54 protein-coding genes and 4 tRNA genes (1 of these 58 only partly in view) are annotated in these 54,428 nt (G+C 70.1%); 33 read left to right on the top strand and 25 right to left on the bottom strand.

Going from position 1 to position 54,428, the window contains the following annotated elements:
- The 4 genes from ABZ267_RS22320 to ABZ267_RS22335 form a co-directional block, all read right to left on the bottom strand.
- Positions 1–1,140, bottom strand: partial view of a 2-oxoacid:acceptor oxidoreductase subunit alpha gene (locus ABZ267_RS22320; RefSeq protein WP_356747727.1) — the 5' portion only. The gene continues 822 nt to the left of window position 1, outside the view; 1,140 of the gene's 1,962 nt are visible here — the first part of the coding sequence; the start codon lies at positions 1,138–1,140; the stop codon falls past the left edge of the window.
- Positions 1,141–1,490: 350 nt separating this feature from the next.
- On the bottom strand, positions 1,491–2,150 hold the full coding sequence (locus ABZ267_RS22325) for a response regulator transcription factor (RefSeq protein ID WP_356747881.1): 660 nt from the start codon (positions 2,148–2,150) through the stop codon (positions 1,491–1,493).
- Between the two features lie 265 nt (positions 2,151–2,415).
- The gene (locus ABZ267_RS22330; protein ID WP_356747729.1) at positions 2,416–3,795 is read right to left on the bottom strand and encodes a sensor domain-containing protein; all 1,380 of its coding nucleotides are present in this window, start codon (positions 3,793–3,795) and stop codon (positions 2,416–2,418) included.
- Between the two features lie 225 nt (positions 3,796–4,020).
- The gene (locus tag ABZ267_RS22335) at positions 4,021–5,211 is read right to left on the bottom strand and encodes a sensor domain-containing protein (RefSeq protein WP_356747731.1); all 1,191 of its coding nucleotides are present in this window, start codon (positions 5,209–5,211) and stop codon (positions 4,021–4,023) included.
- Positions 5,212–5,492: 281 nt separating this feature from the next.
- Here ABZ267_RS22335 and ABZ267_RS22340 point away from each other — a divergent pair, with 281 nt between their 5' ends.
- The 15 genes from ABZ267_RS22340 to ABZ267_RS22410 all read left to right on the top strand — a co-directional run bounded on the left by ABZ267_RS22340 (position 5,493) and on the right by ABZ267_RS22410 (position 18,905).
- Positions 5,493–5,909 carry an NADH-quinone oxidoreductase subunit A gene (locus tag ABZ267_RS22340; protein ID WP_356747883.1) on the top strand — a complete coding sequence of 139 codons (417 nt, stop codon included), beginning with the start codon at positions 5,493–5,495 and terminating at the stop codon, positions 5,907–5,909.
- Positions 5,900–6,577, top strand: a complete 678-nt coding sequence (locus ABZ267_RS22345) for an NADH-quinone oxidoreductase subunit B family protein (protein WP_356747733.1) — start codon at positions 5,900–5,902, stop codon at positions 6,575–6,577. Before ABZ267_RS22340 ends, ABZ267_RS22345 begins: the two co-directional genes overlap by 10 nt.
- A complete protein-coding gene (locus ABZ267_RS22350) occupies positions 6,574–7,968 on the top strand; it encodes an NADH-quinone oxidoreductase subunit C (protein WP_356747735.1) in 1,395 nt (464 codons plus the stop codon). The genes ABZ267_RS22345 and ABZ267_RS22350 overlap by 4 nt, the downstream gene beginning before the upstream one ends.
- On the top strand, positions 7,965–8,933 hold the full coding sequence (locus ABZ267_RS22355) for a complex I subunit 1 family protein (protein WP_356747737.1): 969 nt from the start codon (positions 7,965–7,967) through the stop codon (positions 8,931–8,933). Before ABZ267_RS22350 ends, ABZ267_RS22355 begins: the two co-directional genes overlap by 4 nt.
- On the top strand, positions 8,933–9,490 hold the full coding sequence (locus tag ABZ267_RS22360; RefSeq protein ID WP_015610667.1) for an NADH-quinone oxidoreductase subunit I: 558 nt from the start codon (positions 8,933–8,935) through the stop codon (positions 9,488–9,490). Before ABZ267_RS22355 ends, ABZ267_RS22360 begins: the two co-directional genes overlap by 1 nt.
- A 32-nt stretch (positions 9,491–9,522) precedes the next feature.
- On the top strand, positions 9,523–10,137 hold the full coding sequence (locus ABZ267_RS22365) for an NADH-quinone oxidoreductase subunit J (RefSeq protein WP_356899722.1): 615 nt from the start codon (positions 9,523–9,525) through the stop codon (positions 10,135–10,137).
- On the top strand, positions 10,137–10,568 hold the full coding sequence (gene nuoK / locus ABZ267_RS22370; RefSeq protein ID WP_356747740.1) for an NADH-quinone oxidoreductase subunit NuoK: 432 nt from the start codon (positions 10,137–10,139) through the stop codon (positions 10,566–10,568). The genes ABZ267_RS22365 and nuoK overlap by 1 nt, the downstream gene beginning before the upstream one ends.
- Positions 10,565–12,565, top strand: coding sequence for an NADH-quinone oxidoreductase subunit L (locus ABZ267_RS22375; protein ID WP_356747742.1), 2,001 nt, complete (start codon positions 10,565–10,567; stop codon positions 12,563–12,565). Before nuoK ends, ABZ267_RS22375 begins: the two co-directional genes overlap by 4 nt.
- Positions 12,562–14,232 (top strand): NADH-quinone oxidoreductase subunit M, encoded by a 1,671-nt coding sequence (locus ABZ267_RS22380; protein WP_356747744.1) that lies wholly within the window; start codon positions 12,562–12,564, stop codon positions 14,230–14,232. Before ABZ267_RS22375 ends, ABZ267_RS22380 begins: the two co-directional genes overlap by 4 nt.
- Positions 14,229–15,797, top strand: coding sequence for an NADH-quinone oxidoreductase subunit N (locus tag ABZ267_RS22385; protein WP_356747746.1), 1,569 nt, complete (start codon positions 14,229–14,231; stop codon positions 15,795–15,797). The genes ABZ267_RS22380 and ABZ267_RS22385 overlap by 4 nt, the downstream gene beginning before the upstream one ends.
- A 115-nt stretch (positions 15,798–15,912) precedes the next feature.
- On the top strand, positions 15,913–16,368 hold the full coding sequence (gene mscL, locus ABZ267_RS22390; RefSeq protein ID WP_356747748.1) for a large conductance mechanosensitive channel protein MscL: 456 nt from the start codon (positions 15,913–15,915) through the stop codon (positions 16,366–16,368).
- 288 nt (positions 16,369–16,656) lie between these two features.
- The gene (gene htpX / locus ABZ267_RS22395) at positions 16,657–17,520 is read left to right on the top strand and encodes a zinc metalloprotease HtpX (RefSeq protein WP_356747750.1); all 864 of its coding nucleotides are present in this window, start codon (positions 16,657–16,659) and stop codon (positions 17,518–17,520) included.
- Positions 17,517–17,909 carry a YccF domain-containing protein gene (locus tag ABZ267_RS22400; RefSeq protein WP_356747752.1) on the top strand — a complete coding sequence of 131 codons (393 nt, stop codon included), beginning with the start codon at positions 17,517–17,519 and terminating at the stop codon, positions 17,907–17,909. Before htpX ends, ABZ267_RS22400 begins: the two co-directional genes overlap by 4 nt.
- Positions 17,910–17,959: 50 nt before the next feature.
- Entirely contained in the window at positions 17,960–18,526 is a 567-nt protein-coding gene (locus ABZ267_RS22405) for an aminoglycoside adenylyltransferase (protein WP_356747754.1), read from the top strand.
- A gap of 106 nt (positions 18,527–18,632) precedes the next feature.
- The gene (locus tag ABZ267_RS22410) at positions 18,633–18,905 is read left to right on the top strand and encodes a GlsB/YeaQ/YmgE family stress response membrane protein (RefSeq protein WP_356363449.1); all 273 of its coding nucleotides are present in this window, start codon (positions 18,633–18,635) and stop codon (positions 18,903–18,905) included.
- 13 nt (positions 18,906–18,918) lie between these two features.
- On the opposite strand, the gene ABZ267_RS22415 is transcribed toward ABZ267_RS22410, so the two are convergent.
- The 3 genes from ABZ267_RS22415 to ABZ267_RS22425 form a co-directional block, all read right to left on the bottom strand.
- On the bottom strand, positions 18,919–19,566 hold the full coding sequence (locus ABZ267_RS22415) for an alpha-ketoglutarate-dependent dioxygenase AlkB (RefSeq protein WP_356363452.1): 648 nt from the start codon (positions 19,564–19,566) through the stop codon (positions 18,919–18,921).
- Positions 19,567–19,616: 50 nt separating this feature from the next.
- The gene (locus ABZ267_RS22420) at positions 19,617–20,147 is read right to left on the bottom strand and encodes a methylated-DNA--[protein]-cysteine S-methyltransferase (RefSeq protein ID WP_356747756.1); all 531 of its coding nucleotides are present in this window, start codon (positions 20,145–20,147) and stop codon (positions 19,617–19,619) included.
- A gap of 238 nt (positions 20,148–20,385) precedes the next feature.
- Positions 20,386–20,874, bottom strand: coding sequence for a YajQ family cyclic di-GMP-binding protein (locus tag ABZ267_RS22425; protein WP_018510616.1), 489 nt, complete (start codon positions 20,872–20,874; stop codon positions 20,386–20,388).
- A 167-nt stretch (positions 20,875–21,041) separates the two neighbouring features.
- Here ABZ267_RS22425 and ABZ267_RS22430 point away from each other — a divergent pair.
- Positions 21,042–21,123 (top strand) — tRNA-Tyr (locus ABZ267_RS22430).
- A gap of 70 nt (positions 21,124–21,193) precedes the next feature.
- Here the strand turns inward: ABZ267_RS22430 and ABZ267_RS22435 are convergent.
- Both ABZ267_RS22435 and ABZ267_RS22440 read right to left on the bottom strand, forming a co-directional pair.
- On the bottom strand, positions 21,194–21,850 hold the full coding sequence (locus ABZ267_RS22435; RefSeq protein ID WP_356747758.1) for an SDR family oxidoreductase: 657 nt from the start codon (positions 21,848–21,850) through the stop codon (positions 21,194–21,196).
- Between the two features lie 34 nt (positions 21,851–21,884).
- Entirely contained in the window at positions 21,885–23,162 is a 1,278-nt protein-coding gene (locus ABZ267_RS22440; RefSeq protein ID WP_356747760.1) for an amidohydrolase family protein, read from the bottom strand.
- Positions 23,163–23,449: 287 nt separating this feature from the next.
- Here ABZ267_RS22440 and ABZ267_RS22445 point away from each other — a divergent pair.
- The 6 genes from ABZ267_RS22445 to ABZ267_RS22470 all read left to right on the top strand — a co-directional run bounded on the left by ABZ267_RS22445 (position 23,450) and on the right by ABZ267_RS22470 (position 26,057).
- Positions 23,450–23,522, top strand: a tRNA-Thr gene (locus tag ABZ267_RS22445).
- Positions 23,523–23,567: 45 nt separating this feature from the next.
- Positions 23,568–23,640 (top strand) — tRNA-Met (locus ABZ267_RS22450).
- An 88-nt stretch (positions 23,641–23,728) separates the two neighbouring features.
- Positions 23,729–23,893: a 50S ribosomal protein L33 gene (gene rpmG, locus ABZ267_RS22455; protein WP_003956487.1), complete on the top strand. Its 165-nt coding sequence runs from the start codon at positions 23,729–23,731 to the stop codon at positions 23,891–23,893.
- A gap of 116 nt (positions 23,894–24,009) precedes the next feature.
- Positions 24,010–24,462: a MaoC family dehydratase N-terminal domain-containing protein gene (locus tag ABZ267_RS22460; RefSeq protein WP_356747762.1), complete on the top strand. Its 453-nt coding sequence runs from the start codon at positions 24,010–24,012 to the stop codon at positions 24,460–24,462.
- Complete coding sequence (locus ABZ267_RS22465) at positions 24,462–24,890, top strand: MaoC family dehydratase (protein WP_356747764.1); 429 nt, start codon at positions 24,462–24,464, stop codon at positions 24,888–24,890. Before ABZ267_RS22460 ends, ABZ267_RS22465 begins: the two co-directional genes overlap by 1 nt.
- Positions 24,891–25,001: 111 nt before the next feature.
- Positions 25,002–26,057, top strand: coding sequence for a UDP-N-acetylmuramate dehydrogenase (locus tag ABZ267_RS22470; RefSeq protein ID WP_356747766.1), 1,056 nt, complete (start codon positions 25,002–25,004; stop codon positions 26,055–26,057).
- Between the two features lie 26 nt (positions 26,058–26,083).
- Here the strand turns inward: ABZ267_RS22470 and ABZ267_RS22475 are convergent, their stop codons facing one another.
- On the bottom strand, positions 26,084–26,719 hold the full coding sequence (locus ABZ267_RS22475; RefSeq protein WP_356747768.1) for an NAD(P)H-binding protein: 636 nt from the start codon (positions 26,717–26,719) through the stop codon (positions 26,084–26,086).
- An 84-nt stretch (positions 26,720–26,803) separates the two neighbouring features.
- Here ABZ267_RS22475 and ABZ267_RS22480 point away from each other — a divergent pair, with 84 nt between their 5' ends.
- On the top strand, positions 26,804–27,394 hold the full coding sequence (locus tag ABZ267_RS22480) for a TetR/AcrR family transcriptional regulator (protein WP_356747770.1): 591 nt from the start codon (positions 26,804–26,806) through the stop codon (positions 27,392–27,394).
- Here the strand turns inward: ABZ267_RS22480 and ABZ267_RS22485 are convergent.
- On the bottom strand, positions 27,387–28,400 hold the full coding sequence (locus ABZ267_RS22485) for an adenosine deaminase (protein WP_356747772.1): 1,014 nt from the start codon (positions 28,398–28,400) through the stop codon (positions 27,387–27,389). The genes ABZ267_RS22480 and ABZ267_RS22485 overlap by 8 nt on opposite strands.
- Before the next feature lie 115 nt (positions 28,401–28,515).
- Complete coding sequence (locus ABZ267_RS22490; RefSeq protein ID WP_356747773.1) at positions 28,516–29,742, bottom strand: pyridoxal phosphate-dependent aminotransferase; 1,227 nt, start codon at positions 29,740–29,742, stop codon at positions 28,516–28,518.
- 212 nt (positions 29,743–29,954) lie between these two features.
- Here ABZ267_RS22490 and ABZ267_RS22495 point away from each other — a divergent pair.
- The 9 genes from ABZ267_RS22495 to ABZ267_RS22535 all read left to right on the top strand — a co-directional run bounded on the left by ABZ267_RS22495 (position 29,955) and on the right by ABZ267_RS22535 (position 42,363).
- A tRNA-Trp gene (locus ABZ267_RS22495) sits at positions 29,955–30,027 on the top strand.
- 106 nt (positions 30,028–30,133) lie between these two features.
- The gene (secE, locus tag ABZ267_RS22500) at positions 30,134–30,421 is read left to right on the top strand and encodes a preprotein translocase subunit SecE (protein WP_356747775.1); all 288 of its coding nucleotides are present in this window, start codon (positions 30,134–30,136) and stop codon (positions 30,419–30,421) included.
- Positions 30,422–30,493: 72 nt separating this feature from the next.
- Positions 30,494–31,381 (top strand): transcription termination/antitermination protein NusG, encoded by an 888-nt coding sequence (gene nusG / locus ABZ267_RS22505; RefSeq protein WP_356747777.1) that lies wholly within the window; start codon positions 30,494–30,496, stop codon positions 31,379–31,381.
- Between the two features lie 176 nt (positions 31,382–31,557).
- Positions 31,558–31,992: a 50S ribosomal protein L11 gene (gene rplK, locus ABZ267_RS22510; protein WP_015610692.1), complete on the top strand. Its 435-nt coding sequence runs from the start codon at positions 31,558–31,560 to the stop codon at positions 31,990–31,992.
- An 80-nt stretch (positions 31,993–32,072) separates the two neighbouring features.
- Positions 32,073–32,795, top strand: a complete 723-nt coding sequence (gene rplA / locus ABZ267_RS22515) for a 50S ribosomal protein L1 (protein ID WP_356747779.1) — start codon at positions 32,073–32,075, stop codon at positions 32,793–32,795.
- Positions 32,796–33,202: 407 nt separating this feature from the next.
- On the top strand, positions 33,203–33,760 hold the full coding sequence (gene rplJ / locus ABZ267_RS22520) for a 50S ribosomal protein L10 (RefSeq protein WP_356747781.1): 558 nt from the start codon (positions 33,203–33,205) through the stop codon (positions 33,758–33,760).
- Between the two features lie 84 nt (positions 33,761–33,844).
- Complete coding sequence (gene rplL, locus ABZ267_RS22525) at positions 33,845–34,228, top strand: 50S ribosomal protein L7/L12 (RefSeq protein WP_356747783.1); 384 nt, start codon at positions 33,845–33,847, stop codon at positions 34,226–34,228.
- A gap of 619 nt (positions 34,229–34,847) precedes the next feature.
- The gene (gene rpoB / locus ABZ267_RS22530) at positions 34,848–38,333 is read left to right on the top strand and encodes a DNA-directed RNA polymerase subunit beta (protein ID WP_356747785.1); all 3,486 of its coding nucleotides are present in this window, start codon (positions 34,848–34,850) and stop codon (positions 38,331–38,333) included.
- Between the two features lie 130 nt (positions 38,334–38,463).
- Positions 38,464–42,363, top strand: a complete 3,900-nt coding sequence (locus ABZ267_RS22535) for a DNA-directed RNA polymerase subunit beta' (RefSeq protein WP_356747787.1) — start codon at positions 38,464–38,466, stop codon at positions 42,361–42,363.
- An 81-nt stretch (positions 42,364–42,444) separates the two neighbouring features.
- Here ABZ267_RS22535 and ABZ267_RS22540 read toward each other — a convergent pair whose 3' ends face one another.
- The 11 genes from ABZ267_RS22540 to ABZ267_RS22590 form a co-directional block, all read right to left on the bottom strand.
- Positions 42,445–42,705: a hypothetical protein gene (locus ABZ267_RS22540; RefSeq protein ID WP_356747789.1), complete on the bottom strand. Its 261-nt coding sequence runs from the start codon at positions 42,703–42,705 to the stop codon at positions 42,445–42,447.
- Positions 42,702–42,929 (bottom strand): hypothetical protein, encoded by a 228-nt coding sequence (locus ABZ267_RS22545; protein ID WP_356747791.1) that lies wholly within the window; start codon positions 42,927–42,929, stop codon positions 42,702–42,704. The genes ABZ267_RS22540 and ABZ267_RS22545 overlap by 4 nt, the downstream gene beginning before the upstream one ends.
- 20 nt (positions 42,930–42,949) lie before the next feature.
- Positions 42,950–43,912, bottom strand: coding sequence for a peptidoglycan-binding protein (locus ABZ267_RS22550; protein ID WP_356747793.1), 963 nt, complete (start codon positions 43,910–43,912; stop codon positions 42,950–42,952).
- A gap of 113 nt (positions 43,913–44,025) precedes the next feature.
- The gene (locus ABZ267_RS22555; protein ID WP_356747795.1) at positions 44,026–45,486 is read right to left on the bottom strand and encodes a phage tail protein; all 1,461 of its coding nucleotides are present in this window, start codon (positions 45,484–45,486) and stop codon (positions 44,026–44,028) included.
- Positions 45,487–45,908: 422 nt separating this feature from the next.
- The gene (locus tag ABZ267_RS22560; RefSeq protein WP_356747797.1) at positions 45,909–46,622 is read right to left on the bottom strand and encodes a hypothetical protein; all 714 of its coding nucleotides are present in this window, start codon (positions 46,620–46,622) and stop codon (positions 45,909–45,911) included.
- Between the two features lie 3 nt (positions 46,623–46,625).
- Positions 46,626–47,738, bottom strand: a complete 1,113-nt coding sequence (locus ABZ267_RS22565) for a hypothetical protein (protein ID WP_356747799.1) — start codon at positions 47,736–47,738, stop codon at positions 46,626–46,628.
- An 8-nt stretch (positions 47,739–47,746) separates the two neighbouring features.
- Positions 47,747–48,949, bottom strand: a complete 1,203-nt coding sequence (locus tag ABZ267_RS22570) for a hypothetical protein (protein WP_356747801.1) — start codon at positions 48,947–48,949, stop codon at positions 47,747–47,749.
- A gap of 55 nt (positions 48,950–49,004) precedes the next feature.
- On the bottom strand, positions 49,005–49,970 hold the full coding sequence (locus ABZ267_RS22575) for a phage tail protein (RefSeq protein ID WP_356747803.1): 966 nt from the start codon (positions 49,968–49,970) through the stop codon (positions 49,005–49,007).
- Positions 49,971–50,012: 42 nt separating this feature from the next.
- A complete protein-coding gene (locus ABZ267_RS22580) occupies positions 50,013–51,302 on the bottom strand; it encodes a tape-measure protein (protein WP_356747805.1) in 1,290 nt (429 codons plus the stop codon).
- Positions 51,299–52,498, bottom strand: a complete 1,200-nt coding sequence (locus ABZ267_RS22585; RefSeq protein ID WP_356747807.1) for a phage tail protein — start codon at positions 52,496–52,498, stop codon at positions 51,299–51,301. The genes ABZ267_RS22580 and ABZ267_RS22585 overlap by 4 nt, the downstream gene beginning before the upstream one ends.
- Before the next feature lie 51 nt (positions 52,499–52,549).
- A complete protein-coding gene (locus tag ABZ267_RS22590) occupies positions 52,550–53,104 on the bottom strand; it encodes a hypothetical protein (protein ID WP_356747808.1) in 555 nt (184 codons plus the stop codon).
- Between the two features lie 62 nt (positions 53,105–53,166).
- Here ABZ267_RS22590 and ABZ267_RS22595 point away from each other — a divergent pair, with 62 nt between their 5' ends.
- Positions 53,167–53,559 carry a DUF3592 domain-containing protein gene (locus tag ABZ267_RS22595; protein ID WP_356747885.1) on the top strand — a complete coding sequence of 131 codons (393 nt, stop codon included), beginning with the start codon at positions 53,167–53,169 and terminating at the stop codon, positions 53,557–53,559.
- 19 nt (positions 53,560–53,578) lie between these two features.
- Here the strand turns inward: ABZ267_RS22595 and ABZ267_RS22600 are convergent, their stop codons facing one another.
- Both ABZ267_RS22600 and ABZ267_RS22605 read right to left on the bottom strand, forming a co-directional pair.
- On the bottom strand, positions 53,579–53,917 hold the full coding sequence (locus tag ABZ267_RS22600; RefSeq protein ID WP_356747810.1) for a hypothetical protein: 339 nt from the start codon (positions 53,915–53,917) through the stop codon (positions 53,579–53,581).
- 65 nt (positions 53,918–53,982) lie between these two features.
- Positions 53,983–54,273, bottom strand: a complete 291-nt coding sequence (locus ABZ267_RS22605) for a hypothetical protein (protein WP_356747812.1) — start codon at positions 54,271–54,273, stop codon at positions 53,983–53,985.
- Positions 54,274–54,428: the final 155 nt, after the last annotated feature.

Here is a 54,428-nt window from a genome sequence, read left to right on the forward strand (position 1 = left end):
GGGCCCGCCGCGCTGGATGTCGATGATCAGCAGCGGCAGCTCCAAGGAGACCGCGAGCCCGATGGTCTCCGACTTCAGCGCCACACCCGGCCCCGACGTCGTGGTCACCCCGAGCGCCCCGCCGAACGCCGCACCGAGCGCCGCGCCGATCCCGGCGATCTCGTCCTCGGCCTGGAAGGTGCGCACGCCGAAGTTCTTGTGCTTGGACAGCTCGTGCAGGATGTCCGAGGCCGGAGTGATCGGATACGAGCCCAGGTAGAGCGGCAGGTCCGCCAGCTGCCCGGCGGCGATCAGGCCGTAGGAGAGCGCCAGGTTCCCGGAGATGTTGCGGTAGGTGCCGGTCGGGAAGGCATGCGAGGCCGGAGCGACCTCGTAGGAGACCGCGAAATCCTCGGTCGTCTCGCCGAAATTCCATCCGGCCCGGAAGGCGGCCACGTTCGCCTCGGCGATCTGCGGCTTCTTCGCGAACTTCTGCCGCAGGAACGTCTCCGTCCCCTCCGTCGGCCGGTGGTACATCCACGACAGCAGCCCGAGAGCGAACATGTTCTTCGACCGCTCGGCCTCCTTGCGGGAGAGCCCGAACTCCTTCAACGCCTCGATCGTCAGCGTCGTCAGCGGCACCGGATGGACGTTGAACGCCTCCAGCGACCCGTCCTCCAGCGGACTGGTCGCATACCCGACCTTCGCCATCGGGCGCTTGGTGAACTCGTCGGTGTTCACAATGATCTCGGCGCCACGCGGCACGTCGTCGATGTTCGCCTTCAGAGCGGCGGGGTTCATCGCGACCAGGACGTTCGGAGCGTCGCCGGGCGTGAGGATGTCATGATCGGCAAAGTGGAGCTGGAAGGAAGAAACCCCCGGCAGGGTGCCTGCGGGGGCCCGGATCTCGGCCGGGAAGTTCGGCAGGGTGGAGAGGTCGTTCCCGAACGATGCCGTCTCCGAGGTGAACCGGTCACCCGTGAGCTGCATCCCGTCACCCGAGTCACCCGCGAAGCGGATGATCACCCGGTCCAGGCGGCGGACCTCTTTCCCGTCGCCGCCGGTGGTTCCCGTCGTTCCTGACAAGGGGGCGCGCTGGCCCCCGAGGACGGCGTCGTTGGCCTCATCGGCCTTCTCCGCGCTACTGACCTGGCTCGTCACTGAACTGGACCTCCCTTGGGGCGGCGGTTCGGAACCGTCCGGCCAGCCGGCGGTCCCAGAGGCAACCCTACGTCCGTGCGGTTCGCCCTCCAGGGGCCGATCATATGGTGGACGCCGTTTTGAGACACCCTTTTAGCCCGTTTTGCCATCTTTCTCAAGTCCTCCGATCGCTGGATGACCGTTGGATGGAAGTGCTCTGCTGGTAGGTCTTCGGTGCTAGGTCCTGCAGCCCAGGACTGCCCGGTGGGCGATCGCCGGACACTTCCCGCGGAGATCCATAGGGTGCACGCCGGGTGCTCATCGGGCGCCCATCAGCGGTTCCGGCCGCCAGCTGACAGAGTGTCAGATAGCTAGGAGTTCAGGTAGGTCAGTACGGCGAGGACGCGCCGGTGGTCCCCGTCGCTGGGCGAGAGCCCGAGCTTCTGGAAGATGTTGCTGACATGCTTCTCCACCGCCCCGTCGCTCACCACGAGCTGCCGGGCGATCGCCGAGTTCGTCCTCCCCTCGGCCATCAGTCCCAGGACCTCCCGCTCGCGCGGCGTCAACCCCGTCAGCACGTCCTGCTTACGGCTGCGGCCCAGCAGCTGCGCCACCACTTCCGGGTCCAGCGCCGTCCCGCCACCCGCCACCCGCACGACCGCGTCGACGAACTCGCGGACCTCGGCCACCCGGTCCTTGAGCAGATACCCCACGCCCCGGCTGCTGCCCGCCAGCAGCTCGGTGGCGTACTGCTCCTCCACGTACTGCGAAAGGACCAGCACCCCTATCCCCGGATACTCCTTCCGCAGCCGCACCGCCGCCCGTACGCCCTCGTCCGTGTGGGTCGGCGGCATCCGCACGTCGGCCACCACCACATCGGGCAACGCCTGCTCCGCCCCTAGGTCCGCCACGGTCTTCAGCAGCGCCTCGGCGTCGCCCACCCCCGCGACCACGTCGTGCCCGAGATCGGTCAGCAGGCGGGTGAGCCCTTCCCGCAGCAAAACCGAATCCTCGGCGATGACCACCCGCACCCTGTTCTCCACGTGCTCCACGCTGCTCTGTCCCCCGCTGGTCTGCTGTGCGCCCTGCGCCCGACACCTCCAGCATCCCAGGCCCGCCCCATGGATGGACCCCCTGTGGATAACCCGTCCGCCTCCGCGGAGGCGGAGGCCGGGAGCGGCTGGCCGGCGCGGCGGACTTCCAGCCCGTCCGGCGATTGAGGATCGAACCCTTGGCGGGGTGGCCGTCGGCCCTGAGGGGCCGGGGCGGGCCGGGCCGGGCGGCGGGTCGTCGGGGTCAGCCGCGCCAGGGGAGCTCTGCGGTGATCGTCGTCGGGCCGCCGGGCGGTGAGTTCACCACCAGGACGCCGTCCACCGCGTCCAGCCGCTCCGTCAGCCCGGCCAGACCGCTGCCGGCCGAGGCGGACGCGCCGCCCCGTCCGTTGTCCGTGACCTGGAGCATCAGCCGGTCGGACGTCCGCCACACATCGACCGTGGCCCGGGTCGCCCGCGCGTGCTTGCTGACGTTCTGCAGCAGCTCCGACACGGTGAAGTACGCGATGCCCTCGATGGCCTGCGCGGGCCGGGCGTCCAGGTCCACCTCGACCGTGACCGGCACGGTGCAGCGGGAGGCGATGGCGGAGAGGGCCGCGTCGAGACCGCGGTCGGTGAGGACGGCGGGATGGATGCCCCGCGCGAGGTCACGCAGCTCCTGCAACGCCACCTTCACCTCGCCGTGGGCCTCGTCCACCATCCGCGCGGCCGCCTCCGGGTCGTCCGTGAACTTCTCCTTCGCCAGGCCCAGGTCCATGGCCAGAGCGACCAGCCGGGCCTGCGCGCCGTCGTGGAGGTCCCGCTCTATCCGGCGCAGGTCGGCGGCGGCCGTGTCCACGACCACGCCCCGGTCCGACTCCAGCTCGGTGACCCGGGCGGAGAGCGCCGACGGGCCCAGCAGGCCGGACACCATCAGCCGGTCCACCGAGACCAGCCCGCGCACGATCCACGGCGACACCAGCACCAGCACCAGGCCCACCGCGCTCGTCGCCGCCAGCTCGGCGGGCGAGTCCAGGTAGTACGCGTGGGTGCGGTCCCCGTACAGCTGGATGCCGTCGGCGCCCACGAAGACCGGGAAGATCCACTGCCACAGCGGATACGTCAGCGCCGCCAAGCCGTATGCCCAGAACGTCACCGACACGCAGAACGTGAACACGGCCCACGGGAAGTGGAGCAGCGCGTAAAGAAGGTGGCGCCAGGAGACGCCGCTCTTCAGGACCGCGCCCACCCATGACATCGGGCCGCCGCTCTTCCCGCGCACCCGCACCGGCTCCGCCACGTCCAGCTTCAGCAGCCCGCGCGCGCGGGCCCGCTCCAGCACCCCGAACCCCCGGCAGGCGGCCAGGCCGACGGCCAGCAGCGGAATGCCGATGAAGGTGACGAGCAGGCCGGCGCCGACCGACGTCATGGTGATCGCGAAGACGAAGATCGCCGTGCTCAGCGGCAGGCTCAGCACGACATAGAGGAGCTCGCGCCAGCTGCGGGCCTCCAGAGGCGCGCGCAGCGCCGCCGGGAGGAAGTGCTTCGCCGGGGCCTGTCCCTGAGGTCCGACGCCCTGGCCTGTGTGGCCGCGCGCGCCCGGTGCCTGGTGGTCCCGGGTGTCGGGTCCGTATGCCGTGGCCATGAGTGCCGTCCGTTTCCGTTTCTTCTGTCGAGCTCTTTCTGCCGAGCTCTTCTGTCGACTGCGTTGCCGATCTGCGGAGAGCCCCGTCTCCCCGCCCCGCGCTCGTGTTCGTCCGCTGCGACTCCTGCTCCTTCAAGGGTGCTCGGCCGCCCTCTCCGGCACCATGTGGCGGGTCTCCGTATCCGTACGGGGGTTTTCCCCACCCCTGTTACGCGCACGGAAGGCTCAGGAGGACCGGCTGCCGGCCGGGGCCCGGTCGCGCCAGGGCAGCTCGGCGGTGACCGCCGTCGGCCCGCCCACCGGGGAGTCCAGGACGAACAGCCCGTCCACCGCGCCCAGCCGCTCGGCCAGGCCCGCCATGCCCGTACCGCCGTCCATCCGCGCCCCGCCGGAACCGTCGTCCGTGACCTGGATCAGCAACCGGTCCGCCGCCCGCCACACCTTCACGGAGGCGGATCGGGCACCGCTGTGCTTGCTGACGTTCTGGAGGAGCTCCGACACGGTGAAGTAGGCGATGCCCTCGATCGCCTCCGCCGGACGCCCCGGCAGATCCACCGACACCCTGACGGGGACGGTGCAGCGGGAGGCGACGGCGGAGAGGGCGGCGTCGAGGCCACGGTCGGTGAGGACAGCGGGATGAATACCCCGGGCGAGATCACGCAACTCCTGAAGCGCGACCTTCACTTCGCCATGGGCCTCCTCCACCATCCGCGCGGCCGCCGCCGGATCGTCCGTCAGCTTCTCCTTCGCCAGTCCCAGCCCCATAGCGAGCGCCACCAGCCGGGCCTGCGCGCCGTCGTGGAGGTCGCGCTCGATCCGGCGCAGATCGGCGGCGGCCGTGTCCACGACCACACCCCGGTCCGATTCCAACTCCGCGATCCGCCGCTCCAACTCGTCCGAAGGCGACAACAACCCCCGCACCATCGCCCGGTCGGCCGCCGTCAGCCCGCGCGCGATGAACGGGAGCACCGGCCACAGGACGATCAAGCTCACCAGCGTCACCGCGAACGTCAGGACGCCCCACGGCAGTCGGATGAACGCATAGAGCAGCGAACGCCACCCCACCGGATCCTTCAGCCCCGACCAGAGCCAGGCGAAGACCCCTCTGTCCCGACGACCGAGCGCCAGCGGGCTCGGCTCCTCCATCCGCACCCCGAGCATCGACCGCGCCCGCCACCGCTCCACCCGGCCCAGCCACCGCGCGCCCCGCAACCCGCTGACCAGCACCGGCAGTCCGACCACGGTGACGGAGAGGCCCACGCCGACAGCGATCACGAGCAGCGCGTAGACGAATCCGGCGATGGCCATCGGCAGATTGACCAGCAGGTGCGCTATCTCCCGCCAGGTCCACCGGTCGAGAGCGAGGCGGGCGGGCGGCGGCCGGTCGGGGTCAGGAACGGAAGGGCTCATGGTCATGGAACCAGCCTGCCGGGCCGTGTTCGCCCACGCCATGGGGCTCGTAGGTGGCCTGAAGTAGGGATAGCCCCACCTACGTCTTTCGTCTGGTTCATGCCGGGCTGATCCGAACGAAAGACTCCAGGTGTGACGCGGCTGCTTACTGTGCGTTTATCAGGGCCTAGACTCCCGTGCGTACGAAGGGGCCCCGGGAACGTCAGGGGCCAGAACTGGATGACGAGGAGCGAGGGGCGGACGTGAAGGACGTGGCGTACGTGCCGGAAGTGCCGCACGTGGCGTACGTGCCGCACGCACCGGGCCTGCCGACCGGCGCATCGACCACCCTCGCGTCGGAGTACTTCCAGAGCTACTCGGTGGTCGGCCTGCTCGCGCTGATCGGCGTCCTGTTCGTCGCCGTCGCGTTCGGAGCGGGACGGCTCCTGCGACCCGTGGTGCCGACGCCGGAGAAGCTTCTGACGTACGAGTGCGGCGTCGACCCGGTCGGTGAGGGCTGGGCCCACACCCAGGTCCGCTACTACGTCTACGCCTTCCTCTACGTCATCTTCGCCGTCGACTCCATCTTCCTGTTCCCGTGGGCCACGGTCTTCGCGGCACCCGGATACGGCGCCACCACGCTGGTGGAAATGTTCATCTTCCTCGGCTTCCTCGCCGTGGGACTGCTCTACGCATGGAAGAAGGGCGTCCTCGCATGGGCCTGACGAGCCGGCCGACCCCCGAGGAACAGCAGTCCGAGCCCTCGGCCGACCCGTCGGCGGCGACCGCAGCGGAACCGGTACTGCTCCCGGAGCCCCAGCGCCTCGGCCTCCTCTCCCGGCTCGCGCCCGAACCGATGAAGGTCGTCCTCAACTGGGGCCGCCGCTACAGCCTCTGGGTCTTCAACTTCGGACTCGCCTGCTGCGCCATCGAGTTCATCGCCGCCTCCATGGCGCGTCACGACTTCATCCGGCTCGGCGTGATCCCCTTCGCGCCAGGACCGCGCCAGGCGGACCTGATGATCGTCTCCGGCACGGTGACGGACAAGATGGCCCCGGCGGTCAAGCGCCTCTACGAGCAGATGCCCGAACCGAAGTACGTCATCTCCTTCGGCGCCTGCTCCAACTGCGGCGGCCCCTACTGGGACTCGTACTCCGTCACCAAGGGCGTCGACCAGATCATCCCCGTAGATGTGTACGTACCCGGCTGCCCGCCCCGGCCCGAAGCGCTGCTCCAGGGCATTCTCAAGCTCCAGGAGAAGATCGCGCGCGAGTCCCTGGCGGAGCGGTACGCGACCGGCCCCACCGGCGGCCCCTCAACGGCGGCGTTGCGCAGCGGCCTGGTCGCCGCACCGACGGCACCGGGAACAGAGCCGGGGGAGGAGCGGCGGTGAGCGAGCGTCAGCCCGAAGCGGCCCACCCGTACGACCGGCTGCCGGACGCCGTCGCGGAGTTGTTCGGCAAGGAGGCGACGGCGGAGTCCGCCTACGACCTGCTCACCGTCGACATCCCCGCCACGGAGTGGATCACCGCGCTGCGGACCGCCCGCGACGAGCTCGGCTGCAGCTACTTCGACTGGCTCAGCGCCGTGGACGAGCCGGGCACCGGCTTCCGGGTCTGCGCCCATGTCGTGGCGCTCGGCGGCGGCACGGTCCGCCGACTGATGCTGCGTACCACCGTCCCGCACGACGCGGCCGTCCTGCCCAGCGCGATCGACGTCTACGCGGGCGCGGCCTGGCACGAGCGCGAGACGCACGAGATGTTCGGCGTCGCCTTCGCGGACCACCCCGGCCTCGACCCGCTCCTGCTGCCGGAAGGCTTCGAAGGCCACCCGCTCCGCAAGGACTTCGTCCTGGCCGCCCGGGTCGCCAAGGCCTGGCCCGGAGCGAAGGAACCCGGCGAGTCCGAACACGGCGGCCCCAAGCGCCGCACGATGCTTCCCCCCGGCGTCCCGGACCCGAACGAATGGGGCCCGCTCAAGGGCCAGCTTCCTCCTGCCACGACTCGCCCCGCCCGCGCAGCCCGCCCTGCGGCCGCGGCGACCGACCGCCCGCCGCGCCGTACCCGCTCGGCCGGCGAGGGCTCGGCGGCGCAACGCCCGCAGCCTGGGCCGCCAGAGGCTTCCGGGCGCGGAGGCGCGGCCCCTGAAGCTGTTACGCCTGAGGCTGGGACGCCCGCGCGTCCGTCGGGTCCGACCTCGCCGGAGGCCGTACCGCCTTCGCCCGTGCCTCCCGGAGGCACGTCCTCCGCCGACGTACCGCCCGGGTCGTCACCGTCCGCGCGCCCGCGCCGCGCCCGCTCCGCCTCCGACGGCTCGGCGAGCCAGCAGCAGAACCCGGAAGCCGCCGCACCGCGCCCGCCGCGCCGCTCCCGCTCGGTCTCGGACGGCTCGGCCAGCCAGCGCACCCGCTCCACGGACGCCCCCTGGCACGACGCCCAACCGGCGTTCGACGACCCGGACGCCTCATCGGACAGGCCGCAGACCCCGTCGGGGAGCCCCGATGACCCTGAGGGCCCCGACGCTTCCTCTCAGCCTCGGACGCCTTCGGAGGAGGGCGACGCCCCATCCCAGCCCCTCCGGCGTTCGAGGAGCGAGGGCCCACCGGCAGAGTCCCCGGTTCGGGAAGGGGCGGGTAGGGGAGAGGTCGAGCGCAGCGACGCCACCCCCGACCCCGCATCGACACCCCAGGCACCCCCGAAGCACGATTCCGACAAGCCCGACCCTGACAAGCCGGGCAAGCCCGACCCCGACACCCCTCACCCCGCCGGAGGCGATACCGAGTGAACGACGTGTTCGACGTCGCCCTCCGCCTGGCCATCGTCTTCGTCGTGTTCCTGGTCGCGCCCCTCCTCGTGGGCCAGACCGAGCACAAGGTGATGGCCCACATGCAGGGCCGCCTGGGCCCCATGTACGCCGGCGGCTTCCACGGCTGGGCCCAGCTCGTCGCGGACGGCGTGAAGTTCGCACAGAAGGAAGACGTGGTCCCGGCCGCCGCCGACCGCCGCGTCTTCCAGCTCGCCCCCGCCGTCGCCCTCCTCCCGTACCTCCTCGTCCTCGTGGCCATCCCCATCGGTCCCGGTGACGGCGCGGTCGGCCAGGTCATCGACGCGGGCATCTTCTTCGTACTGGCCGTCATGGGCATCGGCGTCCTCGGCTCGCTCATGGCGGGCTGGGCTTCGGCCAACAAGTTCTCCCTGCTCGGCGGCCTCCGCACAGCCGCCCAGCTCCTCTCCTACGAACTCCCGATGCTCCTCGCAGCCGCCTCCGTGGCCATGGCGGCCGGCACGGTCTCGCTCACCGGCATCCTCGACGCCTTCGCATGGTGGTGGCTGCCCTGGCAGATCGTCGGAGCCCTGGTCTTCTTCGTCGCCGGTCTCGCCGAACTCCAGCGCCCGCCCTTCGACATGCCGGTCGCCGATTCCGAGATCATTTTCGGCGCGTACACCGAGTACACAGGGCTGCGCTTCGCGCTGTTCCTGCTCGCCGAGTACGCCGGCATCGTCATCCTCTGCGCCCTGACCACCGTCCTCTTCCTCGGCGGCTGGCACGGCCCGTTCGGCGCCGACGGACTCGGCTGGCTCTGGACCCTCATCAAGACCGCCCTCCTCGCGTTCGTCGTCATCTGGCTGCGCGTCAGCTACCCGCGTCTGCGGGAGGACCAGTTGCAGAAGCTCGCCTGGACCACTCTCGTCCCTCTCGCCCTCGCGCAGATCGCGCTCACCGGCATCGTGAAGGTGGCGATCAACTAGTGCCCCCGATCCCTGGATCCGGCCTCGCCAAAGGCCTCGCCGTCACCCTCCGTACGATGACGAAGAAGACCGTCACCGCGCAGTACCCGGACACCCAGCCCGAACTCCCGCCCCGCTCCCGCGGTGTCATCGGGCTGTTCGAGGAGAACTGCACGGTCTGCATGCTCTGTGCCCGTGAATGTCCCGACTGGTGCATCTACATCGACTCCCACAAGGAGACGGTGCCGCCCGCCGCGCCCGGCGGTCGCGAGCGCAGCCGTAACGTCCTGGACCGCTTCGCCATCGACTTCTCCCTCTGCATGTACTGCGGTATCTGCATCGAGGTCTGCCCCTTCGACGCCCTCTTCTGGTCGCCGGAGTTCGAGTACGCCGAGACGGACATCCACGAGCTCACCCATGAGCGGGACAAGCTCCGCGAGTGGATGTGGACCGTGCCGGAACCGCCCGCGCTCGACCCCGGGGCGGAGGAGCCGAAGGAGATCGCCGCCGCCCGCAAGACGGCCGACAAACTCGCCGCCCAGCAGGCTCAGCAAAGTGAGGAGGGAGGAACCCCGTGACGTACTCCATCGCATCTGCATCTGCATCGCCCTTGGCCGCAGCCGCCGGCCACCCCGGCTTCCTCTCCCCGACCGGCGTCGAGATCGCCTTCGTCCTCGTCGGCCTCGCCACTCTCGGCGCCGCCGTCATCACCGTCACGACCAGGCAGCTGGTGCACGCCGCCCTCTGGCTCGTCGTGGCGCTCGGCGGACTGGCCGTCGAATACCTTTTGCTGACGGCGGAGTTCATCGCCTGGGTGCAGGTACTGATCTACGTCGGTTCCATCGTCGTCCTCCTCCTCTTCGGCCTGATGCTCACCCGGGCCCCCATCGGCCGCTCCCCGGACGCCGACTCCGGCAACCGGTGGGTGGCCCTCGGTGTGGCCCTCGCCTCGGCGGCCGCGCTCGTCTGGGTCGTCGTGGACGCCTTCCGTACGACCTGGATCGACCTCGAAGGACCGGCCCAGGGCTCCACCGCCGTCACCGGGGCCTTCCTCTTCCGGAACTGGGTCCTCCCCTTCGAGGCGCTCTCGGTCCTTCTCCTCGCCGCCCTCGTCGGCGCCATCGTCCTGTCCCGCAAGCACGACACGGACACGGCGGTACGGTCCGTCCCGGCCGCCGCCCGACGACAGCAGGACAGCGGCAAGGGCCAGGAGGAGCAGCGCTGATGCACCTCGCCTATCCCGCCGTACTCGCCGCCCTCCTCTTCTGCACCGGCCTCTACGGCGTCCTCGCCCGCCGCAACGCGATCCTGGTCCTGATGTCCGTCGAGCTGATGCTCAACGCCGTCAACCTCAACCTCGTCGCCTTCGACGTCTGGCTCCGCGACACCCTCCACTCCGGTCAGGCCCTCACCCTCTTCACCATCGCCATCGCCGCGGCCGAGATCGGCATCGGCCTCGCGATCGTCCTCGCCGTCTACCGCAACCGCGGCACCTCCGACATCGACCGGCTCCGCGACACCGTCGAGAGCGACACCGCCGAGCCGGCTGACGCCGAGTCCGACGACACCGCGGGCACCGCAGGCACCGCCAACACCGCAACGGCAGGCAGCACCACGAACGCAGGGCACACCAAGAACGCAGAGGCCACCTCGTGACCACGACGACCCTCGCCGCCCTCGTCCCGCTCCTCCCCTTCCTCGGAGCCGTCGCCGGACTCGCTCTCGGCCGCACCGCCCCCGGCTTCGTCCGCCCTCTGGCGATCCTGCCGACGCTCACCGCGGCCGTCCTCGCCGTGGTCGTCGCCGTCCGCCAAGGTGGCGGCCGCGCCATCGACGCCGCGACCCAGCTCACCCCCACCGGGTCGATCCCCATCGACCTGGCCCTGCACCTGGACGGCTTCGCGGTCCTGGTCGCCGTCCTCGTCGGGGCCGTCGCCACCTGCGTACAGCTCTACTCCACGGCCTACCTCCGCGACGACGCCCGCTACCCCTCCTACGCGGCCCTGGTCTCCCTCTTCACCTCCGCGATGCTGCTCGTCGTCTACTCCGGCGACCTGATGGTGCTCCTGGTCGGCTGGGAGATCATGGGCATCTGCTCGTACTTCCTGGTCGGCCACTACTGGGAGACGCCCGAAGCCCGCGCCGCCTCCCTCAAGGCCTTCCTCGTCACCAAGCTCGGCGATGTCCCCTTCCTGATCGGCCTGTTCGCCCTGGCCGCCGACACCGGCAGCTTCCGGATCACCAAGATCCTCGCCGCCGTCACCAACGGCGGCCTGGACCACCCCACCCTCATCGCCCTGCTGCTCCTCGCGGGCGTCGCCGGGAAGTCCGCGCAGTTCCCCCTGCACACCTGGCTGCCCGACGCGATGGCCGGTCCCACCCCCGTCTCCGCGCTCATCCACGCCGCGACGATGGTCGCCGCCGGGATCTACTTCGTGGCCCGGCTGCTCCCCGTCTTCGCCGCCTCCGGCGCGGCCCTCACCGTCCTCGCCGTGATGGCGGCCGTCACGATGATCGGCTCCGGACTCGCCGCCCTCGCGCAGGACGACATCAAGCGCGTCCTCGCCTACTCGACGATCGGTCAGCTCGGCTACATGTCCGGTGCCCTGGCCGTCGCCGACCGCGGCGCCGCCGTCTTCCACCTGATCTCGCACGGTGCGTTCAAAGCCGTCCTCTTCCTCGCGGCCGGCGTCGTCATCCACGCCGCCGGCACCAACTCACTGGCCGCCATGTCCCGAATGGGCGGCCTCGCGCGCCGGATCCCCGACGCCTACTGGACGATGACCGTCGCCCTCCTCGCGCTCGCCGCCATCCCGCCGTTCGCCGGCTTCTTCTCCAAGGAAGCCGTCCTCGTCGCCGCCGAGCACACCGCCATGGGAGACCGGACCGTCGCCCCCGCCGCCGTGGGCTGGACGATCCTCGTCGCCGGGCTGCTCGCCGCCGTCCTCACCGCCGCCTACGCCACCCGCCTCTGGCTTCTCGCCTTCAAGGGGCGCGGCGCCGAAGTGCCCGACCACGGCCGCCAGCCCGTCGCCATGACCTCCGTCCTCTGGATCCTGGCCGTCCCCACCATCGCCTTCGGCCTCACCGCAGGAGCGATCGGCAACTGGTTCGACGGACACGCTCTCACTCCGTCCCTCACCACCGCCGTCCTCTCCACCGGCGTCGGCCTCATCGGCGGGCTGGTCACCTACGGCGCCTGGCGCCACACCACGGCGCTCGCCGCCCGCACCCCCATCGGTGCCGTCGCCGCCCACCCCGGCGCCGAACCCGCCCTCGTCGAAGCCGAGGCCATGACGTCCCACACCGCCGCCTACGGCACCATCGCGGACGCCGCCGACCCGGCCGACCCCGGACGCCTCCTCCTGGGCCCGCTCCACCGCCACGCGGTCACCGGCTTCCACCTCGACGCCCTGTACACGGCGGTGTTCGTCCGGCCGGTCCAGCAAGCAGCGCGCCTCGTACGCTTCCTGGACCGCACGGTCGTCGACACCTACGTCAACGGATCGGGCGCCGCCACCCGCCTCCTCGGCACCGCCGTACGCCGCGCCCAGACCGGGAACGTGCAGACCTACCTCAGCGTCCTGCTCGCCGGTTCCCTCGTCCTGGCGATCGCCGCCGTCGTCTTCGCCAACGTCAACGCGGGGTCGTGACCGTGACCGATATCAGCCCGTCCGTGATGCAGTTCCTTCTCGCGTTCATCGTCGTCGCCCCACTCCTCGGCGCCGTCGCGGCCCTGCTCCCCGCCCCGCCCGGGCTCAAGGGCAAGAACCCCGACCAGGCCGCGCTCCGCCACGGCGTGACCGTGACCGGCGCCGTCCTCATCGCCGCGATCGTCCTGGCCGTCGGCTTCGACCACGACCACCCCGCCACGATGCAGGCGACCACCGACATCAGCTGGATCCCGGCACTCGACGTCCGCATCCACCTCGGCATCGACGGCATCTCGCTCCCCCTCCTGCTCCTCACCGCGCTGCTGACCTTCCTCTGCGCGCTGTACAGCTACTTCAAGCTGCCCGCCGGCCCCTCACCGAAGGCATTCACCGCCCTCGTCCTCGTCCTGGAATCCGGCACCCTCGCCACCTTCGCCGTCCTCGACCTGCTGCTCTTCTTCCTCGCCTTCGAGATGGTCCTCATCCCGATGTACTTCCTCATCGCCCGCTGGGGCGGTGACCAGCGGCAGGCCGCCGCCTGGAAGTTCATCCTCTACACGCTGCTCGGCTCGGTCGTCATGCTGCTCGGCCTGCTCCTCATCGGGCTGAAGAGCGGCACCTTCGACATGGTGGCACTCGCCACTGACAACGGCCGTGGCCTCACCACATCCGTGCAGGTCATCGCCGTTCTCGCGATCGGCGTCGGGCTCGCCGTGAAGACTCCGATGTGGCCGCTGCACAGCTGGCTCCCCGACGCCCACACCGCCGCGCCGACCGTCGGCTCGGTGCTCCTCGCGGGCGTCCTGCTGAAGATGGGAACGTACGGATTCGTCCGGATCCTGCTCCCCGTCGCTCCCGACGGCATGCGCACCTTCGCGCCCTACCTCGCCGCGTTCGCCGTCGTCGGCATCGTCTACGGATCGCTCGCCTGCCTGGCCCTGGCCCGCAACGGCGCCAAGGGCGACCTCAAGCGGCTCATCGCGTACTCCTCCGTCGGCCACATGGGCTTCGTGCTCCTCGGCATCGCCACCATGACGCCGACCGGAGTCAACGGCGCGCTCTTCGCCAACATCGCCCACGGCCTCATCACCGGCCTGCTGTTCTTCCTGGTCGGTGCCATCAAGGACCGTTACGGCACCGCCGACCTGGACACCCTCGCCGGCGCCACCGGAGCCGCCCTCTACGGCCGCGCGCCTCGCCTCGGCGCTCTGCTCGCCTTCGCCGCCGTCGCCTCGCTCGGACTGCCCGGACTCGCCGGATTCTGGGGCGAGATGCTCACCCTCTTCGGCGCCTACAGCCCCGCCGAGGGCCTCAGCCGCCCGGCGTTCCGCACGTTCATGGCCATCGGCGCGTTCGGCACGCTGCTCACCGCCGCGTACATGCTCATCGTGGTCCGCCGCGTCTGCATGGGCGAGCACACACCGCACTCCCAGTTCTCGCCCGACGACCGGACCCCGCAGCCGGCGGACGACCCTGAGCGGTCCATGACTGCCGGAAGCCCTCAGCTGCCCCGAAGCACCCCGCGACTCGCCGACATCCAGGGTTACGAAGCCGCCGCCTGGACCCCGCTCGCCGCCCTCACCGTTCTCGCCGGACTCTGGCCCGCCGTCCTCCTCGGCCTCACCGATCCGGCCGTGCAGAAGCTCCTCGCAGGAGGCAAGTCGTGACCGCGGACCTCAGCACCGCCCCGGGCGCCCTCACCGCGGCGGCCGACACCGCCCCCAGCGTCGTCCAGAACGTCGACTGGCTCGCCATCGCGCCCCCCACCCTCACCGCGCTGGCCGCCCTGCTCGTCCTCGTCGCCGATCTCTTCCTCCCCGAGCACCGCAAGAAGCTCCTCGGCTACGGAACCCTCACCGCCCTCGCCGCCGCTCTGGCCCTCCTCATCCCGCTGCGCGCCGGCGACCGCGCCACCTTCTGCGTCACCACCGGCACCCAGCCGTGCAGCTACACCGCCGACCACTTCACCCTGGTCATCCAGGCCCTCGTCCTCGGCGGCGCGTTCCTGACGGCGCTGCTCTCGCTCGACGACACGCGGAAGCTGCCGGCGGGCGAGTACTGGTTCCTGCTCCTCGCCTCGGCGGCGGGCGCGGCTCTCCTGCCCGCCTCCCGCGACCTCGCCACCCTGGTCGTCGCTCTGGAAGTCGCCTCACTGCCCGCCTTCGCGCTCGTCGGCATCAAACGCGGCGACCGGCGCTCCTCCGAGGCCGCGCTCAAGTTCTTCCTCTCCTCCGTCGTCGCCACCGCGGTCATGCTCCTCGGCGTCAGCTTCGTGTACGCGACCACGGGCACTCTGCACCTCACCGAGATCGCCGCCCGCCTCGACGACGTCCCTCCGGTGCTCGACACCCTCGCCAAAACCGGCGTCGTCCTCACCCTCGTCGGCTTCGCCTTCAAGACCGCCGCGGCACCCTTCCACTTCTGGGTTCCCGACACCTATGTAGGCGCGCCTCTCCCGATCGCCGCCTATCTCTCCGTCGTCGGAAAGACCGTCGGCTTCTCGGGCCTCATCCTCGTCACCGTCATCGCGTTCCCTTCTTATGCCGACGTCTGGGGCCCGGCGGTCGCCCTCCTGGCCGCCCTCACCATGACCGTCGGCAACGTCGCGGCTCTGCGCCAGAAGGCCGACCGCGCCCGTAGTGCCGTCCGGCTCCTCGCCTGGTCCTCCGTCGCCCAGGCCGGCTTCCTGCTCGTCCCGATCGCCGCCGCCGCGTACTCCAGCGACGAACAGATCGGCGCCACCGTCGCGTACGCCCTCATGTACGCCGTCGTGAACCTCGGCGCCTTCGCCGTCGCGGCCCTCGTCGCCCGTACGAAGCCCGGCAACCGCATCGCCGACCACCGGGGCCTGTACGCCACCCGCCCCCTCGCCGCTCTCGCGCTCGCCTTCTTCCTGCTCTGCCTGGCCGGACTGCCGCCGGGCATCATCGGGCTCTTCGCGAAGGTCACCGTCTTCTCGGCGGCCGTCGACGCGGGGCTCGGCTGGCTCGCCGTCGTGATGGCCGTCAACGTCGTGATCGCGCTCTACTACTACCTTCAGTGGACCGCGATCCTCTTCAGGAGCCCGGAAACCGCGGAAGCCGCCAGTGGAACACCGGCCTCCGGAACGCCGCGCCGATTCCGGGCCCCCGCCCCGCTCACCACGGCGATCTTCCTCACCGCCGCCGCCGGAATACTCCTCTCCGGCGCCCCGCAGCTCGTCCTGAGATTCGCCGCCGTCACCCTCTTCTGACGCTCTCCGGAGGCGAAAGACCGGTTTGCCCCGGCCGCCCGCCGAGGGCAAGGTCGTGGCTGCCTACGTCCCGTACACGACGAAGACGTACGAAATCCATAGAGGAGAGAGAGCAGTGCTGAACGGGTTCAAGGACTTCATCCTGCGGGGAAACGTCATCTCGATGGCGATCGGCCTCGCCGTCGGAGCAGCCTTCACCGCCGTCGTCACCGGCTTCAGCACCGCCTTCATCACGCCGCTGATCGGCCTCGCCACCGGCTCGGTCGGTGACTTCAGCGCGGCCCAGTTCACGGTCGAGGGCGCGATCTTCCCGTACGGAAAGTTCCTCGCGGCCGCGATCGCCTTCATCATCACCGCCGGGGTCCTGTACTTCTGCGTCGTGGTCCCCATGACCAAGGTGCAGAACCGCTTCACCAAGGAGGAGGAGGTCGACATCAAGGCGGCCCTCCGCGACTGCCCGCGCTGCTTCAGCCCGATCCCGGCCGTCGCCTCCCGCTGCGCCCACTGCACCAGCGAGGTCGAGCCCGACCCCGAGGCCCTCGCGCTCGCCAAGCTCCCCGTCCAGCGCTGAGCCAGGCCGCGCCTCCGGCGCTGAGCCGACTGACCGCCCAGCGCTGAGCCGACTGACCGCCCAGCGCCGACGCACGCACGCCCCGACACCCGTACGGCCCAGTGCCGCGCCGTACGGGCCAGGAGCCGGAACCGGCCGGATCACGCCGGAGCGGCTCCGTCCTCCGGCCGCACGCACAAGGGAACTAGCTCCCCTCGCCTGGCGTTGACCAGTACGGGAGGCTCCACTGGGGGAGTGGAGCACCACCATGCAAAGGGTTCCCCTGCCGCACCACTTGGAGGGCGTACCGTGCACCGCCGGCACAACGGGCTGAAAACCGCCGTACTCCTCGGGGGACTGTCCGCACTCATCATCATCATCGGCAGCCTCTTCGGACGTACGGGCCTGCTCATCGCGCTCGTCGTGGCCGTCGGCACCAACGCCTATGCCTACTGGAACAGCGACAAGCTGGCCCTGCGCGCCATGCGGGCCCGCCCCGTCAGCGAATTCGAAGCGCCACAGCTCTACCGGATCGTCCGCGAGCTCTCCACCGCGGCCCGCCAGCCGATGCCCCGCCTCTACATCTCGCCGACCCAGGCGCCCAACGCCTTCGCCACCGGCCGCAATCCGCGCAACGCGGCCGTCTGCTGCACCGAGGGCATCCTCCAGATCCTCGACGAGCGGGAGCTGCGCGGGGTCCTGGGCCACGAGCTGAGCCATGTCTACAACCGGGACATCCTCATCTCCTCCGTCGCCGGAGCGCTCGCCTCCGTCGTCATGTTCCTGGTCAACTTCGCCTGGCTCATCCCCATCGGCCGCTCCAACGACGACGAAGGCCCCGGACTCCTGGGCATGCTCCTGATCATGATCCTGGGCCCGCTCGCCGCCTCCGTCATCCAGCTCGCCGTCAGCCGCTCCCGCGAGTACGAGGCCGACGCCTCCGGAGCACAGCTCACCGGAGACCCGCTCGCCCTCGCCGACGCCCTGCGCAAACTGGAAGCAGGAACGAAACAGCTCCCGCTGCCCCCGGAGCCCAGGATCGAGACCGCGAGCCACATGATGATCGCGAACCCCTTCCGTCCCGGACAGGGAATGGCCAAGATGTTCTCCACCCATCCGCCGATGGCGGAGCGCATCGCCCGACTGGAACAGATGGCAGGTCGCCGCCCATGAAAACCATCCTGAACATCATCTGGCTCGTCCTGTGCGGGTTCTGGATGTTCCTCGGCTATCTCCTCGCAGGCGCCCTGCTCTGCATCACCATCGTCGGCATCCCGTTCGGCCTCGCCGCCTTCAGGATCGGCGTGTACGCGCTCTGGCCTTTCGGCCACACCGTCGTCGACCGCAGGGACGCCGGATCGCCCTCCTGCGTCGGCAACGTCCTCTGGCTGATCCTCGCCGGCTGGTGGCTCGCGCTCGGCCACATCACCACCGGCATCGCCCTCTGCATCACGATCATCGGCATCCCTCTGGGCATCGCCAACTTCAAGCTGATCCCCGTCTCCCTGATGCCGTTCGGCAAGGAGATCGTCCCCACGGACCAGCCGTTCACCGCCCGTTAGGACCCGGGTAAGCGGCTGACGAGCCGAGGGACCGCGTACGCTCCGGGCTCGTGGACAGGCAGCGCACGGACCGCCAGCTCCGGCTGATCGCCGAAACCAGCCGCATCGCCGAAGCGCTCGGCGTGGAGGTGTGGCTCCGCGGCGGCTGGGCCATGGACTTCTTCCTCGGCTCACCCACCCGCGACCACACGGACATCGACTGGTTCGCCCGGAAGCAGGACGCCGAGCCGCTCACCCGTGAGCTGCTGCGGGTGGGCTGGGAACGCCTTCCCGGCCCACCCGGCGACCAGCAGATCGACTTCGGCAAGCAGGGTGAGGAAAGCAGCTTCGCGCTGCTGGACGAGGACGGCTCCGGCCATGTCGTGGTCGCGGGTGGCCCCTGGGCCGGCGAGCGGTGGCCGGACGGCATGCTCGAAGGCCCGCTCGGCCGTATCGGCGTGACGGCCTGTCCGGTCATCAGCCCGGCCGCCCAGATCGAGATCAAGCGGATGACACCGGTCTGGGTCCCCGGCCGCCCGCGCCGGGCCAAGGACGCCGAGGACATCCGCGTACTGGAGACGGCCCTGCGCGAGGACGGCGGGCCGGACCTGGAGCCGTGGGACGAGCTACCGCAGTAGGCACGCGGACCGCCGCTCCCGGCGAGACGGCCAGGCCGCTCAGCAACCGAACACCTGCTCGTTGCGTCTTGTGTTCCAAGATCAGGCAAAGGGTAGGAGCAGCGACATGAGCATCGTCGGTTGGATCATTCTCGGGCTGCTCGCCGGAGTCATAGCCAAAATCCTGCTCCCGGGCCGTGACCCGGGCGGCATCATCGGGACCACCGTCATCGGCATCGCCGGTGCCTTCCTCGGCGGCTGGCTCTCCAGCCAGTTCCTCGACCGTCCCATCAGCAACGACTTCTACGACACTGCCACCTGGATCGCCGCCATCGCCGGCTCCCTGGTCCTGCTGATCCTCTACCGGCTGCTCTTCGGCAACTCCCGCGAACGCCGCTGACCGCTCCCGGGGTTCAGCTCAGCCCGGTCTCCCGCAACGTCACATTCAGCCGGCCGGCCCGCATCCCCGCATCCGGGTCGGCCGAACCGGCGTACACCTTCGGCACCCCGTGGAACGCGAGGCGCGACGGGCCGCCGAAGACGAAGAGGTCCCCGGAGACCAACTCGACGTCCTTATAAGGCTGCCCGCGCCCCTCAGGGTTCCCGAAACGGAACACGCACGTCGCCCCGATGCTCAACGACACCACAGGAGCGCCCGACCGCTCCTCCTTGTCCTGGTGCATCCCCATCCGCGCCGCGTCGTCATAGAAGTTGATCAGAGCGGTGTCCGGAGCGAACGCCTCCGCCGCGCTCTCGTCCTCGTACGCCTCCGCCACCGCCGCCCGTCCCAGGTCGGCCAGCCACCGCGGCAGCGCGGCCACCGGGGCACCGTTCACATCGTCGGCGGTACGCGTGTACCGGTACGGCTGCCAGTGCCAGCCCAGGCACACCGTCCGCACCGACATCACACCGCCGCCCGGCAACACCGTGTGCCGCAACGGAACCGGCCCTCGTGCCCACTCCCGGCACGCCGTCACCAACGTCCGCCGACGCTCCACGGAAAGCCATTCCGGTACGTGTACGGCGCCCGGTGCGACCACCTGGCGCGGGCGAGGGAACAACCCGCCCGAAGCCGCCGGAACCTCACGCGAGGTCACCCGTCACACCACCCTCAACGCCCGGCCGGCACAACACGCTCCACGCACGCCGCCCCCTCCAGCCCCAGCAGCAACTGCTTGCGCTCCAGGCCACCCGCGTACCCTCGCAGCGCCCCGTCCGCACCGATCACCCGGTGGCACGGCCGCACGACCAGCAGCGGGTTCCGCCCGATCGCCGTCCCGACCGCCCGCACCCCGGCGCCCGAGGCTCCGACCCGCGTGGCGACCTCTCCGTACGACAGGGTCTGCCCGTACGGGATCGACTCCACGACCTGCCAGACGCGCCGCTGGAACTCCGTACCCACGCCCTCGGCGAACGGCACCTCGAACCGCGTCGACCGTCCCGCGAAATACGCCTCCATCTGCGCGAGGACCCCGGCGAACAGCTCGGGCGCCCGGCGCCAGCCGTCCTGGACGACCGCGCCGCCCTTCTGCCCGGGCACGGACAACGACACCAGCCGCAGCCCATCGGCCGTCCAGTCCGACTCACCCACCAGCAGCAACTCACCCAGAGGGCTCGCCACCCGCGTGTACACCGTCGTCACGACTGCTCACTTCCCTCAACCGACGAACAACCGACGGACACCGACGACCGACCGGCGACAACCGACCAGCCGCTCTCACACCAGCCAGTCTGCTCCGCACCCCGCACCCCGGGCTGGCGGATTTCGGACAGGGAGCAGCCGGAGGGCGACCCGGAACGCGGAGAGGCACGTCACCGGGATGCCCCCGACGACGTGCCCCTCCATGCTGACGAATCGCCCTACTGGTTCACGAATCGTCCTACCGGTAGTTCACGTACTGGATGGCGAAGTCGAGGTCCTTCTCCTTCAGCAGCGCCTGCACGGCCTGAAGGTCGTCCCGGCTCTTCGAGCTGACGCGCAGCTCGTCACCCTGGACCTGCGCCTTGACGCCCTTGGGACCCTCGTCGCGGATGATCTTCGCCACCTTCTTGGCGTTCTCCTGGGAGATGCCTTCCTCGATGGTGGCGAAGATCTTGTACTCCTTGCCGGAGAGCTGCGGCTCGCCGGCGTCCAGCGACTTCAGCGAGATGCCGCGCTTGACCAGCTTGGACTGGAAGATGTCGAGGATCGCCTTGACCCGCTCCTCGCCGTTCGCCTCCATCAGGATCTTCTCGCCGGACCACGAGATCGAGGCGCCCGTGCCCTTGAAGTCGTAACGCTGGGAGATCTCCTTGGCGGCCTGGTTGAGGGCGTTGTCGACCTCCTGCCGCTCGACCTTCGAGACGATGTCGAAACTGGAGTCGGCCATGACGTGTGGCTCCTTGCGTCGAATGTGCGTGGGATACACCGCAAAGCCTAGCCACCGCCGCACCCTCCGGCTGCTGATCAATGAGGTGGCGGAGCACCCCTGGCCATCAGGTATTGTTTACGTCGTCGCCAAGGAGCTCACCCGCTGAGATCCGACGCGTCGTTCGAGGCGGTGTGCCCGAGTGGCCAAAGGGAGCAGACTGTAAATCTGCCGGCTCAGCCTACCCAGGTTCGAACCCTGGCGCCGCCACGCGAACGAAGCCCCCGACCAGTCCTTCTGGTCGGGGGCTTCCTCGTTGTTAGGCCCTCAGGGCCCCGGCTCAGTTGCCCGCGACGTCCTTCACGGCCACCGTGACCGGCACGTTTCCGGAGATGACCTCAAGGGTCAGGCCCGCCGTCGCCGGAGTGTCCAGCAGCTCCAGGATCGTCGCCGCCACGTCGTCGCGCGGGATCGGGCCACGGCCGGTCTTCACGGCGAGCAGGACCTGGCCCTTGCCCGCGTCGTTGGTGAGCATCCCGGGGCGCAGGATCGTCCAGTCGAGGGCGGAGCGGGAGCGTACGTCGGCGTCCGCCGCGCCCTTCGCCCTCAGGTAGATGTCGAACACCTCGTCGCCGGGGTGGTCGGGGTCAGCGCCCATGGAGGAGATGACGATGTACCGGCGTACGCCCGCGGCTTGGGCGGCGTCGGCGAACAGGACGGCGGCGCCCCGGTCGACGGTGTCCTTGCGTTCGGTGCCGCTGTTCGGGCCGGCGCCTGCCGCGAAGACGGCCGCGTCGGCGCCGCGCAGCACCTCCGCGGTCTCGTCGACCGTGGCCGATTCGAGGTCCAGTACGGCGGGTTCGGCGCCGATATCGGTGAGGTCCTGGCTCTGTTGAGGGTTGCGGATGATCCCTACGGCTTCATCTCCGCGTGCGGCGAGCAGCCGCTCCAGCCGCAGTGCGATCTGTCCGTGTCCACCTGCGATGACAATGCGCATACCTCCGACCGTACGCCCGGCGGCCGCCGGATGCTCAGCTCCCGGGCCCGCCACCGGAATCAGGTCGTCCCTGACGCGGGAGATCGGGGCCGGCGGCCGTGTCGGGATCGGAGTCGCAGTACTCGCGTACGGCGCTGGTGCGCGCGACGATCCGGCCGCGGTGGACGACGATCCGGCTGTAGGCGAGGGAGAGCACACCGGAGAGCCGTTCACCGCGTACGGCGAGGAGTTCGGCCGGAAAGCCCGCCTCCACGCGGACCTCGGGCAGGCCCAGGACGGCGCGCGCGGTGGTGGAGACCATGGCGTACGCGTGCTCGGCGCGCAGGCCGTGCTGCGAGGCGAGGAGGTACGCGGCCTCCAGCGGGTCGCCGCGGCCCACCGGGTTGGCCGTGTCACGCAGTGCGCCGCTGCCCGCCGCCACGCGTACGCCCGCGGAGCGCAGGAGGCGTACAGGGGCGCTCGTACGGCGCTCCGAGCCCGCGCAGCCGCCCTGAGGGAGGCAGACGACGGTGATGCCGGCGGCGGCCAGCTGATCGGCGGCCCGGCTCGCGGTCTCCAGCGGAAGGTGGGCGAGGCCGGCGCAGGGGCCGAGCGCGACCCCGGGGCGCAGGCCGCCGGCCATGGCGGCGAGGCGGGCCAGGCGCGCCGGGTCGTCGCCGTCGGTGTGCAGGTCGACCGGGCAGCCGTGCTCGGCGGCGACCTCCAGGACGGCCGCGGTGTAGCCGGTGGGGTCCGGGTCCAGGTCGGGGCAGCCGCCGACGACCGCCGCGCCCATCTTCACGGCGTCCCGCAGCATGGCGAGGCCCTCCGCCCCGGCGGCGCCGGTGAGCAGACGGGGGACGGCGACCGCGGTCAGGTCGGCGAGGCCGCGCAGTGCCCGGCGGGCCTGGAGGACGGCCTCCAGCGCGGCGAGCCCCTGGACGTCGCCGATGCGGACGTGGGCGCGCAAGGAGGTGGCGCCGTGGCCGAGCTGGAGAAGGGCGGCCTCGGTGGCGCGGCGCTGGATGTCCTCGGGGTGGTCGGATGCGGGCCCGGCGTCGTCGGCGGTCAGCGCGGTGTCGCCGTGGGTGTGGGGCTCGGCCGGCGCGGGGAGCAGGAGGTAACCGCGCAGGTCGATGCGGGGGCCACGGGTGGCGAGGCTGCCCGCCGTGCCGACGGCCTCGATACGGCTGCCGCTCAGGCGTACGTCGACCGCTCGGCCGTCGGTCAGACGGGCGCCGCTCAGGACGAGTGCGGGGGCCGGGTCGGTGGTGGCCGCTTCGGCGCCGTCGGGCGCGCTGTCGTCGGGCCGCCGCGGCTGGCTGTCGGGCATCGCGCTCCTGGGACGGGTGCACGGCCGCGCGGAGCGGCCGAGCCTGGAGGGGTGGTCCCGTCGATCATGGCCGGGTCCGCGACGTGGAGCACGGCGGCTTCCGGGAGGAGCCCATTAGTCGTACCGGTGCCCCCGCGCCGACGCCGGGAAGGAGTCCTTCCGAAGAGCGCGCGAGCTGGATCAAGGCCTGATCAGGAGGTGTGGGCGGGCCCGGACCTACGGCCGGAGCGTGGTGCCGAAACGGATTTGGGCGATCGGCCGGAGACCGTGTAATGTCTTCCTCGCTCGCCCCAATAGCTCAGTCGGTAGAGCGTCTCCATGGTAAGGAGAAGGTCTGCGGTTCGATTCCGCATTGGGGCTCTGGTGATCGGGAAACCCCGCTTCGGCGGGGGGACTCATCATCAAAGCGGTGTAGCTCAGTCGGTAGAGCAAGCGGCTCATAATCGCTGTGTCACCGGTTCAAGTCCGGTCACCGCTACTAACGGTAGCCGATTGTTGGGTCGGTCCTTCGATCGGCTACTCTTTTATGCGTTCATCCGTCCATCGTCCGTCCAAGGAGCACTCACGTGGCTGCCACCGACGTCCGCCCGAAGATCACGCTGGCCTGCGTGGAGTGCAAGGAGCGGAACTACATCACCAAGAAGAACCGGCGTAACAACCCGGACCGTCTTGAGATGAAGAAGCACTGCCCGCGCTGCAACTCGCACACCGCGCACCGCGAAACGCGCTGAATCAGGCTCGTACACGAGGCCGTCCCCTCTGGGGGCGGCCTCGTGTCGTTGTACGGGGTGGTTCCCGCGCAGGGGCGTGCCCTTATTCGTCATTTCCAGCAGGAGGTAGCGAGCTCATGGCGCTCGACCAGTCCTTCGTGGGGCGGACGTATCCGCCCACCCCGGCGTACGAGGTAGGCCGGGAGAAGATCCGCGAGTTCGCCGAGGCGGTGGGCGATGCCCATCCGGCGTACGTCGATGTGGAGGCGGCCCGCGCGCTCGGCCACCCCGATGTGATCGCGCCGCCCACTTTTGTCTTCTCCATCACCTACCGGGCCGCCGGTGAAGTGGTGCAGGACCCGCAGCTGGGCCTGGACTACAGCCGGGTCGTCCACGGCGACCAGAAGTTCTCCTACGTGCGTCCGGTACGGGCGGGGGACCGGCTGACGGTCACGTCCACGATCGAGAGCATCAAGTCCATGGCGGGCAACGACATCCTGGACGTCCGCGGCGATGTGCACGACGAGGCCGGTGAGCTGGTGGTCACGACGGTGATGAAGCTGGTGGCGCGCGCCGCCGAGGAGGCGTGATGACGGCGAAGGTCTCTTACGGGTCGGTCGAGGTCGGTACGGAGCTGCCCGCGCAGTCGTTCCCGGTGACGCGGGCGACGCTCGTGCAGTACGCCGGTGCGTCGGGCGACTTCAACCCGATCCACTGGAACGAGAAGTTCGCGCTGGAGGTCGGGCTGCCGGACGTGATCGCGCACGGCATGTTCACCATGGCCGAGGCGATCCGCGTGGTCACGGACTGGGCCGGGGATCCGGGCGCGGTCGTCGACTACGGGGTCCGCTTCACCAAGCCGGTCGTGGTGCCCAACGACGACAAGGGCGCGCTCATCGAGGTCAGCGGCAAGGTCGCGGCCAAGCTGGACGACAACCTGGTCCGGGTGGACCTGGTGGCGGTGTGCGACGGCAAGAAGGTGCTCGGGATGTCCCGGGCCGTCGTACGGCTCGCCTGAAGGTCACGCGTCAGCTGTAGGGAGCGCCGGCTCGCCAGAGAGCTCACGCGGTACCTGTACGGTCCGTGGCCCCGCCCGAGCGGCGGAGCCGCGGACCGTACTCTTGTCCCCGTGCAGGAACTCCACGATGCCCCCCTCGCCCCCCTGACCACCTTCCGGCTCGGCGGCCCCGCCACCCGCCTCCTGACGGCCACCACCGACGCCGAGGTGGTCGACGCCGTACGCGAGGCCGACGCGAGCGGCACCCCGCTGCTCGTCATCGGCGGCGGCTCCAACCTGGTCATCGGCGACAAGGGCTTCGACGGCACGGCGCTGCGCATCGCCACGAAGGGCTTCACGCTCTCCGGTACGTCGCTGGAGCTGGCGGCCGGCGAGGTGTGGACCGACGCCGTCGCCCGGGCCGTGGAGGCGGGTCTCGCGGGCATCGAGTGCCTGGCCGGAATCCCCGGCTCCGCCGGCGCGACGCCGATCCAGAACGTCGGCGCGTACGGACAGGAGGTGTCCTCCACCATCACGGAGGTCGTCGCCTACGACCGGCACACCCGGGAGACGGTGACCCTGCCGAACGCGGAGTGCTCCTTCTCGTACCGCCACAGCCGCTTCAAGGCGGAGTCCGAGCGCTTCGTGGTGCTCCGGGTCCGGTTCGCGCTGGAGGAGGCGGGCGGTCTCTCCGCGCCTCTCGCGTACCCGGAGACGGCCAGGGCCATGGGCGTCGAGCAGGGCCAGCGCGTGCCCGCCTCCGCCGCCCGGGAGACCGTGCTGAAGCTGCGCGCCGGCAAGGGCATGGTGCTGGACCCGGACGACCACGACACCTGGTCCGCCGGCTCCTTCTTCACCAACCCGATCCTCGACGAGGCCGCTTTCCAGCATTTCCTGGCCCGGGTCCACGAGCGCCTCGGCCCGGACGTGACGCCGCCGGCGTTCTCCGCCGAGGACGGCCGTACCAAGACCTCCGCCGCCTGGCTGATCGACCGGGCCGGCTTCACCAAGGGGTACGGCAGCGGCCCGGCCCGGATCTCCACCAAGCACACCCTCGCGCTCACCAATCGCGGCGAGGCCACCACCGAGGACCTCCTCGCGCTGGCCCGTGAGGTCGTCGCCGGGGTCCACGAGGCGTTCGGCGTCACCCTGGTCAACGAGCCGGTGACGGTCGGCGTCGCTCTATAAGCGTTCGCGTCGTTCTCATCGGGCACTCAGTAGGCGACGCCCACGCCCTGCCGCACCGCCGCCGGGTCGTCGATCAGCTTGAGCATCGCGTGCGCCACATCGGCCCGGGAGAGCGACCGGCTGCTGACGGGCGCGCCGCCCACCACCGTGCGGTAGACGCCCGTGCACGGCCCGTCCGTCAGCTTCGGAGGCCGTACGGAGGTCCACTCCGTGGCGCTGCGCTCCAGCGCCGCCTCCATCCGCGCGAGGTCCGCGTACACCTCCGCCAGGACCGCTCCGACGGCTTTGCGCGCCAGCCGGTCCACCAACGGCTCACCGGCCGGGACGGGACCCACCGGGACCGCGCTCACCACCAGCAGCCGCCGCACCTCCTCGGCCTCCATCGCCGCGATGATCCGCCCGGTCAGCCGCTCCGCGACCCCGTCCGCCTGCCGGCCCCGCGCGCCGAGCCCCGAGAGCACCGCGTTCCGCCCCGCCACCGCCGCGCGTACCGTCACCGGGTCGTCCAGCGCGACGACCCCGTGCAGCGCCCGGGTGTCGAGCGCCTCCGGGAGCCTCGCCGGGTCGCGGACCACGGCCGTCACCTCGTGGCCCGCCGCGAGCGCCTGGCCCACGACCTCCCGGCCGACACCTCCGGTCGCTCCGAACACCGTCAGCCGCATGCGCCCTCCTCAGGTGGGTGAGTGTTCACTCACCTTTAGGGTGAGTGCCTGGTCATCCACCCGTCAAGCCGTAGGGGAGCCACCGTGGAGCCGAAGCCGGCCCGCGTCCGTATCGTCGACGCCGCCCACGAGCTGATGGGCTCCATCGGCCTGGCCCGGACCACCACCAAAGAGATCGCGCGGGCCGCCGGCTGCTCGGAGGCGGCGCTCTACAAGTACTTCCCCAGCAAGGAAGAGCTCTTCGTGACCGTCCTCAAGGAGAGGCTCCCGAAGCTCGGCGGGCTGCTCGACGGCCTGGTCGCGGGAGAGGGCGGCGTCGAGGCCAACCTCACCGAGGTCGCCCGGCAGGCCGCCCTCTTCTACGCGCAGACGTTCCCCATGGCCGCGTCCCTGTACGCCGAACCGCAGCTCAAGAGCCGCCACGAGCAGGCCATGCGCGAACTCGGCACCGGCCCCCACAAGCCGATCCAGGGTCTCGACGCCTACCTCCGCGCCGAACAGCGCGCGGGCCGGATCCGCGCGGACGCCGACACCTACGCCGCCGCCTCACTGCTGCTCGGCGCCTGCGCCCAGCGGGCTTTCGCCTACGACGCGCTCCCCGGCGGAACGCCACCGCAGCCGCTGAAGGAGTTCGCCGCCTCCCTGGCCCGCACCCTGCTGGCCGGAATCAGCTAGCCAGCCAGTCGTCGATCCCGGACAGCAGCTTGTCCCGTACGTCGACGGGCGCGGCCGAACCGCGCACCGACTGCCGGGCCAGCTCGGCCAGCTCCGCGTCGGTGAACCCGTGGTCGCGGCGTACCAGCTCGTACTGCGCGGCGAGACGCGAGCCGAACAGCAGCGGATCGTCCGCACCCAGCGCCATCGGCACCCCCGCGTCGAACAGAGTGCGCAAGGGGACGTCGGCGGCCTTCTCGTAGACTCCGAGCGCCACATTGGACGACGGGCACACCTCACAGGTCACCTGGCGCTCGGCCAGCCGCTCCAGCAGCCGCGGATCCTCGGCGGCCCGGACGCCGTGGCCGATGCGCGAGGCGTCCAGGTCGTCCAGGCAGTCGCGCACGCTGGAGGCGCCCGCCAGCTCGCCGCCGTGCGGGGCCGCCAGCAGACCGCCCTCCCGCGCGATGGCGAAGGCCCGGTCGAAGTCACGGGCCATGCCGCGCCGCTCGTCGTTGGAGAGCCCGAACCCGACGACGCCCCGGTCCGCGTACCGCACGGCCAGCCGCGCCAGGGTCCGGGCGTCCAGCGGGTGCTTCATCCGGTTCGCGGCGATCACCACGCGCATCCCGAGACCGGTGTCCCGGGCGGCGCTGTCCACCGCGTCCAGGATGATCTCGATCGCCGGGATCAGTCCGCCGAGCAGCGGTGCGTACGAGGTGGGGTCGACCTGGATCTCCAGCCAGCCGGAGCCGTCCGCGACGTCCTCCTGGGCGCTCTCGCGGACCAGGCGGTGGATGTCCTCCGGCGACCGGAGACAGGACCGGGCGATGTCGTAGAGCCGCTGGAAGCGGAACCAGCCGCGCTCGTCGGTCGCCCGCAGCTTCGGCGGCTCGCCGCCGGTCAGTGCGTCGGGGAGGCGGACCCCGTACTTGTCGGCGAGTTCGAGCAGGGTGGTGGGCCGCATCGACCCGGTGAAGTGCAGGTGCAGGTGGGCCTTGGGCAACAGACGTACATCACGCTCCATTGGAAGATCCTGCCGCACGGGCGGGCCGGAGCGGAAGTCGCTGTCCTCTTTGGAGTGGGTCCGAGACGGAAAGTGCCCCCGGCCGTGGTGGCCGGGGGCACAATCGCGCGGGCTGTCAGGCCTTGGCCTCACCGAGCAGCTTCTGGAGCCGGGAGACGCCCTCGATGAGGTCGTCGTCGCCGAGCGCGTAGGAGAGGCGGAGGTAGCCCGGCGTACCGAAGGCCTCGCCCGGGACGACCGCGACCTCGGCCTCGTCCAGGATCAGCGCCGCCAGCTCGACCGAGTCGGCCGGGCGCTTGCCGCGGATCTCCTTGCCGAGCAGGCCCTTCACCGACGGGTAGGCGTAGAACGCGCCCTCGGGCTCCGGGCAGAGCACGCCGTCGATCTCGTTGAGCATCCGCACGATCAGGTTGCGCCGGCGGTCGAAGGCGGTGCGCATCTCCGCGACGGCGTCCAGCGGGCCGGAGACGGCCGCGAGCGCGGCGACCTGGGCCACGTTGGAGACGTTGGAGGTGGCGTGCGACTGGAGGTTGGTCGCGGCCTTGACGACGTCCTTGGGGCCGATGATCCAGCCCACGCGCCAGCCGGTCATCGCGTACGTCTTGGCGACGCCGTTGACGACGATGCACTTGTCGCGCAGCTCCGGCACGATCGCCGGGAGCGAGGTGAACGTCGCGTCGCCGTAGACGAGGTGCTCGTAGATCTCGTCGGTCATGACCCACAGGCCGTGCTCGACGGCCCAGCGGCCGATCGCCTCGGCGTCGGCCTCGCTGTAGACGGCGCCGGTCGGGTTGGACGGCGAGACGAAGAGGACGACCTTGGTCCGCCCGGTGCGCGCGGCCTCCAGCTGCTCGACGGAGACCCGGTAGCCGGTGGTCTCGTCGGCGACGACCTCGACCGGGACACCGCCGGCGAGCCGGATCGACTCGGGATAGGTGGTCCAGTACGGAGCGGGGACGATGACCTCGTCGCCCGGGTCGAGGATGGCGGCGAAGGCCTCGTAGATGGCCTGCTTGCCGCCGTTGGTCACCAGGATCTGGCTGGCGTCGACCTCGTAGCCGGAGTCCCGCAGCGTCTTCTCTGCGATGGCGGCCTTGAGCTCGGGGAGCCCGCCGGCCGGGGTGTAGCGGTGGTACTTCGGGTTGCGGCAGGCCTCGACCGCGGCGTCGACGATGTAGCCGGGGGTCGGGAAGTCGGGCTCGCCGGCACCGAAGCCGATCACCGGACGGCCCGCGGCCTTGAGGGCCTTGGCCTTGGCGTCGACGGCGAGGGTCGCGGACTCGGAGATCGCACCGACGCGGGCGGAGACCCGGCGCTCGGACGGAGAAGTTGCAGCGCTCATGGGCCCATGCTCCCAGACCGGAAAACCCGTCGGCACACGGGTTTCAGGGACCGGACACGACTCGTACGGGAACCGGACAGGACCGGTCGGTAGTTGTCTGTTCGACGCAGCGGCCCTGAGCACGTACACTCACCTGTCGTTGGCCTTCACCAGCCACACCGTTACTGCACCCGGGCACCGGGGAAGATGCGGTAGGTTGGTGGAAACCACCAAGGGTCGTAGCTCAATTGGTAGAGCACTGGTCTCCAAAACCAGCGGTTGGGGGTTCAAGTCCCTCCGGCCCTGCTACACACTCCTTCGCCAGGATGTGTGCGCATGTACGTACTTCATTGCACAGCCGTGCGGCTCCACCGGGCGCGGCACGGCCACGACCCGGAATCAGGTGAGAAGCGTGACGGACGCCGTGGGCTCCATCGACATGCCTGATGCTGAGGACGAATCCCCCGAGTCGAACAAGAAGACTCGGAAGGGCGGCAAGCGCGGCAAGAAGGGTCCTCTGGGCCGTCTCGCGCTGTTCTACCGCCAGATCGTCGCCGAACTCCGTAAGGTTGTCTGGCCGACTCGCAGCCAGCTGACGACATACACCACTGTGGTGATTGTGTTCGTCGTTGTCATGATTGGTCTTGTTACCGTTCTTGACATGGGGTTCGCGCGGGTCATCAAGTACGTCTTCGGCTGAGCCGGCGGAAGGCGTCCGACCGGCGCCCCCACCGCACGTTCCACCCTTTGTATCCAGGAAGAAGCAGCCATCGTGTCTGACCCGAACCTGAACGACGCCGTCGAGCCCGAGGCTGGCGCCTTCGAGTCCGCCAAGGACGAGCTCGGCATCGTTGAGGCTGCTGATTCCGAGAAGGCCGATCAGACCGAGGCCGACGAGACCACCGACACCGCTGTGGACGCCGTCGCGGACGAGACGATCGAGGCCGACGAGGACGCCGGGACCACCGAGGTCGCGGAAGCCGTCGAGGCCGAGGCCGACGACGAGAGCGCCGACGAGGAAGAGGCCGAGCCGGCCGCCGCCGTCGACCCCGTCACCGCCCTGCGCGAGGAGCTCCGCACGCTCCCCGGCGAGTGGTACGTCATCCACACGTACGCCGGTTACGAGAAGCGCGTGAAGGCCAACCTGGAGCAGCGCGCCGTCTCGCTCAACGTGGAGGAGTTCATCTATCAGGCCGAGGTGCCTGAAGAGGAAATCGTCCAGATCAAGAACGGCGAGCGCAAGAACGTCCGGCAGAACAAGCTCCCCGGCTACGTGCTGGTGCGCATGGACCTGACGAACGAGTCCTGGGGCGTCGTGCGCAACACGCCGGGCGTCACCGGCTTCGTGGGCAACGCCTACGACCCGTACCCGCTGACCCTGGACGAGATCGTCAAGATGCTCGCCCCGGAGGCCGAGGAGAAGGCCGCCCGCGAGGCCGCCGAGGCCGAGGGCAAGCCGGCTCCGTCCCGCAAGGTCGAGGTCCAGGTGCTGGACTTCGAGGTCGGCGACTCGGTCACCGTCACCGACGGCCCGTTCGCCACGCTGCAGGCCACGATCAACGAGATCAACGCCGACTCGAAGAAGGTCAAGGGCCTCGTCGAGATCTTCGGCCGCGAGACCCCGGTCGAGCTCAGCTTCGACCAGATCCAGAAGAACTAGCACTTCCCGCCGGTTTCTGGACACATGCCTACCCAGCAGGTCAGAGGGGCTTCGCGGCCGCTCTGACCTGCTGGGTTTTTGGTCGCACAGCTATACCCGTTATCGTTGTGCGGTATGCCTCCATCCGGATGACCGGAATCGGCGGCGAAACACTCTCATAGGACCCGGAGAGAGCAATGCCTCCCAAGAAGAAGAAGGTCACGGGGCTTATCAAGCTCCAGATCAACGCCGGTGCGGCGAACCCGGCCCCGCCGGTCGGCCCCGCGCTCGGTCAGCACGGCGTCAACATCATGGAGTTCTGCAAGGCCTACAACGCCGCGACCGAGTCGCAGCGTGGCATGGTCGTGCCGGTGGAGATCACGGTCTACGACGACCGCTCCTTCACCTTCGTGACCAAGACTCCGCCGGCCGCCAAGCTGATCCTCAAGGCCGCGGGTGTGGACAAGGGCTCCGGCGAGCCGCACAAGACCAAGGTCGCCAAGCTGACGGCCGCCCAGGTCCGCGAGATCGCCACGACGAAGCTCCCCGACCTGAACGCCAATGACCTCGACGCCGCGTCGAAGATCATTGCCGGCACCGCCCGTTCCATGGGCATCACGGTCGAAGGCTGATTCAGCCCCGTAACCCCCAGTGGTAGGACCAAGCGCTGGTCCGCACCACGACTCCACACTCTGAAACCACAGGAGTAGAAGTGAAGCGCAGCAAGAACCTCCGCGCTGCGGACGCCAAGATCGACCGGGAGCGCCTGTACGCCCCGCTCGAGGCCGTCCGTCTCGCCAAGGACACCTCGTCCACGAAGTTCGACGGCACCGTCGAGGTCGCCTTCGCGCTGGGTGTCGACCCGCGCAAGGCCGACCAGATGGTCCGTGGCACCGTGAACCTCCCGCACGGCACCGGCAAGACCGCCCGGGTCCTGGTCTTCGCGACCGGTGACCGTGCTGCGGCCGCGGAAGCCGCTGGAGCCGACATCGTCGGCGCCGACGAGCTCATCGACGAGGTGGCGAAGGGCCGTCTGGACTTCGACGCCGTCGTCGCGACCCCGGACCTCATGGGCAAGGTCGGCCGCCTGGGCCGCGTGCTCGGTCCGCGTGGTCTGATGCCGAACCCGAAGACCGGCACCGTCACCCCCGACGTCGTCAAGGCTGTCAACGACATCAAGGGCGGCAAGATCGAGTTCCGCGTCGACAAGCACTCGAACCTGCACTTCATCATCGGCAAGGTCTCCTTCGACGAGACCAAGCTGGTGGAGAACTACGCAGCGGCGCTGGACGAGATCCTCCGTCTGAAGCCGTCCGCCGCCAAGGGCCGTTACATCAAGAAGGCCGCGCTGGCCACCACGATGGGCCCCGGCATCCCGCTGGACGCCAACCGCACCCGCAACCTCCTCGTCGAGGAGGACCCGGCCGCCGTCTGAGCCACCGCGCTCACCCGGTAGCCGCGTCGTACGCGTGCACGTGTGGACGGGCCCCGCAACCTTTCGAGGTGCGGGGCCCGTCCTCGTATCCGCGTACAGCGGGCGGGAGAGCCGCTGCTGAGCTGCGGCTAAACCCTCCGGACCGGAGCGGTCGACGCCGGATTTGCCTGGCGCGGCCCCGGTCGCGTACTCTTCACAGGAAGCCAAAGACCGCTGGTCGTCGCCGCGCTCCCGTAAGGGTGACGGTGACCGAAGGTTCCGCTAGATCGGACGACCTGCGCAGGTGACTTGGAACTGCTCCCGGACGTGAGTCCGGTCGAGCCGCGCCCTGGCACTTGTGCTGGGGCGTTTCGTCTTTCCCGGCCCCTTCTGAGCGGTCCTCATCACCCGGAAGGAGGCCGACGCTCATGGCAAGGCCCGACAAGGCTGCCGCGGTAGCCGAGCTCGCGGAGCAGTTCCGCAGCTCGAACGCCGCTGTGCTGACCGAGTACCGGGGTCTCACCGTGGCGCAGCTCAAGACGCTGCGTCGTTCGCTCGGTGAGAACGCCCAGTACGCCGTGGTGAAGAACACGCTGACCAAGATTGCGGCCAACGAGGCCGGGATCGACACGCTGGACGACCTGTTCTCGGGTCCGACGGCGGTTGCCTTCGTCACCGGTGACCCGGTGGAGTCGGCGAAGGGTCTTCGTGACTTCGCCAAGGACAACCCGAACCTCATCATCAAGGGCGGTGTCCTTGACGGTAAGGCGCTGTCCGCCGATGAGATCAAGAAGCTCGCGGACCTCGAGTCCCGCGAGGTTCTGCTCTCCAAGCTGGCCGGTGCTTTCAAGGGCAAGCAGACGCAGGCGGCGCAGGTCTTCCAGGCCCTGCCCTCCAAGTTCGTCCGCACCGCGGAAGCTCTTCGCGCCAAGAAGGAAGAGCAGGGCGGTGCCGGTACTCCGGCTCCCGCCGAGGCCGCCGAGTAATTTCGCTCAGCGGTCCAGCGGGCTCCACGTACGCCCGCCGACATATACATCCGGCACCTGCCGAATAGTGGAAGGACGCCTGTCATGGCGAAGCTGTCCCAGGACGACCTGCTCGCGCAGTTCGAAGAGATGACCCTCATCGAGCTCTCCGAGTTCGTGAAGGCCTTCGAGGAGAAGTTCGACGTCACCGCCGCCGCGGCCGTCGCCGTCGCCGGTCCGGCCGGCCCGGGCGCCGTTGCCGAGGCCGCTGAGGAGCAGGACGAGTTCGACGTCATCCTCACCGGCGCCGGCGAGAAGAAGATCCAGGTCATCAAGACCGTGCGCGAGCTGACCTCGCTGGGTCTCAAGGAGGCCAAGGACCTCGTCGACGGCACCCCGAAGCCGGTCCTCGAGAAGGTCGCCAAGGAGGTCGCCGAGAAGGCTGCCGAGTCCCTCAAGGCCGCCGGCGCTTCCGTCGAGGTCAAGTAACACCCCGGGAGCCTCGCGGCTCCCTGGGCGCGTCATGCGCCTGCACGAAGGGCGATCACCCATCCGGGTGGTCGCCCTTCGTCGTACCCGTGGCGGCTGCCTTGAACTTCCGCCGGTGGCGAGTAGGGTGATCTTCGCCGTGCGCCTCCCGCAGGTCACCCAGGAGCTTCCTGAGGGCTTCCCGGGAGCGGCCTGAGCGGACCTCCGGGGACCCGTACGGACCGGTGGGCCTTGACGAACGGCACGAGGCGCGCAATTCTCAGGACGCGTCATCACTTCGATCCGTATCCGAGGCATGGATCGAGAGTGAAGAGGGCAGTAAAGAAGAGCGCACCCCGCGCGAGGGCCTGAACACATAGGTAGTTGAGAACAGCTGTTGAGAGCAACGTGGGTCTCTGAGAACCCCGACTGGACATCAGTGTGCCGCTTGGCTACACTGACCCTTTGCGCTGCCTGTTAGCTGCCTCCTGCCCGTCACCAGGGGCATGCCCGCACTTGAGCATCGATGACCGACCTTCACTGAGCTGGCCTTTCCGGCCCGCTCAAGGTGGTGTGTCTCGGCGTCCAAGGTGGGACCGGTACGCGCGTAGTGAGTCCGAGCCCTCGGAAGGACCCCCTCTTGGCCGCCTCGCGCAACGCCTCGACCGCGAATACGAACAACGGTGCCAGCACCGCCCCGCTGCGCATCTCTTTTGCAAAGATCAAGGAGCCCCTCGAGGTTCCGAACCTCCTCGCGCTGCAGACCGAGAGCTTTGACTGGCTCCTCGGTAACGCCGCCTGGAAGGCTCGCGTCGAGGCTGCTCTGGACAGTGGACAAGACGTCCCCACCAAGTCCGGCCTGGAGGAGATCTTCGAGGAGATCTCACCGATCGAGGACTTCTCCGGGTCGATGTCGCTCACATTCCGCGACCACCGCTTCGAGCCCCCGAAGAACTCGATCGACGAGTGCAAGGAGCGCGACTTCACGTTCGCCGCGCCGCTCTTCGTCACGGCCGAGTTCACCAACAACGAGACCGGCGAGATCAAGTCCCAGACGGTCTTCATGGGCGACTTCCCGCTCATGACCAACAAGGGCACCTTCGTCATCAACGGCACCGAGCGTGTCGTCGTGTCGCAGCTGGTCCGTTCGCCGGGTGTCTACTTCGACTCCTCCATCGACAAGACGTCCGACAAGGACATCTTCTCCGCCAAGATCATTCCGTCCCGGGGTGCCTGGCTGGAGATGGAGATCGACAAGCGCGACATGGTCGGTGTCCGCATCGACCGCAAGCGCAAGCAGTCCGTCACCGTCCTCCTCAAGGCGCTCGGCTGGACGACCGAGCAGATCCTGGAGGAGTTCGGCGAGTACGAGTCGATGCGCGCCACCCTGGAGAAGGACCACACCCAGGGCCAGGACGACGCGCTGCTCGACATCTACCGCAAGCTGCGCCCGGGCGAGCCGCCCACGCGCGAGGCCGCTCAGACGCTGCTCGAGAACCTCTACTTCAACCCGAAGCGCTACGACCTCGCGAAGGTCGGCCGCTACAAGGTGAACAAGAAGCTCGGCGCCGATGAGCCGCTGGACGCCGGCGTGCTCACCACCGACGACGTCATCGCGACCATCAAGTACCTGGTCAAGCTGCACGCCGGTGAGACCGAGACGATCGGTGAGTCGGGCCGGGAGATCGTCGTCGAGACCGACGACATCGACCACTTCGGCAACCGTCGCCTCCGCAACGTCGGCGAGCTCATCCAGAACCAGGTCCGTACGGGCCTGGCGCGGATGGAGCGCGTCGTGCGTGAGCGCATGACGACCCAGGACGTCGAGGCGATCACGCCGCAGACCCTGATCAACATCCGGCCGGTCGTCGCCTCCATCAAGGAGTTCTTCGGCACCAGCCAGCTGTCGCAGTTCATGGACCAGAACAACCCGCTGTCGGGTCTCACCCACAAGCGCCGTCTGTCGGCTCTTGGCCCGGGTGGTCTCTCCCGTGAGCGGGCCGGCTTCGAGGTCCGTGACGTGCACCCGTCCCACTACGGGCGCATGTGTCCGATCGAGACTCCGGAAGGCCCGAACATCGGCCTGATCGGTTCGCTCGCCTCGTACGGCCGCGTCAACGCGTTCGGCTTCATCGAGACGCCGTACCGCAAGGTCGTCGACGGCCAGGTCACCGACGACGTCGACTACATCACGGCCGACGAGGAGGACCGCTTCGTCATCGCCCAGGCGAACGCGATCCTCAGCGACGAGCTGCGCTTCACCGAGCCGCGCGTCCTGGTCCGCCGCCGTGGCGGAGAGGTCGACTACGTGCCCGGCACGGACGTCGACTACATGGACGTCTCGCCGCGCCAGATGGTGTCCGTCGCCACCGCGATGATCCCGTTCCTGGAGCACGACGACGCCAACCGTGCCCTCATGGGCGCGAACATGATGCGCCAGGCGGTGCCGCTCATCAAGTCCGAGGCGCCGCTCGTCGGCACCGGCATGGAGTACCGCTGCGCCACCGACGCCGGTGACGTGCTCAAGGCCGAGAAGGACGGTGTGGTCCAGGAGGTCTCCGCGGACTACATCACCGTCACGAACGACGACGGCACGTACACCACGTACCGCATCGCCAAGTTCATGCGCTCCAACCAGGGCACCTCGGTCAACCAGAAGGTCGTCGTCTCCGAGGGCGACCGGATCGTGGCCGACCAGGTGCTGGCCGACGGCCCGGCCACCGAGAACGGTGAGATGGCCCTCGGCAAGAACCTCCTCGTGGCGTTCATGCCGTGGGAGGGTCACAACTACGAGGACGCGATCATCCTGTCGCAGCGCCTCGTGCAGGACGACGTCCTCTCCTCGATCCACATCGAGGAGCACGAGGTCGACGCCCGTGACACGAAGCTCGGCCCCGAGGAGATCACCCGGGACATCCCGAACGTCTCCGAAGAGGTCCTCGCCGACCTCGACGAGCGCGGCATCATCCGGATCGGTGCCGAGGTCGTCGCCGGTGACATCCTCGTCGGCAAGGTCACGCCCAAGGGTGAGACCGAGCTGACGCCCGAGGAGCGCCTGCTCCGCGCGATCTTCGGTGAGAAGGCGCGCGAGGTGCGCGACACCTCGCTGAAGGTGCCGCACGGTGAGATCGGCAAGGTCATCGGCGTCCGCGTCTTCGACCGCGAAGAGGGCGACGAGCTGCCGCCGGGCGTGAACCAGCTGGTCCGCGTCTACGTCGCGCAGAAGCGCAAGATCACCGACGGTGACAAGCTCGCCGGCCGTCACGGCAACAAGGGCGTCATCTCGAAGATCCTGCCGATCGAGGACATGCCGTTCCTGGAGGACGGCACCCCGGTCGACATCATCCTCAACCCGCTGGGTGTCCCGTCCCGAATGAACCCGGGACAGGTCCTGGAGATCCACCTCGGCTGGCTCGCCAGCCGCGGCTGGGACGTCTCCGGCCTCGGTGACGAGTGGGCCAAGCGCCTGCAGTCCATCGGCGCCGACCAGGTCGCCCCCGGCACCAACGTCGCCACGCCCGTCTTCGACGGTGCGCGCGAGGACGAGATCTCCGGTCTCTTCGAGGCCACGATCCCCAACCGCGACGGCGACCGCCTGGTCCAGCCCTCCGGCAAGGCCAAGCTGTTCGACGGCCGCTCCGGCGAGCCGTTCCCGGACCCGGTCTCGGTCGGGTTCATGTACATCCTCAAGCTCCACCACCTGGTCGACGACAAGCTGCACGCGCGTTCGACCGGCCCGTACTCCATGATCACCCAGCAGCCGCTGGGTGGTAAGGCGCAGTTCGGTGGACAGCGCTTCGGTGAGATGGAGGTGTGGGCGCTGGAGGCATACGGCGCCGCGTACGCCCTCCAGGAGCTGCTGACGATCAAGTCCGACGACGTGACCGGCCGCGTGAAGGTCTACGAGGCCATCGTCAAGGGCGAGAACATCCCCGAGCCGGGCATCCCTGAGTCCTTCAAGGTGCTCATCAAGGAAATGCAGTCGCTCTGCCTCAACGTGGAGGTGCTCTCCTCGGACGGCATGTCCATCGAGATGCGCGACACGGACGAGGACGTCTTCCGCGCAGCGGAGGAGCTCGGTATCGACCTGTCCCGGCGAGAGCCGAGCAGCGTCGAAGAGGTCTGACGGGTTCGCCGGCCGGATCCCCGTGATCCGGCCGGCTCTCCCCGGACCCGTTCAGACCATTGCTGAAGTGCCCCGATTTCTCGCTTCCGAGCGAGGGGGCTCGAACCCCCGAAAGAGGGATTGACGACAAGTGCTCGACGTCAACTTCTTCGACGAGCTGCGGATCGGCCTTGCCACCGCGGACGACATCCGGACCTGGTCCCACGGCGAAGTGAAGAAGCCGGAGACCATCAACTACCGCACGCTCAAGCCCGAGAAGGACGGACTCTTCTGCGAGAAGATCTTCGGTCCGACCCGGGACTGGGAGTGCTACTGCGGCAAGTACAAGCGTGTCCGCTTCAAGGGCATCATCTGTGAGCGCTGCGGCGTCGAGGTCACTCGCGCCAAGGTGCGTCGTGAGCGGATGGGCCACATCGAGCTGGCCGCTCCCGTCACCCACATCTGGTACTTCAAGGGCGTCCCGTCGCGCCTCGGCTACCTGCTGGACCTCGCGCCGAAGGACCTGGAAAAGGTCATCTACTTCGCCGCGTACATGATCACGTTCGTGGACGAGGAGCGTCGTACCCGCGACCTGCCGTCCCTGGAGGCGCACGTCTCCGTCGAGCGTCAGCAGACCGAGAACCGCCGCGACTCCGACCTGGAGGCCCGCGCCAAGAAGCTCGAGACCGACCTGGCCGAGCTGGAGGCCGAGGGCGCCAAGGCCGACGTACGCCGCAAGGTGCGCGAAGGTGCCGAGCGCGAGATGAAGCAGCTGCGCGACCGTGCGCAGCGCGAGATCGACCGCCTCGACGAGGTGTGGAGCCGCTTCAAGAACCTCAAGGTCCAGGACCTGGAGGGCGACGAGCTGCTCTACCGCGAGCTGCGTGACCGCTTCGGCACGTACTTCGACGGCTGCATGGGCGCCGCCGCGCTGCAGAAGCGCCTGGAGTCCTTCGACCTCGACGAGGAGGCCGAGCGCCTCCGCGAGATCATCCGTACCGGCAAGGGCCAGAAGAAGACCCGTGCGCTCAAGCGCCTCAAGGTCGTCTCCGCGTTCCTGCAGACCAGCAACAAGCCCAAGGGCATGGTGCTCGACTGCGTGCCGGTCATCCCGCCGGACCTGCGTCCGATGGTGCAGCTGGACGGTGGCCGCTTCGCGACCTCCGACCTGAACGACCTGTACCGCCGCGTGATCAACCGCAACAACCGCCTGAAGCGCCTTCTCGACCTCGGTGCGCCCGAGATCATCGTGAACAACGAGAAGCGCATGCTCCAGGAGGCCGTCGACGCGCTCTTCGACAACGGCCGTCGCGGCCGCCCGGTCACGGGCCCCGGCAACCGTCCGCTGAAGTCGCTCTCCGACATGCTCAAGGGCAAGCAGGGACGCTTCCGTCAGAACCTCCTCGGCAAGCGTGTGGACTACTCCGCGCGTTCCGTGATCGTCGTCGGTCCGCAGCTCAAGCTGCACCAGTGCGGTCTGCCGAAGGCGATGGCGCTGGAGCTCTTCAAGCCGTTCGTGATGAAGCGCCTGGTGGACCTGAACCACGCGCAGAACATCAAGTCGGCCAAGCGCATGGTCGAGCGTGGCCGCACCGTCGTGTACGACGTCCTCGAAGAGGTCATCGCCGAGCACCCGGTGCTGCTGAACCGTGCGCCCACCCTGCACCGCCTCGGCATCCAGGCCTTCGAGCCGCAGCTGGTCGAGGGCAAGGCCATCCAGATCCACCCGCTCGTCTGCACCGCGTTCAACGCGGACTTCGACGGTGACCAGATGGCCGTGCACCTGCCGCTCTCCGCGGAGGCGCAGGCCGAGGCCCGCATCCTGATGCTGTCCTCGAACAACATCCTGAAGCCGGCCGACGGTCGTCCCGTCACCATGCCGACCCAGGACATGGTGCTGGGCCTGTTCTTCCTCACCACCGACGGTGAGCTCCGTGACACCAAGGGCGAGGGCCGCGCGTTCGGCTCCACGGCCGAGGCGATCATGGCGTTCGACGCCGGCGAGCTGGCGCTCCAGTCGTCCGTCGACATCCGCTTCCCGGTCGGCACCATGCCGCCGCGTGGCTGGGTGCCGCCGGTCGCCGAGGAGGGCGAGCCGGAGTACCAGCCGGGCGACACCTTCCGGCTGCGGACGAGTCTGGGCCGCGCGCTCTTCAACGAGCTGCTGCCCGAGGACTACCCGTTCGTCGACTACTCGGTGGGCAAGAAGCAGCTCTCCGAGATCGTCAACGACCTGGCCGAGCGCTACCCCAAGGTCATCGTGGCGGCGACGCTCGACAACCTGAAGGCGGCGGGCTTCCACTGGGCCACCCGTTCCGGCGTGACCGTCTCCGTGGCGGACATCGTCGTCCCCGAGGCCAAGAAGGCCATCGTCAAGGGGTACGAGGAGCAGGACGAGAAGGTCCAGAAGCAGTACGAGCGCGGTCTGATCACCAAGGACGAGCGCACGCAGGAGCTCATCGCGATCTGGACCAAGGCGACCAACGAGGTTGCCGAGGCGATGAACGCGAACTTCCCCAAGACCAACCCCATCTTCATGATGGTTGACTCGGGTGCCCGAGGAAACATGATGCAGATGCGGCAGATCGCCGGTATGCGTGGTCTGGTGTCGAACGCGAAGAACGAGACCATCCCGCGTCCGATCAAGGCGTCCTTCCGTGAGGGCCTCACCGTTCTGGAGTACTTCATCTCCACGCACGGTGCCCGTAAGGGTCTGGCGGACACCGCCCTGCGTACCGCCGACTCGGGTTACCTGACCCGTCGTCTGGTGGACGTCTCGCAGGACGTGATCATCCGCGAGGAGGACTGCGGCACCGACCGCGGCCTGAAGCTGAAGATCGCCGTCAAGGGTGCCGACGGTGTGCTCCGCAAGACGGAGGACGTCGAGACCTCGGTCTACGCCCGCATGCTCGCCGAGGACGTCGTGGTGGACGGCAAGGTCATCGCGCCTGCCAACGTCGACCTCGGTGACGTCCTGATCGACGCCCTGGTGGGCGCCGGCGTCGAGGAGGTCAAGACCCGCTCGGTCCTGACCTGTGAGTCCGCGGTCGGCACCTGTGCCTTCTGCTACGGACGCTCGCTCGCCACCGGCAAGCTGGTCGACATCGGTGAGGCGGTCGGCATCATCGCCGCCCAGTCCATCGGTGAGCCCGGCACCCAGCTGACGATGCGTACCTTCCACACCGGTGGTGTGGCCGGTGACGACATCACCCAGGGTCTGCCCCGAGTCGTCGAGCTCTTCGAAGCCCGTACGCCGAAGGGTGTCGCCCCGATCTCCGAGGCCAAGGGCCGCGTGCGGATCGAGGAGACCGAGAAGACCAAGAAGCTCGTCGTCACCCCGGACGACGGCAGCGACGAGACGGCGTTCCCGATCTCGAAGCGTGCCCGTCTGCTCGTGGGCGAGGGCGACGCGGTCGAGGTGGGCCAGAAGCTCACCGTGGGTGCCACCAACCCGCACGACGTGCTGCGCATCCTCGGCCAGCGTGCGGTCCAGGTCCACCTGGTCGGCGAAGTCCAGAGGGTCTACAACTCGCAGGGCGTGTCGATCCACGACAAGCACATCGAGATCATCATCCGGCAGATGCTCCGCCGCGTGACGATCATCGAGTCCGGCGACGCGGAGCTGCTTCCGGGCGAGCTGGTCGAGCGGTCGAAGTTCGAGACCGAGAACCGTCGTGTGGTCACCGAAGGCGGTCACCCCGCCTCCGGCCGTCCGCAGCTGATGGGTATCACCAAGGCCTCGCTGGCGACGGAGTCCTGGCTGTCGGCCGCCTCCTTCCAGGAGACGACCCGAGTGCTGACGGACGCGGCGATCAACGCCAAGTCCGACAGCCTCATCGGCCTCAAGGAGAACGTCATCATCGGTAAGCTCATCCCGGCCGGTACGGGTCTCTCCCGCTACCGCAACATCCGGGTCGAGCCGACCGAGGAGGCCAAGGCCGCGATGTACTCGGCCGTCGGCTACGACGACATCGACTACTCGCCGTTCGGCACCGGCTCCGGCCAGGCCGTTCCGCTGGAGGACTACGACTACGGTCCGTACAACCAGTAAGCGAGTCGCTTGACGCCTGAGGGCGGTCATCCCGTACGTGACGGGGTGGCCGCCCTTCGGCGTGTGGCGGGGCCGGCCGGTTCAGCGGAGCGTCTCCCACAGGGCGATGGCGAACCCGGCCGTCGCGGTGAGCGCGGCGATGCTCGCCAGCGGCCAGCGGGATCGTTCCAGCAGGTCGAGGCGGGCCTCGTGGTCGGCGAGCTGTTTGTCGGTCTGGTCGCTGCGCTGGACCAGCAGGGCCAGCTGCCCGTCGGCGCGGGCGAAGCCGGCCTCCAGGCTGCCGCGCATCCGCTCCAGTTCCAGGGCGACGGCCACGGGGTTGTTCGGGTCGGTATCGGTCATGGGCGGCTCTCCGGCGGCTCGGTGCGCAGCCAGCGCGGCAGCAGGGCCTGGACGCCCGGCACGGCCATCACCCGGGTCACCGCTCCCGCGACGGCCAGGGCCCCGGCGACCCGGGGCAGGGTCGCGGGGACGCCGGACGCGTCCACGAGTGCGGGCAGGAGCACGGCAAGGGCGAGGGCCGTCTGCAGGACGGTACGGGCGGTACGCCGGGCGGCGTCGGACATGGCAGGTTCCTCACTCTCTCTTACGGCACCTTCGTGGTGTACGGGACCTTCAGCGCGTTCCAGGACGTGCGGCCGGGCCGGCCGTCGGCGTCCGCGCCGCGGAAGCCGAGCTTGCGCTGCCAGGCGGCGTACGAGCGCCGGTCGGCCTCGGTCCAGCGCGGGCCGGGCCCGACGGCGTACGCTCCACAGCCCTCGGCGGCCAGCCGGCGGCCCATGGCGGTGATGACGGCGGAGCTGGTGCGGGCGGTGAAGAAGGAGGCGCCGGGGAAGGGCTGGTGGCGGGGGGTGGCGGGTTTTTGCGGCTTCGAGGGCTGTGCGGGCTGCGTGGGCTTCGATGGGGCGGCCGGTTTCGGTGGCTTCGTGGCGGCCGCGGCCAGGCGGGTCGTGATGCGGGTGCGCATCGACGGCATGGTGAAGCCGCGCGGGTCGATCTTGGCGGCCGACCACTCCACGTGGCCGATGACCGAGCGGGCGCTCCAGCCGTGGGCCCGGCAGAGGGCCGCCGAGGTGCGTTCGATCGCCTCCAGCTGGGCGGCGGGCCAGGGGTCCCTGCCGTCGCCGAGGTTGACGCACTCGAACCCGTAGAAGCGGGCGTTGCCGTCGGCGGCGCCCGCGCTGCCGTCGTGGGCGCGCGGGGCGGGCGGGCGGTCGCCGTAGTCCTCCGCGACGACGCGCCGGAGCACGGCCGGGTCGCCGCCGCCCGCGTGGTTGGCGCGGCCGGCCGAGATCAGGTGGACGGTGCCCGCCTTGTCGATGACGCCGTGGCAGAGCGGGCCGGGCAGGGCGGCGTAGCCGTCGCGGCAGAGGGCGACGGAGGCGCCGCTTCCGCTGCTCACGGTGTGGTGGATCATCACCCCGTTCACGGGGCCCCAGGCGCCCTTGTGGTTGCGGTGGTGGGTGCGCCAGCCCGGGTGCTCGACGACGGTGACGCCTTCGGCGTGCAGCGCGGCGAGCAGCCGGTCGGCGGTGAGTGGTGTGGCCACGGGGCGGTCCTTCCGGTGTACGGGAGTGGATACGGGGTTGCGTACGGGGGCAGGCACGGCGGAGCCCCGTACCGGAAGGGCTTGTCCGGTACGGGGCTCGGGGTGCGGGCGGGTCAGACGGCGAGCGCTGCCCAGATCGCGTTGGAGTCGGCGACGACGGTGCTCGGCGTGAAGTTGCCGGGCAGCGAGGTCTGGCCGGTGGTGCTGAGGCGGCCGTGCCGGATGAAGTGGTTCGGCATCCGGGCGCTGCCGCCCGGGGTCTGGCCCACGCTGGCGCCGCGCAGGAAGGCGGGGCCGTTGCTGGCGGGGTTCGGGCCGTTGACCAGCAGCGCCACCCAGTAGTTGCCCGGGGCGGCGGTGTACTGGGCGGTGAGCGGGCAGACGACGGTGCGGCCCTCGGTCGCGGTGAACAGGGTGTTCAGGGCGGCGGTCACGCCGACACGGGCTCCGGCGCTCGTGTAGAGGCCGGCGAAGGAGGCGGCGCCCAGGGTGTTGCCGACGTAGCCGGGGACGTAGAAGGCGATGTTCTTCACGATCGTCTGCGCGTGGAGCGGGACGCCGATCAGGTAGACCCAGCCGTTGATGCAGTACTGCGCGCTGGTGGCGGAGCCGCAGGCCGGGTCGAAGGCCCAGCCGGCGAACCCGACGGCGGACGGGGACCAGCTGCCGGCCGAGGAGACCGCGTCCACGTAGCCGCGACGGGTGAGCTGGTCGTCGGTGGTCGGGGTGGCGGTGGTGAGCGGCGGAGCGACGAAGGTCTTCGTGCCCTGGACGGTCTGGTTGCCGGTGAGCAGGACGGCGTCGCCGCTCGCCACGGCCGAGACGTCGGTGGCGTTCAGGACGACCGCGCCGGTGCGGCCGTTGACCGAGGTGACGGGAGAACCGTCGATGGCCAGATAACGGGCGTCTCCGGCCGCCTGGGAGAGGGCGCCGACATCGGTGGCGGCGAGGGTCACGTTGCCGGTCCTGCCGTTGACCGAGGCCACGGCGCCGCCGCCGGCCGGGAGCTGGGCGGCCGGGACCAGGCCGTCGGCGCCGAGGGTGGCGACTCCGCCGGCGGCGCCGGCCCGGGTGGCGTCCACGGCGGAGACGTCGGCAGCGGTGAGCACGATGTCCGCGTCGGTCTTCCCGTTGACGGAGTGCACGGCTCCGGCGGGGCCGGCGGGTCCCTGCGGGCCGAGTTCGCCGGGCGGTCCTGCCGGGCCCGGTACGGCGACGTACTGCGGGTTGGCCGGGTCGGCCGGAGCGATGTCGGCCAGGTCCACGGTGGGGTGGTCGGCGCTCAGCACGATCTGGTAACTGCGGGCGGTGCGGCCGAGGCCGGAGAGCCGTTCGGTGACGGTGTACGTCCACACGGCGGGGTTCCAGCCCGGCGCGTCGGTGGCCGGCAGCACGACGTGGAGGCGGCCCTCGGAGTCGAGGGTGGCGCGGGTGGGGCCGCCCAGGAAGAGGTCCTCCTCGGCGTGGGTGAGCAGGGCGGGCGGCCGGAAGTCGACGGTGCCGCTCATGGGGCGGCCGTCGGGGGTGAGGTAGCGGGCGGTGACGGTGACGGTGGGGATGGACTGGGGCAGCATGGGGCTCCTTGGTTGGGTTGCGCCCAGCCCGTCCGGCGTTGGGGGCGGGTCGCCACCCTCAGCCCGTCCGGCGTTCGAGGACGGAAGGCTGGGGGTGGGGAGGGGGGCGGCTGCGGGTGGGCGGATGTGAGTGCGGGCTCGTCCCCCGCAGGGGTTCCGTCCTCAAGCGCCGGACGGGCTGGAAATCGGCTCGCCGGCCGGGGAAGGTGCGGGGCCACCCCGCGAGGGTTCCGTCCTCAAACGCCGGACGGGCTGGAGGTGGCGCCGGACGGGCTGGAGGTGGCGTCGGGGTGGGCTGGAGGTGGTGGCGGGTGGGCTGGAGGTGGCGCCGGACGGGCTGGAGGTGGCGCCGGACGGGCTGGAGTGGGCCCGCCGTACGCGCTGAAATGGCGCGGCGGGCCGGGAAAGGGTGGAACGGGCCCCTACGACTCCAGGCCGTACAGGGTCAGTGGTTGGCAGCGGAGTGTGGTGCCGGAGGTCGTGACCCTGGCCTGGATCTCGAACGTCACCGTCGCCCCGTACTCCGCCCCCATCCGCTCTGTCAGCACCAGCCCCGCCCCCGGCCCGCCCACCGGGCCCAGCTGGACGCCGTCCACCAGCAGCCGGACCTCGCCCGGCGCGCCCTCGGCGGCGATCTCGCAGTGCAGCCGGGGGTGCTGGACGAGGCCGGGGCCCCGGTGGAGCGTGGTCCAGGTGGTGGCGCCGGTGGACTCCCAGCGGGCGCGGTCGACCGGGGCCGGCAGGGCGAAGGGGAGGTACGGGCGGGCCAGACCGCCTCGTACGGTGTCGTCGGCCAGGACCACGTTGCCCCGCCGGTCCAGGATCCGTACCGGCTGCACCGCCTGCGGGTCCGGCGCACCGGTCCAGACCGTCAGCGCCAGGGAGCCGTCGTCGCGGCGGACGACCAGCCCCTGCTGCGGGGTCTCCTCGTCGCGGTCGGGCGCGACCCGGCCGAGGTAGAGGAGGTCCTGGTCGCCCGCCGTACGCACCCGCAGCCGGCCGCGCTCACCGATGACCACCTCGCCGCCCGCGATGCTGTTCAGCGCCGGCGTGGTGTTCGCGCTGCCCATCAACTCCCTGACCTGGCGCTCCAGTGCGCGGATGCGGTCGAGCAGATCGGTGGGGATGATCGCCACGGGTCACACTCCTTCCAGGTAGAGGACGGCGGTCTCCTGCTTGGCGCGCTGCGGCGGGGTGACCGCCATCCCGACGATCCGGTAGTGCGCGTCCAGCCCTTCGTGGTGCCACAGGTCGTGGATGCGGAGCCGGATGCGGGCGCCGATCAGCGCCGGCGTGATCGGTCCGTCCAGCCGTACGGTCAGTTCCGGGATGACCTCGGGCCGCCGCTGCCGGGCCAGTTCGGCGCGGGCCAGCGAGCGCAGGGTCGCCGCGTCGGCGACCCCGCCGTGGTCGGAGGTCAGCTCCAGCCGGGGCCGGCCCTGCGCGAACTCCTCGGGCAGCTCCTCGGAGACCGTCAGCGGTTCGGACTCCTGCGACTGGTCGGTGTTGGCCGACTCGCCCCGGGCCACCCAGACGTTCGCCTGCACGGTCGAGTCGGTGGGCAGGCTGTAGGTGAGGACGGGACCGGGATGGTCCAGTACGAGATCGTTGTGGCCGGTGCGGATCTGCGGGTGGCCGAGCTGGAGCCGCTTGACGCGGTTGCCCTCGGCATCCCGGTAGCAGTGGATGCGCCACTCGAAGCCGTCGTTCAACTGGCCCGTCTTGTCGAGGAGTTCGCGGATACGGGTGAGCGCCGAGTAGGCGTGGGCGTAGTCGCGTACGATCCCGGACCGCTCATGGCCGAGGCTGATCCCGATGTCCCCGCCCGGCTGCTCCTGGGCGTGGGCGACCAGGAGCCTGGCGATGTCGAACTGGTCCAGCCCGGTGCCGGCCAGGTCCTGGCTCAGGATGCGGTGGTCCAGGTAGGAGTCGAAGGTACCGGCCTGGAACTGCACGGTGAGCCGGCCCTGTTCGTCCGAGGCCGGCGTACAGGTCCACAGCACCCCGCCCCACCAGATGTCCCCGTCCCGCTCCAGCCAGACCGCCGTGCGGCCGGGCAGCAGCGCCTCCCGGGCCCGCGCCGCGAGCGCCCCCTGCGGAAGCGGGACGGTGGCGGAGAGGGAGCCCGGCTTGCCGATGAAGTCGTCGAACTTGGCCTCCGTCAGGGGCAGGACGTCCAGCAGCCGGTCGGTGCGCAGATCGCAGAAGAGGGCCCGGTAGACGGGTTCGGTGAAGGAGGAGGTACGGATCATCTGCCGCCTCACAGGACCGGGTCGACACGGATGAAGCGGTTGTCGTACCAGCCCCGGCTGGTGGTCGCGGACGTGCAGTAGGCGGAGACCGCCGTGTAGGCGGCACCGGCCTGGAGCCCGGTGACCCGAAACGTCGTCGACACCGAGACCGACGACTTGGTGCCGACCTGGGCCGTACGCCGCTCGTCGGCGGGGACGACCAGCACACCGTCCTTGCGGATGTTGGCGCTCATCCGGGCCCACTGGCCCTCCACCGCGGTGCTCCCCAGGAAGCCCACGGTCACGAGGACCGCGCCGGAGACCGGTGCGGTGAACGCGGCGGTGATGGTGGGGCCGACCGTGTCGGTCACCGCCTCGACCCAGGTGGTGCTGGCGCAGTAGCCGCCGTCGGTGTTCTCGGCCCAGGCGGAGGCCGGGACGGCGGGCCGCCACACGGTGCCGTCCCAGCGCTCGAGCCGCCCGCCCTCGTCGCGGTACTGCCCGGTGTACTCGCCCCGGGCGAGCGCGCCCTGCGGGGCGACGCCGCCGGTCTGGCGCGGGTAGGCGGCCCAGCGGGTGCCGTCCCAGCGCTGCAGCTCCCGGCTGGTGTCGCGGTACTGGCCGACGTAACCGCCGGGCACGTCGCGGTTCCAGGACTCCGGCAGGATGCCGCCGACGGCCACGGTGGGCACGCGCAGGTCGTACACGGCGTTGGCCCAGTCGATGCCGCCGGTGCCGACGGAGGCGCCGGCCGGGACCAGGACCCGGGCGAGCGGGAGGGAGGCCTCCGGGACGAGCGGCGGCTCGGGGGAGCTCTTCGCCTCGCCCTTGACGACCTCCAGAGTGGCTTCCGTACTGCTGCTCCCGCTGTCGAACTGGGCGTCGCGGACCCGCAGGACCACCAGGTCGATCCGCGGGTTGGCGGCGTCGCCGTCGTCGAAGCCGACGTCGGTGTAGTCGGTGAGCACGACCGGGTAGGCGCCGGCCCGGCCCTGGCCCTGGATCACGGCCCGGCCCGGCACGACGGTGGCCCGCATCCCGGCGGTCTCGCCGTACACGTAGAGCCCGGACATCAGGTAGGTGCCGTTCTCGGCGCCGGGGATCACTCCGCCGGCGCTGGTCAGCGGGCCGGTCGGGGCCATCGTCCCGAGCGGGGAGAGGCGGGTGTCGGCGCGGGACTGGCCGGATTCGGTCTCGGTGCGGTTGATCAGCCAGGCGCTGCGTACGGGCATGGGGTCCTCCTGGGAACAAGACGGATGAGGTGGTCGTGGTGGGCCGGAGCGGGCCTCACCAGTGGGCGTCGCGCCACCGGACGGTGACGGAGGCCTCCGGGTCCGGGGTGGTGTCGTTGGAGCGGAACGCCAGCTCGGTGGCGCCCGGCGCCAGGCCGAACAGCTGCTCGGGCGCGGAGGCGGAGGTGGCGGTGTAGAGGCGGGACGCGGTCCCGTTGAGCAGGACGGTCCCGGCCTCGGTGTCGACGCTCAGCACGTCCTGCGGGCCGAGCACGATGTCGTACTGGAGCTGCCGGCCGTCGGTGAGCCGGGTCAGGGTCGGGCGCCGGACCGGCCCCCGGAACTCGATCAGCGGATGGGCCGTCGCCGAGCCCGCGTTGACGGCGGTGCAGGAGCCGGAGGCGTTGGTGCCGGTCCCGGTCGCGTCCGCGACGCCCCAGTCCAGCGGCCACCGCAGGCCGAGCCCTTCCTCCGCCGCCTCCTCGGGCCAGAGCAGCCCCGGCTCGGGGACCGGCAGACGGGCGCGGGACTCCAGGAGCACGGCGCCGAAGCGGCGAGGATCGGTGGCCGTCCACTGCAGGCTGGTCTTCGAGGCGCCGTGCACCATGAAGGACCGGTCCTGCGGTACGACCTTCCGGCTGATCCGGGCCCGTACGGCCAGGGTCTCCCCGTGCAGCCGTACGGCCAGCCAGTCCTCGGCACCGTCCGCCCCGGTCGCGTCCCGGAACGCGGCGGACACGGCCAGGGCCTCGCGGGTGGTGCGCGGCAGCAGCCAGACGGTCGCCCCGACGAGCCGGGACTGCGCCCACTGCGCGCCGGGCCAGGCGCCGTGCCGGTCGGGACGGGAGACATCGCCGCTGTCCAGCGTCGGCAGGTCGTCCCAGCCGGTGATGCCGGTGCGGTCGATCTCGTACGGGGTACCGGGGCCCATCAGCAGTCCGGCCCACTGGATCTGCCCGTCGCGGGTGATCAGTGAGCCGGGTGCGGTCTCGTACGCGTATGTGGTGGTGGTCTCGGCCATGAGGGGCCGTCACCTCGCTTCAGTCGTGGGGCGGATGGGGGCTCATGCCGCCGCCCCGTGCAGGAACAGCAGGTCGGAGGCGATGGCGAGCGGGACGCCGCGCCCGGCCGCGTGGTACGTGTGCAGCCGAGCCCGCTCCGGCGAGCCGGCGGCCCGGTCCGGCCGCGGGCCCGTCTCGGCCGGACGCAGCCGGCTCAGTGCGGAGAGCGGCTGGACGGAGGCGGCGCCTCGGCCGCCGGGACCGGCGGGCTGGACGACTCCGCCCTCGGCGAGCTGCGGGATCTTGGACAGGTTCACGCCGAACTTCTTGCCGAGGAGGGAGAAGCTCAGCTTGTTGAGGCCGTCGATGACCCAGTTGGCGAAGGAGACCAGCGCCTTGACCGGCCCGGTGACGGCCGCCATGACGCCCTGCATCCCGGTGGAGACGAAGTCACCCATGCCGTGCAGGGTGCGCGTGGTGGCGTCCCTGACCCGGGTGAACATGGCCGGGATGCGCTGGGTGATCCAGTGCAGAGTGGGCTGGATCATCCGCCGGAAGCCGTTCCAGGCTCCGCTGACCAGCCCGGTCACCGCCCGGGTCGCCGAACCGACGGCCGTACGGGTGCCGTTGAAGCCGGCGGACAGAGCGGCGCCGGTCCCCTTGAGCACCGCGGTGACGATCGTGCGTACGGCGGTGAACTGCGCGGAGACCACCTTGGCGTACGCCTGCACGACCGGCCCGAGGAACTTCCCGATGGTCCGGAAGACCGCCAGGACCTGGTCGAAGACCTGTTTCATGATCTTCTGGCCGGTCTGTGAGCTGAGCGCGTACTCGATCAGGAAGCCCGCGAGCGGCACGATCAGACCGAGGACGAACCCGAACGGATTGGCTCGCATCGCCACGTTGACGGCCATCACCGCACCGCCGGCGACGGTGAGCGCCCCGCCGAAGAAGCCCATCAGCCCGGAGACCGTACCGGTGCCCTTGCCCAGGATCCCGGCCACGCCTCCGAAGGCGGTGGAGCCGGTGGAGAGGGAGCCGAGCGGTGCGGAGGCGGTCCGGGCCCCGCCGCTGCCGGTACGGAGTCGGGTCGCCGTGGTCCCGGCGGTGCGGCCGGTTCTGGCGACCGCCTTCCCGGCCGCGTCCGCACCGGTCCGCAGCTGCCGCAGCGCCGGGTCGGCGGAGGCGGCGCCGCTCCGGATCCCGTCGGCGGCGGTCCCGGCCCGGCCGATGTCCCGCACGGCGTTGCGGACGGACGTGCCGGCCGCGCCGAGCTGAGTGCGGAAGGCGGAGAGCGGACCGGCCACACCGCCGAGCGGGTCGGCGCCCGTCCTGATCGCCGCCGTACTCATCCGCGCGCCTTGGAGAGGAACAGCAGAGCGGTGGCGGTCTCCTGGAGGTCGGCGGAGGACGCCTCGTAGTAGTGCTCGATCTGGAAGCCGGCGACGGCACCGGTCGTGGCGTTGTACGAGTCGGCCCGGGAGCGGCGGGCGGTGTGGCGCAGCAGCCGGTCCAGTTTGGAGAGCGGCAGGACGGCCTCGGCCTCACCGGCCTCCGCGACGATGGCGTGCACGCCTCCGTTGCGCGGCTGCACGATGCCGCCGGCCGCGAGCTGCGGGATCTTCGGCAGGCTGATGCCGAAGCTCTTGCCGCCGACGCCGGGGACCCAGCCGGGGATGGAGACCTTGATGCGGTTGAGCTTGTCGATCGCGGAGTTGATGAGCCGGATCACCGCGTTGACCGGCCCCTTCACCGCCCCCGTGATCCGTCCGAAGGCCCGGCCCGCGATGTCTTTCAGCCCGCCCCAGACGGCGGAGAGCCGCTCCCTGACCCGGCTGAAGGCCTGCGGGACGGTGTTGCGAATCCAGTTGACGACCGGGGTGATGACCTTCCGGATTCCGTTCCAGACACTGGAGATGACGCTCCGGATGGCGTTCATCACCGTCGTGATGAGCTTGCGCCAGGCGTTGAAGTAGGTCGTGATGACGGTGGCGACGGCCTTGATGACCACGGTGACGGCCTTCTTGATGCCGTTCCAGACCGTCTTCATCAGGGCGCCGGCCTTGGTCATGATCGGCCCGACGGCCTTCATGACGGTACTGATGACCTTCCTGATCGCGTCGAAGGCGACCTTGAGCACCTTCTGCAGGGTCTTGGAACGGGCCGCCATGTCGACGACCCGCTCGATGAGCGGCGCGAGCAGCGAGAGCAGCTGCCCGACGATGTTCCCGCGCATCGACTTGTTGAGGCCGTTCATGCCCTTGGACGCCTTGTCTGCGCCGGACTTGAACGTCCCGATCTGCGTACCGCTCTTCTGCCCGGTGGTCCCGGCCTTGGCGAGCGACCGCTCGGCCTTGTCGGCGGCGCGCTGCAGGGTGGTCAGCTCGCGGGCGGAGGTCTGGGCGGAGGCGCGGATCTTCGAGATTTGTTGTTCGCCGGCTCTGGCGGGCCCCTGCAGACTTCCGGCGGCGCGGCCGGCGCTGTTCAGGGACGAGTTGAAGCCCTTCAGCGTGGTAGAGGCTCGCCCGAGCGATCGGACCAGAGACATGTCACTCCTTCACGGCGGTTCTTGAGGGGACGTCCGGCTCCGAGGGCCGGATCACTCGCCGACAGCGCCGCGCAAGGCCGTTGCCTGCGCGACGACCGAACGAAGGGCGGCCTCGGCGGCCACCGCTTCGCGCGTGGCCGTGCGGAGCGATGCGGTCGGTGGCGGTGGGCCTGCGGGGCCGACGGGGCCCCGGGGACCAGCCGCGCCGACGGGTCCGCGCGGGCCCGGCTGTCCGCGCGGACCGAGGCGACCCCGGGCGCCCCGCTCGCCGCGTTGCCCTCGGCGGCCGTCAGGGCCGCGGTTCCCGCGCGGCCCTGCGGGACCCGTGCCCTGAGCATCTGCCGGCAGCCTGGTGAGAACACCCCAGTCGTTGTGCCCGATGCGGAGTTTCTCTTCCATCAGCTTCTGCAGATTGAAGATCGAGGGAAGCGTCAGGTCGATGAAAGTGAATGCCGCGGCCAAGGCCACGATTTCCATCTTCAGTCCGGTGTGACTGCTGGAGATCGCGGTGATTTCTTTCTTTATCTCAGCGTACTCGTGGTCGAGTACCTCCACCTTCTTTGCGTCATCTTCGAGAGTCTTGACTCTCTCCTCGATCGATGCCATAGTTCCTCATTTCCATCCTGGAAGAATTTCTCCGACCGTCCTTGGGGTTCTCTTTGCTCGCGGTGAGAATTATCCTTTTTGTGCTGCTTTTGGCTTCTTCATTGGTCCTGGTGACCAACTTCTATGCCCTGCGAAAGGCAACAACGCTCGAACGGGCGGGAGCTAGGGCCGATGGAGAGTGCGTCAGCCACTATTGGCCCCAGGGCGGATATATAGGAGTCGTCTGCTCCTATTCGGTGGACGGCGGTGAGGAGCTGACTATCCGCTCCTCACGATATTCGACCGCCCCAGCTGAAATAGGCGACCCGGTCGAGGTGATGTACCGTCCCGGCGAGCCGCAGCGCGCGATGCTTGCTTTCGAGGTGAAAAACCGCGTGGGGTTCGACGCTGCTCTGTCCTGTGTCATGGGTGTGCTGTGGGCGGGGGCCGTCACAGGGCTTCTCCTCACCGTCTGACGCGGTTGGGCGGTCCTTCTCAGGCGAAGAAGCGCAGAAGTTCGGTCCGGCTCGGCGCCTGGGCGGGGCCGGGCTCCCCGTCCGGCGTTTCCTCGGGTTCCGTACGGTCTCCCGGCCTCGGCACCGGCACCGGAGCCTCCGGCGGTTCGCTGTCCTCGTCGGTGTTGACCGAGGCGAACATCCAGTTGGCGGCGGCGAGATGGTCCACCGCCGCGGCCAGCAGGTAGTCGCTCACGGTCCACTCCGCGCCGTCCCCGTCCAGTTCGCGGGAGACGGCGCTGTCGCGTGGCATGTGCTTGACCAGCACCGCGAGCCGGCGGGAGGTCAGCCGGCCGCGGTGCCAGTCCAGCAGGTCCACGCCGTAGTGCCGCAGCAGGTCGGCTTCGAGGGCCTCGGCGTGTTCGGTGACGAACGCGTCGAGGCTCAGCCTTCCCCCAGGCCGAGCCCGGTCTCCTTGCCGTACGCCTCCAGCAGCGCGGCGATGTCCTGCATGGTGATCTCGTGGCGCTCGAAGCGGCCGAACTGCTCCTCGCCGAGCAGGAGCCGCAGCAGCCCGTCCACGTCGTTGTCGTCCAGCGAACGCAGCGCGGCGGCGGTGGCGCGGGTCAGCTCGGTGGGCAGTTCGAAGGTGTCGCCGTCCAGGTCGAAGGACCAGGTGCGGCCGAGCGCCTCCAGGCGCTGGGCGCGCGCCGCGTTCACGTCGAAGGAAGCCATGCGGTGTCTCCGTTTCAGGTGCGGGTTTCGGATGCGGGGGAGGGGCCGGGGGGGGGGGGGGGGGGGGGGGGCGCCCCCCCGCCCGCCGGTGGGGGGGAAATGGGGGCGGGGACGAGGGGCACGACGGAAGAAGGGGAGTGTGGTGAAAATGAGAG

The organism is Streptomyces sp. NPDC006174 (assembly GCF_040614075.1).
Taxonomy (GTDB): domain Bacteria; phylum Actinomycetota; class Actinomycetes; order Streptomycetales; family Streptomycetaceae; genus Streptomyces.

Bases quoted from the DNA above. Each gene is read 5' to 3' on its own strand.
- ABZ267_RS22330 (WP_356747729.1), bottom strand. From the start codon at position 3,795: ATGGCCACGGCATACGGACCCGACACCCGGGACCACCAGGCACCGGGC.
- ABZ267_RS22335 (WP_356747731.1), bottom strand. From the start codon at position 5,211: ATGACCATGAGCCCTTCCGTTCCTGACCCCGACCGGCCGCCGCCCGCC.
- ABZ267_RS22345 (WP_356747733.1), top strand. From the start codon at position 5,900: ATGGGCCTGACGAGCCGGCCGACCCCCGAGGAACAGCAGTCCGAGCCC.
- nuoK (WP_356747740.1), top strand. From the start codon at position 10,137: ATGCACCTCGCCTATCCCGCCGTACTCGCCGCCCTCCTCTTCTGCACC.
- ABZ267_RS22400 (WP_356747752.1), top strand. From the start codon at position 17,517: ATGAAAACCATCCTGAACATCATCTGGCTCGTCCTGTGCGGGTTCTGG.
- ABZ267_RS22410 (WP_356363449.1), top strand. From the start codon at position 18,633: ATGAGCATCGTCGGTTGGATCATTCTCGGGCTGCTCGCCGGAGTCATA.
- ABZ267_RS22425 (WP_018510616.1), bottom strand. From the start codon at position 20,874: ATGGCCGACTCCAGTTTCGACATCGTCTCGAAGGTCGAGCGGCAGGAG.
- ABZ267_RS22435 (WP_356747758.1), bottom strand. From the start codon at position 21,850: ATGCGCATTGTCATCGCAGGTGGACACGGACAGATCGCACTGCGGCTG.
- ABZ267_RS22440 (WP_356747760.1), bottom strand. From the start codon at position 23,162: ATGCCCGACAGCCAGCCGCGGCGGCCCGACGACAGCGCGCCCGACGGC.
- ABZ267_RS22460 (WP_356747762.1), top strand. From the start codon at position 24,010: ATGGCGCTCGACCAGTCCTTCGTGGGGCGGACGTATCCGCCCACCCCG.
- ABZ267_RS22465 (WP_356747764.1), top strand. From the start codon at position 24,462: ATGACGGCGAAGGTCTCTTACGGGTCGGTCGAGGTCGGTACGGAGCTG.
- ABZ267_RS22475 (WP_356747768.1), bottom strand. From the start codon at position 26,719: ATGCGGCTGACGGTGTTCGGAGCGACCGGAGGTGTCGGCCGGGAGGTC.
- ABZ267_RS22485 (WP_356747772.1), bottom strand. From the start codon at position 28,400: ATGGAGCGTGATGTACGTCTGTTGCCCAAGGCCCACCTGCACCTGCAC.
- ABZ267_RS22490 (WP_356747773.1), bottom strand. From the start codon at position 29,742: ATGAGCGCTGCAACTTCTCCGTCCGAGCGCCGGGTCTCCGCCCGCGTC.
- rplK (WP_015610692.1), top strand. From the start codon at position 31,558: ATGCCTCCCAAGAAGAAGAAGGTCACGGGGCTTATCAAGCTCCAGATC.
- rplJ (WP_356747781.1), top strand. From the start codon at position 33,203: ATGGCAAGGCCCGACAAGGCTGCCGCGGTAGCCGAGCTCGCGGAGCAG.
- rplL (WP_356747783.1), top strand. From the start codon at position 33,845: ATGGCGAAGCTGTCCCAGGACGACCTGCTCGCGCAGTTCGAAGAGATG.
- ABZ267_RS22540 (WP_356747789.1), bottom strand. From the start codon at position 42,705: ATGACCGATACCGACCCGAACAACCCCGTGGCCGTCGCCCTGGAACTG.
- ABZ267_RS22545 (WP_356747791.1), bottom strand. From the start codon at position 42,929: ATGTCCGACGCCGCCCGGCGTACCGCCCGTACCGTCCTGCAGACGGCC.
- ABZ267_RS22555 (WP_356747795.1), bottom strand. From the start codon at position 45,486: ATGCTGCCCCAGTCCATCCCCACCGTCACCGTCACCGCCCGCTACCTC.
- ABZ267_RS22565 (WP_356747799.1), bottom strand. From the start codon at position 47,738: ATGATCCGTACCTCCTCCTTCACCGAACCCGTCTACCGGGCCCTCTTC.
- ABZ267_RS22570 (WP_356747801.1), bottom strand. From the start codon at position 48,949: ATGCCCGTACGCAGCGCCTGGCTGATCAACCGCACCGAGACCGAATCC.
- ABZ267_RS22575 (WP_356747803.1), bottom strand. From the start codon at position 49,970: ATGGCCGAGACCACCACCACATACGCGTACGAGACCGCACCCGGCTCA.
- ABZ267_RS22580 (WP_356747805.1), bottom strand. From the start codon at position 51,302: ATGAGTACGGCGGCGATCAGGACGGGCGCCGACCCGCTCGGCGGTGTG.
- ABZ267_RS22585 (WP_356747807.1), bottom strand. From the start codon at position 52,498: ATGTCTCTGGTCCGATCGCTCGGGCGAGCCTCTACCACGCTGAAGGGC.
- ABZ267_RS22590 (WP_356747808.1), bottom strand. From the start codon at position 53,104: ATGGCATCGATCGAGGAGAGAGTCAAGACTCTCGAAGATGACGCAAAG.
- ABZ267_RS22605 (WP_356747812.1), bottom strand. From the start codon at position 54,273: ATGGCTTCCTTCGACGTGAACGCGGCGCGCGCCCAGCGCCTGGAGGCG.